The following is a 56526-nucleotide window of genomic DNA, read 5'->3' as shown; positions in this document are numbered from 1 at the left end:
CCGAGCCGACGATCAGCGCGACGCCGACGCCCGCCAGCGTCAGCCACGCGGTGGCGACCCCGTGGGAGACCTCGCCCTCGGGGACGAACACCTCGACGACGGCGATGTCCCCGGTGCCCAGCGCGGTCGGCTGGAGGAGCGCGAAGCCGCCGGCGACCTCGGTGATGGAGGCGCGCCCGGCCTTGCGCACGGTCGCCACGTCCTTGGGGGTGGCGCGCCGGGTGCCGATGTCCAGGGGCCCTCCCTCGGCGGGGACATGGACGGCGAGGTGTCCCCGGTCGCCCGGTTCGGTGGACAGGACGGCCCGGGTCAGCTCCTCGCGGTCGGTGGTGATGGAGAGCGTCGGGGCGATCATCGCGGCCTGGCGTTCGGCGTCGGAGAACGCCCGGTCGCTGGCCATCTCCCGGATGACGAGTCCGAGCGGCACGGCGAAGGCGATGACGACCATGGCGGTGACCGCGAGGCAGACCTTGACCAGGGCCCATCTCATGCGGGCGGCTCCGTGAACGGCGTGTCGACCGGAGTACCGGCCGGGGCTTCGGTCCTGGCATCGGCCGGTACTCCGGGCCTGGCATCGGCCGGGGCATCGGCCGGCGGCTGGAGCTTCACGCCGACGCCCCGCAGCGTGTGCAGATAGCGCGGCCGGGCGGCGGTCTCGCCGAGCTTGCGGCGCAGCCAGGACAGATGGACGTCGATGGTCTGGTCGTCGCCGTAGGACTGCTGCCAGACCTCGGCCAGCAGCTCCTTACGGGCGACGACCACACCGGGCCGCCCGGCCAGGAAGGTGAGCAGGTCGAACTCGCGTCGGGTCAGGTCGAGTTCGGCCCCGTCCAGCTCGGCGGTGCGGCGCAGCGGGTCGATGGAGAGCCCGCCGACGCGGATGACCCTGGGCGGCGGCGCCTCACCGCCGGCGGCGCGCGAGCGGCGCAGCACGGCGGCCATCCGGGCGGAGAGGTGCTCGACGGAGAACGGCTTCGTCAGGTAGTCGTCGGCGCCGTCGTTGAGCAGCCGGACGATCTCGCTCTCGTCGTCCCGGGCCGTGGCGATGATCACGGGCACATCGGTGATGGACCGCAGCATCTTCAGCGCCTCGGCGCCGTCCAGGTCGGGCAGCCCGAGGTCGAGGATGACCACGTCGAAGCGGAAGTGCGCGACCTCGCGCAGCGCTTCGAGCGCGGTGCCCACGCTCCGTACCGTGTGGGAGGCCTCACTGAGGTGCCGGATGAGGGCGGAACGTACGAACTGGTCGTCCTCGACCACGAGCACACTTGCCATGGGCGGCACCGTACGCCATGCCGACGGGCCCGGTCCCGGTCCCGCCGGAAACCTCCGTAAAGGCCGGAGAAGAGCGGTTGTTCACGACCTCCGGGGGCCGGCGGGGCGGGCCGCGTGGTGCAGGATGTGCCGATGCAACGAGGACTCGTACACGCGCTGGCGTGGACGCTCGCCACCGGCGCGGCGGTCACGCTCTCCTGGTGGGGCGTGCACACGGTCATGACCGGGACGGCCTACGACCCGCCCCGGGCCGTGCCGGTGTCCGTGGGTTCGGGGCCTCCTCAGCGCATCGGGCAGAGCACCGGGGAGCCGCTCGTCTCCTCGACGCACCGGACCTCCCCTTCCCCCTCCCCCTCTCCCTCCGCCTCCTCGCGCACCGGCGGGGCGAGCCCCTCGCCGTCGGCCCCGCGCCCCTCCCGTACGCCGTCGGCCACCCCGGCGAAGCCGCCCGCGCCCGCGAACTCGGGCGAGGTGAAGAGCTATCGCACCGACGGCGGCCGGGCAGTGTTCGAGCTCGGCAGGCGCTCGGCGAAGCTCGTCTCGGCGACGCCGGAGCCGGGCTGGTCGATGCAGGTGTGGACGAACGACGCGTGGATCCGGGTGGACTTCAGCGACGGGGGCGGGGAGAGCGGGACGACGTACTCGGTGTTCTGCACCTGGAACGGGACTCCGCCGACGGTGCAGGTCGTCGAACCGTGATCAGGGTCGCACCAGGGGCCGTCACGGGTTCTCGAAGACGGACGGCGGCGGCGCGGGCGACGGTTTGGCCGCCGCGTCGGTGACGACGGCCGCGCCGCCGGTGAAGTCGGTGAGCGCGCGGCCGTGTTCGACGCGGCCGGGGTGCGGGTCGCTCGCCACCCGGCGGGTGAACTCCGCGACCGGGAGCGCCACGGCCGAGGCGAGCAGGACCGCGTTGCCGAAACGGCGGCCCCGCCACACCACCGGGTCGGCGGCCAGCGCCAGTTCGGGGAAGACGGCGGCGGCGGTGGCGACCTGGCCGCGCAGATGGGCGAGCGGAGGGCCGTCGGCGAGGTTGGCGGCGTACCGCCCTTCGGGCTTCAGGACCCGGCGCACCTCCGTGAGGAATTCGACGGAGGTCAGGTGGGCGGGGGTACGGGCACCGCTGAACACGTCCGCGACGATCAGGTCGGCCCAGCCGTCCGGGAACCTGCCGAGCCCCTCGCGGGCGTCGGCGGCCCGGACCCGGACCCGGGCCTGGGGGTCCAGCGGGAGGCGGTCGCGGACGAGCTGGACGAGGGGCGCGTCGAGCTCGACGATCTGCTGGGTCGAGCGGGGGCGGGTCGCGGCGGCGTACCGGGCGAGGGTGAAGGCGCCGCCGCCCAGATGCAGGACGTGCAGCGGCTGGAGCGGGGGTGCGGCGAGGTCGATGACGTGGCCGAGGCGGCGCTGGTAGGCGAACGAGAGGTGCCCGGGGTCGTCGAGGTCCACGTGGGACTGCGGGGCGCCGTCGATCAGGAGCGTCCAGGCGCCCGGGCGTTCCCGGTCGGGTATGAGCTCGGCGAGTCCGCCGCCGACCTGCTGGGAGACCGGCTCCCGCTCGGCCCGGCCGGATCCCCGGCCGCTGCCCTGACGCCCCTTCGCGCCGTCGGCTCCGCCCTTGCCCGCGGCCTTGTTACGGCCGGCCGCCTTGCCCTTGCCCGCGGCCTTGTCCTTGCCGTGGGCCGGCGCTCCTCGACGTGCCACGTTCGCTGGTCCTTGCTGGTGGGGGCCCGGGTCGCCGGCCGCGCGGGGGTGTTCCGCCCGTCCGTCCATTATGGGCTCAGCAGCAGTTGTCGGCCGCCTCGATCAGCCGGGCGGCCTGGTCGAGGGCGGCGCGGAGCACGGCCGGATCGGTGACCGGGGCGTCCTCGGCGGGCGGGAGCAGCCAGCCGGAGCCGGGGCCGGGCGGCTCGGCGGGGATGCGCAGCCCACGGCCGTCGGTCCGCGTACAGGCGCTGCCCGGTACGTCCCAGGCGTCGGCGGTGCCCGGCGGAACGAGGAATCCGAGGGTGTCGCAGGCGCCGTCGTGCAGGACCGGGCCGACGGGCTCCTGGTCCCGTCCGCGGCGGAGGATGTCGACGGCCTCCAGCCCCTGCCGGGCGGGGACCGTGACGAGGTCCAAGGACTGGTCCCCCCGCGCCGGGGCCATCGGTTTCGTCGAGGTCGTCCGTGAGCCGGTCTCCCTGCCGAGATGCAACAAGGGAACCCCTCCTCTCATCGCCGAACGGAGCCACGCTCCGTCTCCACATGGACCAACGCCCCCGGTGCGTCAAGGGCTACGGCCCCACACCGCCGCAAAGGGTGGCAGTTCATGGCAGATCGTGGACGTTATGCGCCTTTCGTAACGAAATGCATCGTGTGCGCTCCGTCACAGCGGGTACGTTCTTGCTCCGCCGGGGCACTTGGATCCATGGGCCTCGGCCGCACCAGAGAGGGGCCGGCCATGGTGGCGACAGCGGCAGTTCCCAACCTCGCCTTCCGTCAGCTGCGCGGGCAGCGTTCCGCCGGGGAGTTCGCGGCGGCCGTCCGCAGAGCGGCGCGGGAGATCGGGGAACAGGTCGCGTGCGACGCCCGCTACATCGGGCGCGTGGAGTCCGGGGAGATCCGCTGCCCCAACTACGCCTACGAGCGCGTGTTCCTGCACATGTTCCCGGGGGCGTCCCTGGCCGACCTGGGGTTCTCGGACCGCGAGAGCGTACGGGGGCGGGGTGCCCGGGTCGTGTCCGAACCGCCGCCCGCGACGGAGGCGGCGACTTCGGGCTCTTCCTCTTCCTCTCTCCCTTCCGGCCCCGCCCGTCTCCACCGCGACACCGAAACCGACGACATCCCCGAGGAGAGCGACGTGCTGCGTCGCGTGTTCATGACGAGCGGCACCACCACGGTGGCGGCCGCTTCCCTGGGTCTCGGCGGGGCGCCCGCCTCCGCCGCCCGGGTCTCTCTGCCCGCGCAGCGCCGGGTCGGCGAGGCGGAGGTGAACGCCGTCGAGAAGGCCGTACGGCAGATCCGGCTGCTGGACGACCGGCACGGCGCGGACGGGCTCTACCGGCGGGCCGCCCAGCCGCTGCGCGCGGCGTACGAGCTGCTGGACGCCGGGACCACCGCACGGCGCGCCACCTCGGACCGGCTGCACGCGGGCGCGGGCGAGCTGGCCATCTCGGTGGGCTGGCTGGCCCACGACTCGGGCCGCTTCGACGACGCCCGCTCGCACTACGCGGAGGCGCTGGCCACGGCGCGGCTGGCCGGGGACGCGGGACTTGAGGCGCACGCGTTCTGCAACACGTCGTTCCTGGCCCGGGACGCGGGGCGGCCCCGGGAGGCGGTACGGGCGGCGGAGGCCGGCCAGCGGGCCGCGCGCACGCTGGGGTCGCCCCGGCTGCTGGCCCTGCTCGCGCTGCGGGAGGCGGGGGGCCGGGCGGGGCTCGGGGACCGGACGGGGTGCGACCGGGCGATCGGGCGGGCCCGGGCGGCGTTCGACCGGGGGCCGACGACGGGTGATCCGGAGTGGATGAGCTTCTTCCGGGAGGCGGAGCTGGAGCTGCTGGAGGCGCAGTGCTGGTCGGCGCTGGGCGACTGGTCCCGTGCCGCGCGGCACGGGCGGCGGGCGACGACGCTCCAGGACGCGCACTTCACCCGGAACCTGGCGCTGTACCGGGCCCAGCTCACGGGCGACCTGGCCCGGGCGGGGCGGGTGGACGAGGCGGCGGCGACGGGGCACCAGGTGCTGGACCTGCTGACCCGGGTCCAGTCCTCGCGGATCCGGGGGATGTTGGCGGGGGCGGCGCGGGTGCTGGAGCCGCGGGCCGGGGCGGGCCCGGTGGCCGCCTTCCTGACCCGCCACCAGGGGTCGCCCCCGGCCCCGCCCGGCGCGGGCGGCGGCCACCCAGGCCGGTAGCGACCCCTCGGCCTGTCTCGGTCCGGCCCGCCCCGCGGGCCCCTCTTGGCCTGTCCGCGGCCACCTCGGCACGTCCCGGGGTGCGAAACCCAGCCCGTCCGGCGCTTGAGGACGGAACGGGCGAGCACCTTCCGGGGTGCAAAACCCTCCCGGGACGCGCAACCCAGCCCGTCCGGCGCTTGAGGACGGAACCGGCAAGCACCTTCCGGGGTGCTGATCAGGGCCTCCCGCGCCACGGGACCGTGGAGATCCCGCCCACCGGACGAAGGCTTCCGTCCTCAATCGCCGGACGGGCTTGAGTGCGCCCGGGCCTCGGCCCCAAGCGCCGGGCGGGCTGGGGTGGGCACGGCTTCGGCCCCAAACGCCGGACGGGCTTGGGTGGGCTCGGATGGGCCCGGGTGGGCCCGGGTGGGGCGTCAGCGGTCCAGGTGGCCCGTGTCGTTCCAGCGTTCCACGGCCGGCAGGCCGTACGCCCAGCCCAGGACCGACAGCGACGTCGGGTCCAGGCGGATGCGGGCGCCGAAGGACAGGTCCTCGCCCAGCCATCGCGCGCCCAGCGCCCGCAGGATGTGGCCGTGGGCGAAGACCAGGACGTCCCGGTCCGCCGAGCGGGCCCAGGCGACGATCTCGTCCGCGCGGGCGGTGACGTCGGCGACGGACTCCCCGTCCGGGACCCCGTCGCGCCAGATCAGCCAGTCGGGCCGGTCCGCCTTGATCTGGGCCGGCGTCAGGCCCTCGTACGCCCCGTAGTCCCATTCCATCAGCGCGTCCCACGGCACGGCCCGCTCCCCGAACCCGGCGATTCGGCAGGTCTCGGCGGCCCGGACGAGCGGGCTGGTGCGGACCTCGACGCCGGGCAGCCCCGCCCAGGGCGCCCGGTGCAGCCGCTCGCCGAGGAGCTTCGCGCCCTCGCGCCCGTCGTCCAGGAGCGGGATGTCCGTCCTGCCGGTGTGGTTGCCCCGGACCGACCACTGGGTCTGGCCGTGCCGGGCGAGCAGGATGCGCGATGCCATGAAAGCTCTCCCTGGAACGTTGGTGCTGTCGGGCCCTTCCATCATCCCGTACCGCCCCGGCAGGCAACCTCCCGGGCCGTGCGGGCGTCCCATCCTGAGCAGCGCCCCGGCCGGGAGTTCGGACCAGGGCGGGACCGCTGCGTACGGGATGTCCGGCAGGGGGCCCCCGGGGGAGACGGCGGCACGGTGCCGCCGTACGGTTGAACGTTCGTCGTCGGCCGCATGAACATGGGGAGAGCTACCGGATGCCGCACGCCACCGCGCCGCCCGCGACCGGTCATCGGCCCCGCTGGTGGACGGAGCTGCCACTGATCGCGGTGGTGTACGCGCTGTATTCGGTGGGCCGGCTCCTGGTGCGCGGCGATGTGTCGACGGCGGTCGACCACGGCCTGGCGATCCTGCGGCTGGAACAGGCGCTGTACCTCAACGCCGAGCAACCGCTGAACCGTCTCTTCACCAGCACCCCGTCGCTCGGCATACCCGCCGACTTCGCCTATGCCTCCCTGCACTACCTGGTCACCCCGGCCGTCCTCATATGGATGTTCCGGCGCAGGTCGGCCGCGTACCGGGCGGCCCGGGTCTGGCTGATGAACTCCACGCTGCTGGGGCTGGTCGGCTTCACGCTGATGCCGACGTGCCCGCCCCGGCTGCTGGACGCGAGCCACGGCTTCGTCGACACGATGGCGCAGTACAGCGCGTACGGCTGGTGGGGCGAGGGGGCGAGCGCCCCGCGCGGGCTGAGCGGGATGACCAACCAGTACGCGGCGATGCCCAGCCTGCACGTCGGGTGGTCCCTCTGGTGCGGGATCCTGCTGTGGCGGCACGGTCGCCATCCCCTCGTACGGGCGGCGGGCATCGTCTATCCGCTGATCACCACGGTCATCGTGATGGGCACCGCCAACCACTACTTCCTGGACGCCGTCGCGGGCGCCGCGGTGATGGGCGTCGGAGCCCTGCTGGTCAGGTCCGTCGTACGGATCGCCGACCGGTTCAAGGCGTGGGGCGCGGCGCGGTTCACCGGGCCGGCCGCCGTCCTGTTCGCGGGCGGCGGCGGGGGCGGCCGGAGCACCGTCGCCGGCTCCGTATCCGCGGGCGTGCCCCCGAATGTCAGTACCGGATGCAAGACTTCCCCGGGTGAGCGAATCCCCGGCCAGCGGACCACCTCCGCAGATCCCCCCGGCACGGCAGTCAGCGGCACAACAGCCGGCGACGACGCCGACGCGGCCGCGAGCGACGACGCTCCGTCAGCGGCTCGCTGAGCTGCGCGGCCCGTCCGTCCAACCGCACCCGCTCGACGCGAGAGCCCTGGCCGCTCTCGCCGCCAACCCCGGCTGCAAGCGGCGGGCCCTGCTCGACGGCGCCGGGGTGGACAAGGGCGTGCTGGCCACCGCGCTCGGCTCTCCCGCCCCCTTCGGGCAGTCCCAGTTCGCCTTCATGCGGGGCAACGCGTTCGAGGCGAAGGTCAAGGCCGACGGCGGGGCGGAGCTGCTGCGCCTGCTGTACGAACGGCTCGGCGGCGGGGCCGAGGCCCCGGCCGGGGACGCCGCCACGCCGGATCTGAGCGCCGCCGGTCCCGAGGGCCGTGCCGCGCGCACCGCGCTCGCGCTGCGCGAGGCCACGGCGGCGGGCGGCTGGGCGCTGCTGGACCATCCGATGCTGGCCCTGGAGGTGGCGGGTTCCCCCGCCTATCTGGAGCCCGACGCGGTCGTGGTGCACCCCGACGGCCGGTGGACGGTGGTCGAGATCAAGTCGTTTCCCATGATCGACGCGTCGGCCGACCCGTCGAAGGTCGGCGCCGCCGCCCGGCAGGCCGCGGTGTACGTGCTGGCGCTGGAGCGGGTCGCGGCGGTCACCGAGGGTGCGGAGGTCGGGCACCGGGTGCTGCTGGTCTGCCCCAAGGACTTCTCGAACCTGCCGACCGCCTCCGTCGTGGACGTACGCAAGCAGCGCGCCGTGACCCGCCGGCAGCTGACCCGGCTGACGCGCGTCGAGGACATCGCGGCGGGGCTGCCGGAGGGGACGACGTTCGATCCGGCGTGCCCGCCCGAGGAGCTGGACGCCGCCGTGGCGGCGGTGCCCCCGGCCTACGCCCCGGAGTGCCTGGCCGCCTGCGAGCTGGCCTTCCACTGCCGGGCCGGGTCCCGGGCCGAGGGGGCCGTGGAGACACTGGGCCGCAGTGTGCGCGGTGAGCTGGGCGGGCTGACCACGGTGGCCGGGGTGCTGGCCGCCGCGGCGGGCAAGGAGGGCGATCCCGACGATCCGACGGTCGACGCGCTGCGCCGGGCCGCCGCCCTGCGCGCCGAGGCACTGGAGAGTGCGGAGGCTCTGCGCGCCGGGACACGGGGAAGCGCCTCCGTGCCGCGTGACGGGGCGCCGGAGGGTGCGGCCGCATGTCGCTGATCACCACCCTGGCCCGGCTGGAGGCCGTCGACACCGGCCGCGCCCAGCCGCTGGCGACCGTCCGGCACCGTCATCTCACCGACCGGCCCCTCGTGCTGGTGCCGCTGACCACCGCCGGTGAGGCCGGGGCCCCGCTCGGGGCGCTGGTCGGCACGGACCGGGAGGCGCCCCGGCTGCTGGCCGTCGCCCAGCCCCGCGACCGGGACCTGCGCTTCGCGTTCCTGGCCGAGCTGGCGGAGGCCGTCCTGCCGCACATCGAGGCGTACGCGGACGTCGTCGAGCCCGCCGAGCGCAATGAGACGGACCCGGCGACCGGCAAGAAGGCCAAGGTCGAGGTCGAGCTGTGCACCGACGCGGCGCAGCTGATCGTGCCGAGCCGGGCGGGCGTCGAGTTCGTCCGGCTGCTGGGCCGGTCCATGCGGTTCCGCCGTACCGCCGAGGACGATCCGGACACCCCGTATCCGGCCCCGGCGCGGGTTCCGCTCCTCGGCCGCTGGCTGACGCACTACGGGGAGCGGGCCCGGGTGCCCGGCTCCGCACTGCTGCCCGCCGTCACGGATCTGCTGAACCGGCACTGGGCGACCGGGCAGAGCAGCCTGGAGGACCAGCACCTGGGCGCGCTGCTGGCCTGGGTCGATCCGCCGGCCGGCTCCTCGGGGGCCGAGGCGGCGCTCCGGGCCGAGCTGGCCCGGGACGGGGAGGGCCAGTTGCTGTGCCCGCCGGCGGGTCCGGCCACCGACCCGGACTTCGACAACCGTCTCCTCGCCCCGGCGATCGAGCGGTACGACCGGGCGCGCACGGCGCTCGCGTCGGCCGAGGACGGGCTCGCCGCCGATGCCCGCCTGGGTGAGCTGAGCGCCGCCGAGCGGGAGATCCGCTCGCTGCTGGCGCGGGTCATGCTGCCGACCTGGGACGCGGTCTGGCGGGGTCTCGACCTGCTGCGGGAGCTGCCCGAGGGGTCCCGGGCCGAGGACCGCTGGACCCGGGACCGGTGGTCGTTCACCGCGCACCGGGACCGGGTGCGTTCGGGCGAGCCGCCGCAGCCGCGCCGTGACGACGCGGTGACGGCGGCCCAGAAGCTGGCCTCCCGGGAGACCGCCCAGGCCCAGCTGGAGGCGCAGGAGGCGCTGGACGATCCGCTGGTGCTGGCGGGACGGCGGCTGGCGGGCGAGGCGTTCCTCGCCACGGTGTCCGAGGTGGAGATGGCGTACACCGAGTCCAAGCGGCCCTCGCCGCGCCCGCTGGTCACGGTCCGCACGGACGAGCGTCCGCACCTGGCCGAGCGGACGAAGGTCTACCGCTCGCTGGAGCGCAAGCCGCAGACGGCGGAGTTCGTGCGGTACGCGGACGGGCCGCCGGCCGACGACGGGGAGGTTTTGTTGGTACTGCGGATCCTGGACCGGATGGGCCGGGGCAAGGAGCCCGCGCCCGGTTCGGTGCCGGAGCCGGGCGAGCGGATCGCCTGGACCCTGTTCGAGCACGACCAGCGCGGCGGCCCGAAGCTTCCGGACCCGGAGGAGACGCCGTGGACCCACGGCGGTCCGCCGGGCGCGGACGCCGCCGAGCGCGCGGAGCGACCCGACCCCGTGACCCCGGAGGACCTGCTGTGACGACCGCCGTCTGTGAGGGCCTGCTGTGATGACAACCGTCTTCGACCCGGGCGCGGAGGCGGCGCGCGCGACCGGCGCGATCCTCGACGACACCCTCCGCGGCAGTGCCCGGGGCATCGTCGTGGACTCGCCCCCCGGCGCGGGGAAGTCGACGCTGGTGGTCCGGGCGGCCCTGGAGCTGGCCGCCGCGGGGCATCCGCTGATGGTGATCGCGCAGACCAACGCCCAGGTCGACGACCTGGTGGTGCGGCTCGCGGAGAAGGACCCGGAGCTGCCGGTGGGCCGGCTCCACAGCAGCGACTCCGACCCGTACGACAAGGTCCTGGACGGGCTCGCCAACGTCACGAAGTCGGCAAAGGCGGCGGATCTGGCCGGGCTCGACGTGGTGATCTCGACGGCCGCCAAGTGGGCGCACGTGAAGAACGTGGAGCCGTGGGGGCACGCGATCGTCGACGAGGCGTACCAGATGCGTTCCGACGCGCTGCTGGCCGTGGCCGGGCTGTTCGAGCGGGCGCTGTTCGTCGGGGACCCGGGCCAGCTGGACCCGTTCTCGATCGTCGGCGCCGACCAGTGGGCGGGACTGAGCTACGACCCGTCCGCGAGCGCGGTGTCCACGCTGCTCGCGCACAATCCGGAGCTGCCGCAGCACCGGCTGCCGGTGTCGTGGCGGCTCCCGGCGTCGGCGGCCCCGCTGGTGTCGGACGCGTTCTACCCGTACACGCCGTTCCGCAGCGGTACGGACCACGGGGACCGGAAGCTCTCCTTCGGGGTGGCGTCGGACGGTTCGGGGCCCGACCGGGTGCTGGACGAGGCGGCGGAGTCCGGGTGGGGGCTGCTGGAGCTGCCCGCCCGGCACACCCCGCGCACCGATCCCGAGGCGGTACGGGCGGTGGCGCTGGTGGTCCGGCGGCTGCTGGACCGGGGCGGGGTCGCGACGAGCGAGCGGGCCGAGGGGCCGGTGCCGGTGACGGCGGACCGGGTGGCGGTCGGCACGGCCCACCGGGACCAGGCGGCGGCGGTGCGGGCGGCCCTCGCGGAGCTGGGCGTCACGGGGGTGGCGGTGGACACGGCCAACCGGCTCCAGGGCCGCGAGTTCGACGTCACGGTGGTGCTGCACCCGCTGTCGGGGCGTCCCGACGCGACCGCGTTCCACCTGGAGACGGGCCGCCTGTGCGTGCTGGCCTCGCGGCATCGGCACGCCTGCGTGGTGGTGTGCCGGGAGGGGGTGGCGGACCTGTTGGACGAGCACCCGTCCACGGAGCCGGTGCAGCTGGGCGTCACGGTGAAGTTCCCCGACGGCTGGGAGGCGAACCACGCGGTGCTGGCCCACCTCTCGGAACGCCGGGTCCGGTGGCGGCCCTGAGCCGGGGACGCGTGCCGGCCGCCCTGGGCCCGGTGCGCGTCCCGGCCCTGCCGCCCAGCGTGGGAGACGCTTCCCCGCGCCCCCGCCGTGCGCCCCGGCCCCCTTGCGCGGGGTTGGACAATGGAGGGTGGCCGTCCGGATCCTCCGGTCATCAGGTCGTCCGAGGGAGGAACACCACATGACACAGTCCGAGCGGAACGAACGGCAGCGGCTGCGCCCCGCGCCGCTGCTTTTCGAGCCGTCTCAGGCCACGGCGGATCCGGAGCACTTCTTCGACCTGGAGTCGGTGGAGGACCCCCGTGAGCTGCTGGCCCGTGCGACCGAGCTGACGCAGGCCTTCCGGGCGGCGACGGACCGGTCGGTGGAGTTCCAGGCCATGGCGGCGGCCCAGCTCGCCGACCCGCGCCGGTTCGACCGGCTGACCGCGGCGGACGTGGCGGAGCGTGCGGAGTGGACCGAGGACTACGCGAAGAAGATGATCGAGTTCGGCCGCTCCCTGCTGGACGCGCCCAGAGCCTGACCCGCGCGGCCGGCGGCCGGGTGGCCCGTGGGGCAGCTGGCCCGTGGGGCGGACAGGGCCAGGGGGACGGGTGGGGCCCGTGGGGTGGACAGCGCCGGTTGGGTGGCGGGGGCCCGTGGGGCAGGTGGGGCCCGTGGCACAGATGCCGGTACGCCAGGCCGGGGGTCAGGTCCCGTGGCATATTCCGGCGGGCAAGATACCCCTCCCCCTCCCGTCCTGTCCCGGTTTCCGGCAACTCTAGGAATCCCCTCCGTCACTCCCGGTAGACCTTGCTCCATGAGCGCATGGCCGAAAGACGAAACGACCCTGCAAGCCGGTGCCGCCCCGCGCCACGGCGTCGACATCTTCGCCCTGCTGCGGGACCAGTCCGGCCCCCAGGCCGCACAGGTCACGGCGGCCGGCGCCGCCTGGCTGGCGGGGGCCGCCCCCTATCCGCGCAGCACGCTCGCCCACTGGGAGGAGCGCCCCGAGGCCCCCGGCGTACTCCCCTGCGGTTCCGCTTTCGACGTCGTGAACGTGCCGGCGCTGTTCGGGCGGCGGATGCTGGAGCAGCTCTGGGCCGAGGGGCCCGGCTCCGGCCCGGTCGCCACGCACCGGGGCCGGATGCTCCTGTTCGCCGCCCCCGGAACGGCCCAGCGGCTGCCCTCGCTGCTCGCCTGGGAGGAGTGGGGAACCAGCGGTTCCGGGGGCGCCGGAGACTCCGGGAAGCAGCGCGGCACGGTGCCGCCCCTGCTCTGTCACGGCACCGGCGACGCCGTGACCGTACCCCCGCTGACCTGCGCGTCGTCCGAGGGCGGACCACGTTGGGTGGTCGCCCCCGACACCCGCAACCCATGGCTCCCGGGCCCCGATGTGCTGCTCTGGGCATGTGTGCGGGTGAGCCGGTCCGCGTCGTCCCCGAGTGCCGCGCATTCGATTTTTCCTCGGGCGGATCAGGGTGCTAATGTCTACGACGTCACCAGGCGCCGTTAGCTCAGTTGGTTAGAGCAGCTGACTCTTAATCAGCGGGTCCGGGGTTCGAGTCCCTGACGGCGCACAGACGGAAGAAGCCCCCCGCGGAAGCGGGGGGCTTCTTCGTTCACCCGTGTGCGGCGAGGTCCTCCCCGGAGCTCTCCGCAGGGCCGTTCCGGACGCCGGTGGTGATCCGGACGGTCCAGGAGCCGGACGGGGTGCGGTCCGCGACCTCGACGCGGGTGTCGTCACCCGGCACGGTGAAGGTCTCCCCGACGGCGAGCGGGGCGTCGGCCAGCGGCGGGTAGACCGAGCGGTCCCAGCAGGCCCCGGTGTCCGGGTGGGCGTCGATCACCTCGACGGGCCCGCCACCGGAGGCCGTCTCGCTGCGGACGCGGTAGATCAGGATGCCCTCGGCGCAGGTGTCCCGGTCGTTCCCGGTGGCGCTGCGGGCCTCGATGGCCAGGACACTGTCGGCACCGGTGCGGACGACGGCGAGCCGGGTCCCGATCGACCCGCCGGGGGCCGGGGCGGCGGCGACCGGTTCGAGGGTGAGGTCGGCCGAGCCCTGGACGCAGACGACCTGGCGCCCGCCGAGCCAGCCGAGCTTCCACTTGTGCCAGCCGAACAGGTCCGGGGCGAGGCCGAACTGGCTGCCCATGACGTCCCAGTCGCCGACGTGGGTGTCCCAGTCGCCCTTGCCGTCCGTGGGCCGGTGGTAGAGGTCGGCGAGGTCGAAGACGTGTCCGGTCTCGTGGGCGAGGACGTTGCGGTCGGGCGGGTGCTGTTCGAAGACGGTGACGACGCGCCGGATGTCGCTGCCGTCGGCGCGAAGCGGCCGGTCGAAATTGACGACCTTGGTGGCGTCGGAGTCGACGCCGGGGGCGTCCGGGTCGGCCACCAGGTAGACGACGTCGTACCGGGAGAAGTCCACGTCCGGGTCGGCCGCGTCGATGGCGTCGCGCAGGTAGGCGGTCCGCCGCTCGGCGTTCCAGTCACGCTCTATGCCGTACCAGGTGGAGTCGCGCGGCATCCGCGTCCAGGTCCGCTGCGGATGGGGGCGCAGGGTGAACCGGCCATAGCTGGCGCGCTCGAAGAAGCGGGTCGTGGCGGGGAAGTGGTCGGCGGTGAGCGCCTCGGGGGTGAGGGTGGGTTCGGAGTCCGGGAAGGACAGGAAGATCATGACCGCGTCGAGCCCCCGGTCGGGCCGCGGGTACGCCGCGTTCCAGGTGTCCAGGCCGAGCGAGTGGTGCGCCGCCGTCCGGGGCAGGGCGCAGGGGGTGGCGTCCTCCATGGCGGCCGCGGCGGGGCCCGCGACGAGGGACATGGCGGCGAGCGCCAGGAGGGAGGTGGCGGCGGCGGCCAGACTGCGCAGCGGCGGCCGTTCCGCTCCCCCGGGTCCGCGACGGCACGGCACATCGACCTCCGGGTGGGGAAACACGGTCCATCCCGTCCACCCTGTGCCGCTTCACCACGCCACGCCCTGTTGTGCTGCCCCACACGGGTTCAGCGGGACAGAGCGGAACAGAATCGCCACCCACACCTTCACGGAACGTCACCGCCGACCATTCGAGCCACCCGATGAAACAGATCCGCACAGAAATGATCAGGATCGGGCAAAGCGGAACGTCGGCTCCCGTTGCCTCGCGGACGCGTGCGATGGCGCGGACCGGATGGTGAGCTGGAAGGGCCGACGCGGCACCCTCTATGCTTCACCACGCTTTCCCGCGTGGAACGGGCCCGTTCACGGGACCGCCACTCGGTGGCCAGTCCGACCCCACCAGTTCACGACGACCTTCACAGCGGGAGCGAGCGGTGAGCGGAACCTCCGAAGGGCCGAGCGCCCCGGCAGGCACGGCCTCCGGCGTGCCCCCCGCGCCGGTCACGGAGCGTCATACGACGGCGATGGACCCAACGGTCATGGACCCACCGATCATGAAGCCAACGGTCACGGACCCAACGGTCTCGGACCCGCCGGTCGTGGACACACCGGTCACGGGCCCGGCGCCCTGGGATCCGGGCGCCGGGACCCCACCCCCCGCCGACGGCGGTCCCATCGCCTCCGAACTGCGCGACTACCGTGCCGCCTTCAACGCCGCCACGCTCCCCATGGGCGTCGTCGACGGCCGGGGCCACGTCGTACGGGCCAACGAGGCGCTCGGCGGGCTCCTGGGCACCGCGGCGGCGGTCCTCGCCGGGCGGCAGGCGAGCGAGCTGTTCGACCTCGCGTCCGACGACCGCACCTGGCACGCCTACCGCGAGGTCCTGCTGGGCCGCCGCTCCCGGTTCCGCTGCACCCGCCGCCTCAAGCACCCCGACGGGCGCTCCCTGTGGGCCGAGATCACCGTCGTACCGATGACCGGAGCGTCGGCGGCGGAGCCGGCCCGGGTCCTGCTGACGGTCGCGGACGTCAGCGACCGGCGGGAGCTCCAGGAGCGGCTGCGCCACCTCCAGATGCACGACCCGGTGACCCGGCTGCCCAACCGGACGCTGTTCTTCGAGCGCCTCGCCTCGGCGCTGGAGACCCCGCCGTACCAGGACGACTCCCTGCCGCCTCGGCAGCACGCCCGGATCGGGCTCTGCTACCTGGACCTGGACGGCTTCAAGGCGATCAACGACACCCTGGGGCACCGGACCGGGGACCGGCTGCTGGCCGCGGTCGCCGCGCGGCTCACCGACTGCGCCGAGAACGACGCCTCACGCAATCCCGGCGGCAGCCGGCTGGTGGCACGCCTGGGCGGTGACGAGTTCGCGATCCTGGTCGAGGACTCGGCGGGCACGGAGGAACTCGCCGAGCTGGCCCGTTCGGTCCTGGCGGCTCTCCAGCAGCCGTTCGACCTCGCCGGACAGCGACTTTCGGTCTCCGCGTCGATCGGAGTGGTCGAACGGACCGCGGCGGGCACCTCGCCCACCGGTCTGATGCAGGCCGCCGACACCACGCTGTACTGGGCGAAGGCGGACGGCAAGGCCCGCTGGACCCTGTTCGACCCCGAGCGCAACGCCCACCGCATGACCCGGCAGTCCCTCTCCTCCACGCTCCGGCCCGCCGTGGAGCGCGGCGAGTTCACGCTGGAGTACCAGCCGCTGGTCGGGATGGCGGACGGTGTGCTGCGCGGCGTCGAGGCGCTGGTGCGCTGGAACCATCCGCAGTTCGGCGTCCTGCCGCCGAATCGGTTCGTCCAGATCGCCGAGGAGGACGGATCGATCGTCCAGCTCGGCCGGTGGGTGCTGCGCACCGCGTGCCGGCAGGCGCGGCGCTGGCAGCTCGACCACCCGGACGAGCCGCCGCTGTTCATCAGCGTCAACGTCGCCGTACGGCAGGTCTGGGACTCCGACCTGGTCGCCGACGTGGACCGGATCCTGGCCGAGACCGGGCTGGCCCCGGGGCTGCTCCAGCTGGAGCTGACCGAATCGGCGGTGATGGGTTCGGGCGGCCGTCCGCTGCGGGCGCTCCAGGCGCTGAGCGACATGGGCGTACGGATCGCCATCGACGACTTCGGCACGGGCTATTCGAACCTCGCCTACCTCAGCCGGCTGCCCGTCTCCGTGCTGAAGCTGGACGGGGCGTTCGTGAAGGGCTTCCGGTACGAGGACGGTACGCATCCGAGCCCCGCCGACGAGACGATCGTGGAGGCCATGGTGCAGCTGGCGCACCGCCTGGGCCTGACCGTCACCGCGGAGTGCGTGGAGACGGCCGGGCAGGCGGAGCGGCTGCGGCGGATCGGCTGCGACACCGGGCAGGGGTGGCTGTACTCGCGGGCCGTGGCGCCGGAGCAGATCGCCGGGCTGATCGGGTCCCGGCCGCTGGAGGGCTGACGCCCCCCCGGCCGGGACCCCGCAGGGCCTACGGAGCGGTCGGCAGGCCGTACGCGTCCGCGATCAGGTCGTAGCTGCGCAGCCGGGCCTCGCCGCCGTGCGCGTGGGCGGTGATCATCAGTTCGTCGGCGCCGGTCCGCTCGGCCAGGTCGTCGAGGCCACCGCGGACCTCGTCGGCGGTCCCGTGGATCACGTTGGCGAGCCAGCCGTCGACGAACTCCCGCTCCATCGGGGAGAAGTCGTACGCCGCCGCCGCCTCGGGGCTGGGAATCAGCCCCGGCCGGCCGGTGCGCAGCTGGACCATGGACAGGGCGCCGGTCAGCACCTGGCGGCGGGCCTCGCGCTCGTCGTCGGCGGCCAGCGCCGAGACCCCGATCGCGGCGTACGGGGCGTCCAGCACGGCGGAGGGCCGGAAGGACGCGCGGTACAGGTCGAGCGCGGGAATGGTGTTCTGCGCCGAGAAGTGGTGCGCGAAGGAGAACGGCAGCCCCAGCGTGCCGGCCAGCCGAGCGCTGAAGCCGGAGGAGCCCAGCAGCCAGACCGGCGGCCGGTGGGCGGACTGCACCCCGTCGGGGGCGGTCGCCTGGACCGGGCCCGGCACGGCGTGGATCCGGGCGTAGGGGTGCCCGTCGGGGAAGTCGTCGTCCAGGAACCGGATCAGCTCCATGAGCTGCTGCGGAAAGTCATCGGCCCCCTCGTTGAGCCGGTCGCTGCGGCGCAGGGCCGCCGCCGTCGCACCATCCGTGCCCGGGGCCCGGCCGAGGCCCAGGTCGACCCGGCCCGGGGCCATCGCCTCCAGGGTGCCGAACTGCTCGGCGATCACCAGCGGCGCGTGGTTGGGCAGCATCACCCCGCCGGAGCCGAGCCGGATGCGCTCGGTGTGGGCGGCGATGTGCGCCAGGATCACGGCCGGGGAGGACGAGGCGACCCCGGGCTGGGAGTGGTGTTCGGCGACCCAGAAGCGGTGGAAGCCGCGGCTCTCGGTGAGCTTCGCGATGTCCACGCTGGTGCGCAGGGCCTGGGTCGCGCTGCGGCCCTGCCCGACGGTGACCAGATCGAGGACGGACAGGGGAACGGGGGCCGTTCCGGCTGCGGCGCCCCGGATCCCGTCGGCGGCTGCCGGGCCGCCGCTCGCGCCCCCGGCCGCGTCACCCTTCGTGTCGCTGCGGGTCTCGTCGCCTCGGATCTCGTCCACGTGTCGGCCTCCCGGTACTGCTGTCGTACGGCTGCGTATCGGAGGGGTGCAACAGGAGGATGGCTCCGCATATTCCCGCGCATCACCCGGGCGCCGCGTCCCGACTGCCGGACGACCGGACGCCGGGGCTGTTCCCGCACCTCGGAGTCCTGACGACCGGACGACCCGACGCCGGGGCTACTCCCGCACCTCGATGCCCTTCGGCTCCAGCGACCTCAGCACCGGCTCACGGGTGGCGAACAGGGTGCCGAGCAAGGGGGCCCACGTCCGGCGGTCGGTGAGGCGCAGCCCCTCCCACACCGTGACCTGGTTCGCCGTGAGTACGGGCTTGCCGAGCAGTTCCTCCAGCTCGGGGACGTACGCGGCGGTGTGCAGGGAGGTGTCCGGGATCAGCACCACCTCGGCGTCCGGGTGGTCGGCCTCCCGCGCCAGCCCCTTCACCCGCTCCGGGACCCAGGACCCGGCCTCGGCCGAGGACGCGGCACCGCCGGACGCCGCGGCCACCACCTCGACGCCCGCCGACGCCAGGAACTCCGCGAAGAGCCCGGTGACGTCCTCGGGGTAGGGGGCGGCGACGGCGACCCGGCCGGCGCCCAGCTCGCGCAGCGCGTGGACGAAGCCGATCGAGGTGCTGGAGGCGGGCAGGCCCGCGCTCCGGGCGAGGGTGGCGACCTGCTCGTGGGCGCCCTCCCAGCCCTGCCCGAAGCTGCCGGCACTGGAGGCCCACAGCAGCGCCTCGGCCCCGGCGAGACGCAGTTCCTCGACGCCCTCGGCGATCCGGGCGGGGGCGCCCTGCTCGCGCAGCGCGTCGGCACGGTAGGCGTCCTCCCCCGTCCCGGTCGAGAACAGGGGCAGCCGGATGTCGGTGTCGAGCAGGATCTCGGTCCGTGGGTAGTCGTCCTCGGCGGCGTGGCCCGGGTAGAGAAGTCCTACGGTCGTCATGTCCACCCTTCCCGTACGTCGACGGCTCGCCGCACTGTGCGGCGGCCCCGCCAGGGGGTCGCTGCGGGCCCTCCGGACGCTCCGGCGGCCGTGACCGCGCGACCGGTCACTCGTGCCCCGACGTGTTCCCAGTATTCCCCCGGGCAAGCACCGGGGCGCGCGGCCGGGCCTCGTTGACGGCGGGGGAGCCTGCTGCGAGCGTGGGCGGATCCCGTACGTCCGTTCCGTCACGGAGGGCCGACCAGCGATGCCGGATCCCGTCCTGCTCGTCCTCGACGCCCCGCCCTCCCCGCGGCTCGGCCGGCTGATCGGCCGGGTGGACGTGCGGCACGCGGACGCCTCCTCGCTCGCCGGACTGCTCCCGGCCGCCGATGTCCTGCTCGTGTGGGACCTCGCGTCCGACGCGGTACGGCGGGCCTGGCCCGGACCGGGGGCCCGGCCGCGCTGGGTGCACACGGCGAGCGCGGGCGTGGACCGGGTGCTCTGCCCGGAGCTGGTGGCGTCCGACACCGTCCTCACCAACGCGCGGGGCGTCTTCGAGCGGCCGGTCGCGGAGTGCGTGGCGGGTCTGGTGCTGGCCTTCGCCACGGATCTCCCCGGCGTCCTGGAGTGCCGGCGGCAGCGGCGCCCGCACGAGCGGGAGGGGGAGCGGGTCGCCGGTTCGCGGGCGCTGGTCGTGGGCGCGGGACCGATCGGCCGGGAGGTCACCCGGCTGCTGCACGGCCTGGGGCTCACGGTGGCGCTGGTGGGGCGGACGGCCCGGCGCACGATCCACGGGGTGGCGGACCTGGACCGGCTGGCCGCGCGGGCGGACTGGGTGGTCGCGGCGGTCCCGCTCACGGAGTCGACGCGCGGGATGTTCGACAGCCGGTTCTTCGGGCTGCTCCAGCCGTCGGCGCGGTTCATCGGCGCGGGGCGCGCGGCGACGGTGGTCGAGGCCGACCTGGTGGACGCGCTGAACCGCCGCTGGCTCGCGGGGGCGGCGCTCAGCACCTTTCAGGAGGAGACACGGGCCCCCGGGAGCCCGTCGTGGGACGCCTCGGGGCTCGTCCTGACACCGGCCCTGGGCGGGAACACCGCGGGTTGGCGGGACCGGCTGGGCGAACAGTTCGTGGCGATGTACGAGCGGTGGTCACGGGGCGAACCGTTGCCGAACACAGTCGACAAGGGACGCGGTTACGTCCTCTCCCCGGACCTGCCCGACGGCTCGGACCCGCCCGACGCGTCAGACCCGCACGACGCCTCGGACCTACCCGACGCCTCCGGCCCACGCGTCAACGGGTCAGGGGCGCGGCCCGGGTGACGAACTCCTCGATCGCCTGCCTCGCCCCGGCGTCCAACGCGTCGTGCTCGGCCTGGTCCTGAGCGGTCGACACGTCCCGTGCGCACTGGTAGGCCTGTTCGGCGGCGAGGACCACTTCTTGGTCGTCGGTGAGCAGTTTGACCCGATACAGAACCTGTCGGGTGGCCGTCCGCAGGCGATGGGCCTCGTCGCGAGCCTCGATGAAGGCCTCTGCCACATGGCTCTGCCGCATGCGGTACCAGCGGCCCGCCTGACCGTGGCGATAGTCCTCCACCGCCGCGGCGAACGAGCTGTAGGTGGCGGTGCGCTCCTGCCGGAGCGCCTCCGACCGCGCGAACTGCTCACTGCGCGTGGCCGCGAGGCGCTGGAAGAGATGCGTGATCACGGCGCCCATGAGCGTGCCCCCGACCGCTACGACGCTTGTCCATATGACAACCATGGCGACAGCTGATCACAGAAGTGGCTGATGCGGAGTCATGAGTCTCGCGTGACGGGGGAACACGCCCCGCACACTCACGGTCGCGCTCCGCCTCCTTCGGGCACGGGAAGGTCACCTTCCGGCCACTGTTGGGTTACATGCCTCCGGCTTCCTGCATAGACGTACGGGATCGGGCAGGGGGTCACTCTGTCCGGACTGTTCGACCTCCAGGAGATTGCGAACCATGGCTGAATTCCCGAACCTGTCCCGCCGGGGTTTCCTCAACGGATCGGCGGCCGTGGGCGGCCTCCTCGTCGTTCCCGGCCTCCTCACCGCGTGCAGCAAGACCGACTCCGGCTCCGCGACGGGCGAGGGCGCCCTGGACAAGCTCCGCAAGCAGGGCTTCGTACGCGTGGCCTACGCGAACGAGGCCCCGTACGGGTATCTGGAGGGCAAGGAGCTCAAGGGCGAGGCCCCGACGCTGCACCGGGAGATCTTCAAGGCGCTCGGGGTGGACGAGCTGAAGCCGACGCTCTCCGAGTGGGACGGGCTGATCCCCGGACTCCAGGCCGGGAAGTACGACGTGGTCAGCGCGGGCATGGCCATCACCCCGGAGCGCTGCGGCAACGCGATCTTCTCCGAGCCGGAGTTCATCTCGCCGACCGCCCTGATGGTGAAGAAGGGCAACCCGAAGAAGATCACCGATCTGGCCTCCGCGAAGGAGGCGGGGATCACCGTCGGCGTGATGTCGGGTGCGGTCGAGGGCAGTTACGCCAAGGGCGCCGGCATCGCCGAGGACAAGATCAAGACGTTGCAGAAGCCGCAGGACGGGGCCGACGCCGTCAAGGGCGGCCGGGTCGACGCCTTCCTGCTCACCGGGATCTCGCTCCGCTGGCTGGCGAAGACCAACCCGGACACCGAGGTCACCGAGGCGTTCGTGCCGCAGCTGGACGGCAAGGAGCAGTTCTCCCCCGGCGGCGCGGTGTTCCGCAAGGGCAACGAGGACCTGCGGGACTCCTTCAACCGCGAGCTGAAGAAGATCGTGTCGGACCGCTCCCGCTATGTGCAGCTGCTGGAGCCGTACGGGTTCGGGGAGACGGAGATCCCGCCCGCCGACCTGAAGACCGCGGATCTGTGCAAGGGCTGACGGGGCGGACGCGCACGCATGAGTGACTTCTTCTCCCTCCTCGTCGAGGAGTTCCCCCGGGTCCGCTCGGGCCTGTGGGTGACGCTCCAGGCCACGGTCCTGGGCGCGCTGCTGGCCGGGGTGCTGGCCTTCGCGCTCGGGCTGATGGCGGGCAGCCGGCTGCTGTTGGCCCGGGGGGTCTCCCGGGTGGTCGTGGAGTTCTTCCGCGGCACCTCGCTCTACATCCAGCTGTTCTGGCTCTACTACGCGATGCCGCTGCTGACCGGCTACGAACTGACGCCGGTCGTCTGCGGTGTGGTCGCGTTCGGCCTCAACTTCGGTGCCTACGGGGCCGAAGTGGTGCGAGGCGCCGTCAACTCCGTACCGCGCGGGCAGTACGAGGCGGCGATCGCGCTCAACCTGAGCCCGTCCAGGCGGCTGTGGAAGGTGATCCTGCCGCAGGCCTGGGTGCAGATGATCCCGAGCTTCACCAACCTGCTGATCCAGCTGCTGAAGGCGACCCCGCTGCTGTGGCTGATCTCCGCCGCCGATCTGATGACGGTGATCCAGCAGCTGCGCGACCGTACCGGTGAGACCCTCACCGCCTATCTGACCCTGCTGGCCGCCTACTTCGTCCTGGCGTACGCGCTGACAATGCTGATGAATCTGCTGGAGCGGAGCGCCAAGCGGCGGCTCGGCCTGGACACCGGCGCGAAGAGCCTGTTCAAGAGCCGCAGCGCGTCCACGACCGCCGTGGGAGGTACCCGGTGAACGGCTTCGACTGGAACGCCGTCGGGGAGTCCCTGCCCCTCCTCCTGGAGGGGTTCAAGGTCACGCTGCTCGCCACGGTGCTCGGCACCCTGGTGGCGGCCGTGCTGGGACTGGTCGTCGCGATGGCCGGGCGCGCGCCCAGCAAGTTCGTGACGGTCCCGGTGCGGCTCGTCACGGAGTTCGTCCGCTCCACCCCGCTGCTGGTCCAACTGGTGGGGGCGGCCGCCCTGTTCAACACCGTGGAGCCGCTGTACATCGGCATCACCGTGCTGGGCGTCCACTACGCCGCGTACACCTCCGAGGTCTACCGGGCCGGGATCGACGGGGTGCCGAAGGGCCAGTGGGAGGCGTGCCGCGCGCTGTCGCTGTCGCCCCGGCGCACCTGGCAGGCCGTGATCCTGCCGCAGGCGGTGCGCAACGTGCTGCCCGCGCTCGGGAACTACGCGATCTCGATGTTCAAGGAGACGCCGTTCCTCGCCGTGATCACGGTGCAGGAGATGGTCTTCGAGGCCCGGAAGTACGGGGCCGAACAGTTCGCGTACACCGAGGTGTTCACCCTCGCCGGCCTGATCTTCCTGGTCGCGAGCTACCCCACGTCGCTGTTGATGAGAAAGCTGGAGAAGCGCCTTGGCCACTGAACCCCTCCCCCTGAAGAAGCCGGAGTCGCCGGGGCCGGTCGTAGCTCCCGAGGACGCCGCCCCGGCCGCCGCGCGCACGGGTGAGCCGCTGGTGCGGTTCGACAAGGTGGTGAAGCGCTACGGCGACCATGTGGTCCTGGACGAACTGGACTTCACCGTGGACCGCGGTGAGCACGTCACCCTGATCGGGCCCAGCGGCTCGGGCAAGACCACGATCCTGCGGCTGCTGATGACGCTGGAGAAGGTCAGTGACGGGGTGATCTGGGTCAACGGCTCGCCGCTGACCCACGTACGGGCCCCGGACGGTTCGCTGAAGCCTGCGGGCGAGAAGCAGCTGCGCGAGTCCCGGAAGAAGATCGGGATGGTCTTCCAGCAGTTCAACCTCTTCCCGAACATGAAGGTGATCGAGAACATCACCGAGGCCCCGGTCAGCGTGCTCGGCAAGAGCCGCGAGGAGGCCGAGGCGCGGGCCCGGGAGCTGCTGGACCTGGTCGGCCTCTCCGCCAAGGTCGACGCCCACCCCTCGCAGCTCTCCGGCGGCCAGCAGCAGCGGGTCGCCATCGCCCGCGCCCTGGCCATGGAGCCGGAGATCCTGCTCCTGGACGAGGTGACGTCGGCGCTCGACCCGGAGCTGGTGGCGGGCGTGCTGGAGCTGCTGGGGGACATCGCCCGGAACACCGACATCACCATGCTCTGCGTGACCCACGAGATGAACTTCGCCCGGGACGTCTCGGAGAAGGTGCTGATGTTCGACGCGGGACGGGTCGTGGAGGCCGGGTCCCCGGAAAAAATCTTCTCCGATCCGTCACACGAACGTACGCGCGAGTTCCTCAACGCGGTGCTGTGACCTCGCGGTTGAGACTCCGCCCATGACGGTGGCATATGCCAGACGGGTGCGCCCCAGCTGACAGCTCCGGGGCGCGCCCACTGGCTCGTCAACTGGGGCCCCGTACGGGGGTTTCGGCGGCTATCGTGGGGCGAAAGCTTGCGGTCACAACCTGGTAGGGGGCACCGTGGCGTTGAAGCCCGAGCCGACCGCGCCGTTCCACTCGGTGCAGTACGCCTTGCGCGTGCTCGAAACGGTCTCCCAGCACGGCAACGGCGTGACCGATGCCCAGATCTCCCGCGAGACGGGGCTGCCTGTCGGCCACCTCGCCTCCCTGCTCCTCACCCTGCGCCGCGAGGGTTACGTGGAGCAGATCAGCGACGGGGCGTACGTCATCGGCGCCTCGCTGCTGCTGCTCGGCTCCGGGGCGGCCCGCCGCCAGGCCCTGGAGGACCGCCTCCAGCACGTCCTGACCGAGCTGCGCGACTCCATCGGCGCCGCGGTCTATCTCAGCCGGTATGTCGACGGCGAGGTCAGTGTGGAGCAGGTCGCGGACGGGCCGCTGACTCCGGCGGTCAACGAGTGGGTGGACTTCCGCTCCTCCGCGCACGCCAGCGCGGTCGGCAAGTGCCTGTTGTCCCAGCTCGACCACGACGGGCGGCGCGACCACCTCTCCCGCCACCGGACCGCCCGGCTCACCTCCCGGACGATCACCAACGAGAAGATCCTCTTCTCCCAGTTGGACGCCCAGTCCGCCACGGTCCCGGTGCTGGATCTCCAGGAGTACGCGGTGGGCACCGTCTGCGCGGCCGTGCCGCTGACGGCCGGCTCCGCCGCGGGCTGCCTCGCGCTGTCCCTGCCGATCGAGGACGCGCACCGGCTGCGGGAGGCGGCAGACATCCTCAGCCGCCGGGCGGCGCCGGTTCTGCTGTCGTTGGCGCTGTAGCGGCCGGACCGGTGCGCGCCTGGCGGCCGGGGGCCGGTGCGCGCCGTAGCGGCCGGGGGCCGGTGCTCACGGGCGGTAGCGTCACCGCCATGTACGCACCGATTCCCGCGCTGAACCTCCTCAAGGAGTTCGAGGAAGGCGTCGACGACTCCTTCGCGCCCGGCTTCGAGCTGATCGCCTTCGGCGAGGACGACGGTGGCTACCCGCGGCTCTCCGACCGGATCCGCCCCTTCGCCCAGGCCACCGGCTCCGGCTCGACGTACGCGATCTGGCTGCTGGACGACCGCGCCGACCTCGCCACGCTGCCCGTGCTCCTCCTGGGGGACGAGGGAGGCGTCCATGTCGTCGCGCGCGATCTGCCCGAGCTGCTGCGCGTCCTCGCCTCCGGCTGGTCCCCGATGTGCGGCTGGGACGACGTGGACTACTACGACGAACGCGAGGAGGAGGGCGGGGAGGGCGGATACGACCCCTGCCCCGGGAACCCCGCGTTCCGGGCCTGGCTGCGCGAGCACTTCGGCCTGGAGGCCGCCGAGGACCCGAACGCGGTCGTCCGTGCGGCCGGGGCCGAGCTGGGGGACGCCTTCGCCGCCTGGATCGGCCCGCTGGTCCCGGACGCGGTCGCCGCCCGGGGGACGGCGTAGGGGGGCGCGGGGCGGCGGCCTCTCCCGGGGCCTCGGAGGGCGGGGCCACGAGGGGTGTCATCAGCACTCATCCGGACCGGGTATTATTTTCGAGTCAGCAGGCGCCGTTAGCTCAGTTGGTTAGAGCAGCTGACTCTTAATCAGCGGGTCCGGGGTTCGAGTCCCTGACGGCGCACGACACCCAGTGGGCGGTCTCCTTCACGGAGACCGCCCACTGTGCTGTCTCCCTGCTGTCTCCATGCTTTCTCCCTGGTCAGAGTGGTCTGCGGTGCTCGGCGTAGCGGGCGAGCAGGGCCTCCAGGCCCTCCGCGCCGAGCGGGGCGTACGAGCCGTCGCCGGCCGGGTCCCACCAGACCGGGTCGGTGCAGCGGAAGCCCTCGCGGCGGAGCACCACCCGGTGGATCTTGTTCGTCGCGGTGACCGGCATCCGGTCGAGGATCCGGACGAACCGGGGAGCCATCTTCGTCCCCAGGTCCGGCTGGGCGCGCAGGAAGGCGGCGAAGCCCGCCGGGTCGAAGGACGCGCCCGCCCGGAGGGCCAGGGCGGCCATCACCTGGTCGCCGGTGACCGGGTCCGGGACCGCGTAGACGGCGGTGGCGGCCGCCTCCTCCCAGCGGGCCAGGATGTGCTCGATCATCGCGGCGGCCAGGTTCTCGCTGTCGACGCGGAGCCGGTCGTCGGTGCGTCCGGCGAAGTAGAGGAAGCCGTCGGCGTCCCGGTAGAAGAGGTCCCCGGTCCAGTACCAGCCGTGGCGGGCCCGTTCCGCGTCCGCCTCCGGGTTGCGCCAGTAGCCCTCGAAGGGCGTCGGGCCCCGGTTGACCAGCTCGCCGATGGCCTCGTCCCCGTTGAGCAGCCGCCCGCCCGGGCCGAAGCGGGCCGGGGCCCGCTCCTCACCGTTCTCCGGGTCGACGACGGCCAGGTCGTCCGCGGCGGCGGCCCGGCCGATCGCGCCCGGCGGGGTGCCGGGGGTGCGCTGGATGGCGGCGCCGCCCTCGGAGGAGCCGTATCCCTCGACGAGCCGCACCCCGAACCGTTCCCGGAACCGGGCCGCGTCCACCGCCCCCGCCTCGGTGCCGAAGCCCAGGCGCAGCGGGTGGTCCCGGTCGTCGGGGCGCTCGGGGGTGGCGAGCAGGTACTGCACGGCCCGCCCGACGTAGGTGAAGTACGTCGCTCCGTAGGCGCGTACGTCGTCGAGGAAGGCGGAGGCGGAGAAGCGGGGGCGCAGCGCTATCGCGGCTCCGGCGGCCAGGGCGGGGGCCCAGTCGGCGAGGACCGCGTTGCCGTGGAACATCGGCATGCAGATGTAGTGGACGTCGTCCGACCGTACCCCGAAGTGTCCGGCGAGGGACGCGCCGGCCCCCGCGAGCCGGCCCTGGGTGCAGATCGCGGCCTTGGGCGCGCCGGTGGAGCCGGAGGTGAAGTAGAGGAGCATGCGGCTGTCGGCGCCGACCGGGGCGACGACGGCGTCGCCGGGCCGGGCGCCCGCGTAGGGGGCGAGCAGGGCGGCGTACGCCTCGGTGTCGGTGATCAGGACCCGTACCCCCGGCAGCTCCAGGCCGTCGAGGAGCGGCAGGTGGGCGCGCTCGGTGATCAGGACCGGGGCTTCGGTGTGCAGGATGTCGCGGGCCGGCTCGGGGCCGCGCCGGGTCGGGTTGATCCCCGCGACGGCGGCCCCGGCCAGGGCCGCCGCGCTGAGCCACAGCGGGAACTCGGGGGTGTTGTCCAGCAGTAGGCCGAGGTGCGGCTCACCGCCTCGCGGAAGAAGGTCCGCGAGGAGCGCCGCCCGTGCGGCGGCGCCCTCGACCACCTGGTGATGACTGAGCACGGTGGGGCCGTGCTTCAGGGCGGGCCGGTGGTCACCCCATTGACGTCGTACGAGCTCCGCGACGGTGCCGGTACCTCTCATGGCGCCGCACGATAACTGAAGGAGCGTCAGAACTTAACGTCGGAGCAGGCGTAGAACGCGTTGGGGGTGTCCGCGACGTTCCAGACGGCGAGAATGATGTGCTTGCCGTTCTTCTGCGTGGGGATCGTGCCCTGGTGGGTCAGGGTGGACGGCGGCTGCTTGTTGCCGTACGGCACGGTCATGAAGGGCTGCGATTCGAGCGCGGCCCGGGTGAGCGGCTTGGTGGAGTCCCAGCCGTCCTTGGTGATGTAGTAGCGGAAGTCGCTGGTGGAGTGGCGGGCGGTGAACTGCCAGCGGAAGCTGTAGCCCTGTCCGCCGGTGACCTGGGTGGCGGGCCAGTTGCCGCCACGCGGGTCGTCGAGCTGGGCGAACTGCCCGTTGCCACCGGCGCAGATCTTGCCGTCCGCCGGTCCTGCCGCCGGGAAGCCCTTGAGCCCCTCGACGCTCTGCGGCTCCCACTGGATGTTGCCGCAGCCGGTCACCGTGCCGTTGGCACAGAGTTTCTGACGGCTGATCGGGGAGTCCGTGTAGCCGTGGCTGCTGGCGCTCGTGGTCGCGAGCACCGAGACGCCCGCTATCGCCAGACCGATCACGGCCGCGCTTGCCTTTTTCCGCATGGGCTGTCGCTCCTCTAGAACGTGGGGGAGGTTCCATGAGCATTGCTCGACTGCTGCGCGCTTGGTGCGTGTACGTGGTGCTGTGCATGCGAGGTACTGCGGTCTAGACCAAGTCTTAGATTATTGACGCGACGTGAACATGTCCAGACCAATGAGGGTCATATTCCAGCGGGTCGACGAACTGCCCCGGCCCGCCACCCGCCCCTCTCCGACCTCGCACGGCCCTCCCCCGCGCCCTCAGGCCCCGTCTCCGCCCCCGCTGCGACCGGTGTAGAAGGCGACGGTCAAGTCTTTGACAAGCGCCTTGCGTTCGTAGTCGTCGAGGTCGACGATGCCGCGCGTGGTGAGCCGGTTGACGGTGTCGTCGACCGCGTCCACCACGGAAGTGAGCACGCTGTCCCGGTGCTTCGAGTCGATCGCGGCGATCCGCCGCCGCTGCATCGCCGCCGCGACCTCGGGGGCGTACTCGATGCCGGTCGGCTGCGCCGAGTACACCTCGACGCCCACGGGTTCGCAGTCCGCCTTCAGCATCCGGGTCAGGGCGTCGCCGACCGCCTCCGCGTCACGCAGGCTCGGGGCGTCCTCGTGGAACGCGTCGGCGGGCAGCTGCGAGAGGACCCGGGCCATCGCGGCCTCGACCTGCGCGCTCAGGTACGCCTCGTGGTCCTCGATGCCGAGGACGGCCCGGACCGTGTCCTCGATCCGCCACACCACGAGGACGACCACGCGCAACGCGGTGCCGTTCGCGTCGACGGCGGGCAGCGGCTCGCTGCGCCAGTGCCGCAGCCGTACGTCGACGCGGCGGCGCAGCAGCAGCGGTGAGACCCAGACGAGGCCGGTGCGCCGGACGCTGCCCCGGTAGTCGCCGAAGAGCGTCAGCACCCACGCGTACCCGACCCGGCCCCGGCCGAGCCCGCCGAGTGCGAGGAGCACCACGGTGGCGAGGACGGCGAGCAGGACCCAGGCGCCGAAGCCGATGCCGAGGTCGGTCCGGGGGGCGAGACCGACGGCCGCCTGCCAGGCGGCGGGCAGCGCGCCGCGCCACCACAGGACGGCCAGTCCGCCGGCGATTCCGGCCGCGCCGACGAGGAGGGCGGCGGAGCCGGGCAGGGCGGGGCCGGGCCGTTCGGCGAGGCGGGGGTCGGCGACCGGGGCGGGCCGGGTCGACGGCTGGACCCGCGTCCGCGACGAACGCGGCACGGGGGGCCGCCGGGTGGCGGGCGAGCGGTCGCCGGTGGCGGGGCGGCGGACGACGGCCGCGGGCAGCGACGCCGCGGCGCCCGGCTCGGCCGGCTCCTGGTCGTCGCGGAAGAGGAGGTGTACGGGGATGGAGGCGGTGGTCTCGTTGGCGATGACGGAGTGGCGGCGGCCGGGGTACGAGGGCGTCGCCGCGGCGGGGACGGGTGTCGCGGCGGCGGTCGGGGGCACGGGCAGGGGCACGGGCAGGGATACGGGCACGGAGAACGTGGCGGAGGCGGCCCGGTCGCCGGAGGCCAGGTCCAGGACGAGGTCCAGCTCGGTGTCGGGCCCCGGGTCGTCCACGGGTCCCCCGGCGGGGGCGTCCTGGGTCCCCCGTCCGACCGGGCCCGTCCGGGTGGGCCTCTTTTCGCCCTCGGGCTCGGCCCCGTAGGAGGGGTGCGGGGTCCACTCCGCCGAGGGTTCCGTCCTCAAACGCCGGACGGGCTTGAGATAGAGGTTCCCGTCGAGCGGCACGGGGTGCGCGGGGGTCGGGCGGTCCGGGGTGGTGGCCGGGGTCGGACGGTCGGGGTGCCGGTCCGAAGCGGGACGGTCCGAAGCCGGGCTGGCCGAGGCAGGCCGGTCGGAAGCGGGCCGGTCCGAAGCCGGCCGGTCCCAGGCAGGCCGGTCGGAAGCGGGCCGGCCCGAAGCCGGGCTGGCCGAGGCAGGCCGGTCCCAGGCAGGCCGGTCGGAAGCCGGCCGGTCCGAAGCCAGCCGATCCCAGGCAGGCCGGTCCGAAGCCGGCCGGCCCGAAGCCGGCCGGTCCCAGGCAGGCCGGTCCGAAGCCGGCCGGCCCGAAGCGGGCCGGTCCGAAGCCGGGCTGGCCGAGGCAGGCCGGTCCGAAGCGGGCCGGTCGGAAGCAGGCGGGTCGGAAGCCGGGCGGTCGGAAGCCGGGCGTTCCCAGGCAGGCCGGCCCGAAGCGGGCCCGTCCGAAGCAACCTCACCCGGGTGCCCGTCCGGGGTCGGGCGGTCCGGGGTCGGGCCGTCCGGGGTCGGGCCGTCCGGGGTCGGGCCGAGGTGCAGGCTCACGTTCGGGGGTTCCGCGGCCGTCCGGGGCGGCGTGGGCGGGGTCTTGTCCGTTTCCGGCGGCGGGGACTTCTCCCCGATGGGGCGGAAGAGCGGCGGCGGAAGCCTGTCGCCCGACGGCAGAACACCGCCACCCCCCGACGGCGGCGGAAGCTCGCCGTCCGGCGGCAGGACGCTGCCGCCCTCCGACAGCGGGGCGCTGGCACCGGCCGACGGGGCGGCGTCCCCGCCCACCCGGCCGAACAGCGGAGACGGAAGCTCACCCGCCGGGGGCCGGGGGCCCCCACCCACGCGGTCGGACAGCGGAGGCGGCGGCCCGGCGTCCAGGGGCGGCGCAGGGTCGGCCTCCGGCGGAAGGGCCTGGTCGGCGGCCGGACCGAAGAGCGGGGGCGGGGAGCCCTCGCCCGGTGGGGCGAAGAGGGACGGCGGGAGTTGGTCGTCCAGGGGGTGGGGGGTGAGGCTGGTCCGGGGAGTCTGGTCGTCGTTGGGGGTCACCGGTTACCGCTTCCTTTCCGTCACGTCCGTCACGCGAAGAGCCGGCGCCAGGTCTCCGGCCCCGGATAGCCGTCGGCCGCCCCGCCACGCCAGCCCTGGGCCCGCTGGAACGCCTCGACGTTGCGGCGGTCGGCCTCGGTCCAGCGCGGGTCGGGGCCCGACACGTAGTGCTTGCCGTATCCCTTCTTCACCAACTGTTCGCCGAGCCGGTCGACATGGCTGTTGGACTGACCCGGCTTGAAATAGCCGCGCCCGGGGAACGCGACGGCGGTATTCGGGCTGCCGCCCGCGCCGGGGGCCGGAATGTCCCGTCCGCCGCCGGTGGCCAGCAGGCGCCAGGTGTGCGGGCCCGGGAGACCGTCCGCCTCCTCGCCCTGCCAGCCCTGCGCCCGCTGGAACGCCTGGGTCGCCCGCCGGTCGGCCGCGCTCCACACGGGCCCGGGTCCGACCGCGTAGAAACGCTTGCCGCCCCGCTCGACCAACATCCGCCCGAGCCGGGTCACGTACGCGTTGTCGACGCCGGGGCCGAACCGCTCGGCCCCGGGGAAGGCGGTGGACGATCCGGAGCCGGACGATCCACCCGCAACCCCCTTGTACCGGTACGCCACGTAACGGTCGGAGTTGTTCCAGTACGCCAGGGGCGTCGACTGTTTCCGCGTCCGCGGGCGCGCCTGCTCGTAGGCGACGTAGTGGGTGCGCGTGGCGTCGGTCCAGCCGCCGAAGATCGTGACGTGCGAGCCCTGGGAGGGGTCGGCCGGGTTGTGGAAGAGGAGGATGTCGCCGGGCTGGAGGTCGGCGCGGGCGATCCGGGTCCCGTAGGCGGCGAGGCTGCCGGTCCACTCGTTGCTGCCGAGGTTCCAGGCCATCGAGACATAGCCCGAACAGTCCTGGCGGTAGCCGTCCGACCAGTACTTCTCCATGCTGTACGGGACCTTCGCGCCCACCCACCGCTTGGCCCGGTCGATGATCTCGGCCCGGGTCGTCTTCGGTGCGGCCGATCCGGCGGACGGTGGGCCCGAGGCGCCGGTGCCCCGCAGCGGCCCCTGCTCACCCTGCGGGGTCGAGGGTTCGGGGTCGGCTCCCCCGTCGGCGCGCGGGGGCCCGGGGACCTGCCCGGCCGCGGCCGCACCCGCGGCTCCGCAGGAGAGCACCACCCCGGCGGCCGTGGCCAGCACCAGGGCGCGGCGCGCGCCGTGCGCGGCGGGGTGTCCGCCGCGCCGCACCGGCAGGGCCCTCGCGGCGGAGCGCCGTCGCACGGCGCACCCCGCGCATCCGCAGTCGGCAGCGGGTTCGTACTCCTCGAAGACCGGCACACTCATGCGATTCCCCTCCGCACTCGTCATTCGTCAAGATCTTTGGGCGCAGCCGCAACGGGCGTCAGTGTCTCAACTCTCCTGACATATCGCATTTTGACGGAACAAAGGAAAAAAACGACTATCTGACGGGGCGTGGCGGCCGATAAATGGTTCGGAGCACCCCTGGGAGTCGGGTAGAGTTCTCCAGGTCAGCAGGCGCCGTTAGCTCAGTTGGTTAGAGCAGCTGACTCTTAATCAGCGGGTCCGGGGTTCGAGTCCCTGACGGCGCACGCACAGTCAAAGCCCCCTCACGTTCAGTGAGGGGGCTTTGATCATTCCCCGTCCGGCATCCGGTGACACCCGACGCCCGCGCGCACACACAGCTACGCACCGAACTCCGGACCGTCGCGGAGCGGTGACAGAGCGGCGGCGGAGCGGCGGCGACGGAGGAGCGAGCGCCGGTCTCCACTTCGTCACACCCCCTCCACAAGGTGTGGTCAAATCGTGCGCATGGCCGACAAACAGCATGTTTCACGCTTGCGGTCCTGTTCGGTCTCGGACAATCTGTCTGAAGACCGTCAGGTCCAAAGCGGCTGCTGATCCGTACAGTTGGCGCAGCAGATTGTGACGTTCCGGTTGTCTGCGCCGCGGGGTGGGGTCCCACTCAAGGGCGGACGCCGAGGGGGCATCATGCAACCGGAAGGCTGCCGTTCCATGTCTGTGGTGACGGTGGTCTGCCACCGTGTGCGTGCCCGGTGAAGAGCGGGGCCCACCGCGCACGAAGAGAGAGACCGAACAGGCACGCATCAGCATGCGTGCGGGGGGATGTACCCATGACGTCGACGCCGCCAGGCGACCGGCAGGAGAACGACGCTTCCCGGACGACGCAGCTCCGGATACCCGCGGGGCTGCGGACCGGCGCGGCGCGGCGGCGTGCCAAGAAAGAGCTGCCGCGCTACGACTACGAGCACTACAGCCGGCTCGCCGGACCGCTGACGCAGCCCCCCGCGGGCAAGCCGTACAAGGTCCAGTACCGCTCGCTCATATCGCAGGAGCCGCACCGGGTGCGCGCGGCGCTCCTGCTCGGCGCGGCTCCCCTCGTCTCGCTCGGCCTCTTCGCCTGGCTGATGCAGCCCAGCCACTGGACGGACCGCGATCCGAACCTGGACAACGACCTCCTGCTGGTCCTCGACATCGTCATGCTGGTCTCGATCGGTCTGATCGAGCTGTTCCGCACGATGAACGTCCTGTCGAACGCGCACGCCACGCTCGTCGCCCGCGACCCGGTCCCGGTGATCCCGGAGTCCGGCACCAAGGTCGCCTTCCTCACCTCCTTCGTCCCCGGCAAGGAACCGCTGGCCATGGTGACGAAGACCCTGGAAGCGGCCGTGCGGATCCGCCATCGCGGTCTGATGCACGTGTGGCTGCTGGACGAGGGCGACGACCCGGCGGTCAAGGAGGTCTGCGCCCGGCTCGGCGTGCACCACTTCTCCCGCAAGGGCGTGGCGCACTGGAACCAGGCCAAGGGCCCGCACCGTGCCAAGACCAAGCACGGCAACTACAACGCCTGGCTGGACGCGCACGGCGGCGACTACGACTTCTTCGCCTCGGTCGACACCGACCACATCCCGATGGCGAACTACCTGGAGCGGATGCTCGGCTACTTCCGCGACCCGGACGTCGGCTTCGTCATCGGCCCGCAGGTCTACGGCAACTACGACACCTTCGTCACCAAGGCCGCCGAGTCGCAGCAGTTCCTCTTCCACGCCCTGATCCAGCGCGCGGGCAACCGCTACGGCTCGCCCATGTTCGTCGGCACCAGCAACGCGGTCCGCATCTCGGCGCTCAAGCAGATCGGCGGCCTGTACGACTCGATCACCGAGGACATGGCCACCGGCTTCGAGATCCACCGCCACCGCAACCCGGCCACGGGCAGGAAGTGGCGCTCGGTCTACACCCCGGATGTGCTGGCCGTCGGCGAGGGCCCGACCGCGTGGACGGACTTCTTCACCCAGCAGCTGCGCTGGTCCCGGGGCACCTACGAGACGATCATCGGGCAGTTCTGGAAGGGCTTCGGGACCATGCCGCCCGGCAAGCTCTTCAACTACACGATGATGATCATCTTCTATCCGATGTCGGCCATGAACTGGATCCTCGCGGCCCTCAGTTGCGCGCTGTTCCTCGGCATGGGCGCCTCGGGCGTCCAGATCGACCCGACGATCTGGATGATGCTGTACGGCAACGCGTCCGCGCTCCAGATCGGCCTGTACATCTGGAACCGCCGCCACAACGTCTCGCCGCACGAGCCCGAGGGCTCCGGCGGCCTGGCCGGCATGGCGATGTCCGCGCTCTCCGCGCCGATCTACGCCCGCTCGCTGATGGACGCGGTGCTGCGCCGCAAGAGCTCGTTCGTGGTGACCCCCAAGGGCGACTCGTCCAGCCCGGACACCCTGTTCGGCACCTTCCGCATCCACCTGTTCTTCATCGTCGTGTTCGCCGCGTCGATCATCTCCTCGTTCTTCCTGGGCCACAGCCACCCCGCGATGGTCACCTGGGCCACGCTGGCGCTGCTGATCACCGCGGCGCCGATCATCGGCTGGCGGCACACGATCCGCGCGGAGAAGAAGAAGCGCCGGGCGGGCGGATCCCACCGCAGCGGAGGGCCGGCCCCGGAGCCCCGCCCCGCACCCCTGCCCGAGGCGCCGGGCAACGACCAGACCATGCAGATCGCCCAGATCGCCCTTGGGGGACGTAAGAAATGAAGTACCGTCCGAGCCGCCGTACCCGCCGCCTGGCGATCAGTACGGCGGTGGTTCTCGCGCTCGCGGGGGCGAACGGGCCGTGGCTGTACCGCTTCAGCACCGAGCGCTACCACGAGTACAAGATCAACCAGCCGGAGTACAAGGCGGCCAACGGCCACTGGGACTTTTTGGACATCCCCTCCGAGCACCGGATCAACACGATCCACGCCGCGCTGCTGCACACCGGCAAGGTGCTGCTCGTCGCGGGCTCCGGGAACAACCAGAAGAACTTCGACGCGAAGAGCTTCCGCTCGGTGCTGTGGGACCCGAAGACGAACGTCTTCAAGGACATCCCCACGCCCGAGGACATGTTCTGCGCCGGGCACACCCAGCTGCCCGACGGCAAGCTCCTCATAGCCGGCGGCACCAAGCGCTACGAGAAGCTCCAGGGCGACGTCACCAAGGCCGGCGGCCTGATGATCGTCCACAACGAGAACCCGGACAAGCCGATCACCCTGCCCGCGGGCACCCGGTTCACCGGCAAGGAGAACGGCAAGACGTACGTCTCCAAGGACCCGGTACTGGTGGAGAAGGCGAAGAAGGTCTTCGACAAGCAGACCGGCGCGTTCCTGCGCAACGATCCCGGGCTCGGCCGGATCTACGTCGAGGCGCAGAAGACCGGCAAGCAGTACGAGACCGGCACCGAGGACAACTACCGGGTGGCGGGCCTGTCCGGCTCGGACACCCGCAACGTCTACGGCATCGCGCAGAAGCTGGCCCTGGACAAGAAGGACTTCCAGGGGATCAAGGACGCCTTCGAGTTCGATCCGGTCGCGGAGAAGTACATACCCGTCGACCCGATGAACGAGGCCCGCTGGTACCCGACACTGACGACGCTGGAGGACGGCAAGGTCCTCGCGCTGTCGGGTCTTGACGAGATCGGGCAGATCGTCCCCGGCAAGGACGAGATCTACGACCCGGAGACCAAGGAGTGGGAGTACACCGGCATCGTCCGGAAGTTCCCCACCTATCCGGCGATCTTCCTGCTGAACGACGGCAAGCTCTTCTACTCCGGCTCCAACGCCGGGTACGGTCCGGCGGACGTGGGCCGTGACCCGGGCGTCTGGGACCTGTCGACGAACAAGTTCAAGAAGATCCCCGGGTTGAGCGACCCGGACCAGATGGAGACCTCGGCGACCGTGCGGCTGCCCCCGGCCCAGGACGAGAAGTTCATGGTGATCGGCGGCGGCGGGGTCGGCGAGTCTGAGAAGTCCAGCGAGAAGTCCCGGCTGGTCGACCTCCAGAAGAAGAACCCGGAGTTCACCGACGGGGCGTCCCTCTCCGAGGGCACCCGCTATCCCAGCGCCTCACTGCTGCCCGACGACTCCCTGCTGGTCACCGGCGGCTCCAGCGACTACCGGGGGCGCGGCGGCTCGGACGTGCTCCAGGCCCGGCTCTACGACGCGAAGACCGACACGTACGTAAAGGTGGCGGACCCCGCGGTCGGCCGGAACTACCACTCGGGCTCCCTGCTGCTGCCGGACGGCCGGGTCATGATCTTCGGCTCCGACTCGCTCTACTCCGACAAGGCCAACACCCGGCCCGGCGTCTTCGAGCAGCGCATCGAGATCTACACCCCGCCCTACCTCTACCGGGACTCCAAGCCGGAGCTGACGGCCGGGCCCAAGAAGATCGAACGCGGCGGTACGGGCCTCTTCACCACCCAGCACGCCTCGAAGATCACCTCGGCGAAGCTGATGCGGCCCTCCGCGGTCACCCATGTCACCGACACCGACCAGCGCACCATCGCGCTGGAGATGGAGAAGTCGGAGGACGGGGTCACCGTCACCGTGCCGGAGAACCGGGCGCTGGTGCCGTCCGGTTGGTACATGCTGTTCGTCACCGACGACCAGGGCACTCCGTCGGAGGGCATGTGGGTGGAGGTGCCCGAGTAGGGGCGGCCGCGCACATGGCGGGGCCGTGTCCGGGAGGAGCTGTTCCTCTGTTCCTCCCGGACACGGCCTTCGTCGTGTCCCGGCTACTTCGTGGCGCCGGCCAGGCCCAGTGCGTACTCCGGCCACCAGGCGCCGGCCTTCGGGCCGCCCTTGCAGTCGCCGTCGGACTCGCCGGGTCGCTTGATCCACAGGTAGGCGTCGACCTGTTCGTCGCCGGTCCGTGTGGTCGGGGCCTCGCCCAGCGCGCGGCCCGGGGGGTTGCACCAGCTCTCGGCGGGGTCGCCGCCCGTGTAGGGGCCGTTGCCGTTGCGGCTGGTGTCGATGACGAAGGGCTTGTTGCCGATCTTCTCCGACAGCTTCTTGCCGAACTCCGTGGAGACGGCCGTCGTCTGGAAGTTGGAGACGTTCAGCGAGAAGCCGTCCGCCTCGGCGATCCCGGCCCGCTGGAGCGGCTGGTACAGGGCGTCCGGCGACTGCCAGCCCGCGTTGCCCGCGTCCAGGTAGACCTTGGTGGCGGGCTGCTGCTTCAGCCGCTGGATCGCGCCCTTGAGGAGGTCGTACCGCTCCTCGTGGAACTCCTGGGGGGTGCAGCCGTCGACCAGGTGGAGCAGGGCGTCCGGCTCCAGGATCACGGTGGCGCCGCGGTCCCCGATGCCCTTGGCGACGCCGTCCAGCCAGGCCCGGTAGGCGTTGCCGTCGGCGGCGCCGCCCTTGGAGAACTGGCCGCAGTCGCGGTGCGGGATGTTGTAGAGGACCAGCAGGGCGTCCCGGTCGACGGCGGCCGCCGCCTCGGTGACGCCCTTGACCTCGGCCTCGGGGTTGTCCGGGCCGATCCACTCGCCGACCGGCTGCCGCGCTATCTTCCGGATCAGCTCGGCGTTCTTCTCGTCGCCGTCCTCGCTGTACGCGGCGACCTGACGGGCCGCGTTGCCCTCGGGGTTGACCCAGTACGGATCCTTGTCCTTGGGCTGCTGCTCGACGGTCGGCGCACTCTTCTTCCCGTCGCCCTCCCCGTCACCGGAGCATCCCGCCAGCAGCAGGGCCGCTCCGAGCGCCGCCGCCGTACCGGTCGTCCGCAGGCCCGCCGCGCGCCCGCGCGTCCGGGACCGGCCGGTGTAACTGCCGTACATCCACTCCCCCTTGGGTGCACTGCCTGCACTGTCGCTCACTGGGGACCGTCCCCGCACGCGCGGGGACCCCTGCTCACTGGTTGCACCGATGTGTGCTGCCGGTCCGATCCATCCTGGCACAGCCGCCGGGCACCCACGCTCCCACCCGTACAACGGTCACACCGGGGCACTGGTTCCGGACATCCTGTTCCAAAGCCGGTCATCCGTGCGACGGTTCCCCCTACAGTGGCGGGCACCCGGGCCCGGCCCACCCCTCGCCGCACCGACCTCCCGTACCGCGCCGGGCGACTCCCGCGGCCGGGCGCACGCGGTCGAGGACCGGCCCGGCCCGCACGCCCCACGAGAGGCGGCCGGCCGGGCCGGGTTGACCGTGTGCCGCGCGACGTGTGGTGCGCGTGGTGCGTGTGGTGCGTCGGGTCAGCCGCGGCTTCCGTGGCCCACGGCCTGTACGCGCTCCCCGCCCTCCCCGGCCTCCTGCGCGTCCTGCGCGCCGGTGAGGTAGGCGGAGACGACCACGTTCGCCGTGTAGGAGCGGGTTTCGTGGTCGTACGTTCCGCCGCAGGTGATCAGCCGCAACTCGGCCCGGCCGTCCTCGCGGGGTCCGTACGCCTTCCGCGCGTCGAAGCGTTCGCGGGTGACGAGCTGGACGTCGTCCACGGTGAACTCCGCGACGCTGCCGTCGGTCCGGGCGACCTCGATCCGGGCCCCCGGCTTCACCGCGCTCAGCCCGTAGAAGACCGCGGGCTTGGTGTCGGTGTCGACGTGGCCGACGAACAGGGCCGCGCCCTTCGCGCCGGGCCGGGTGCCGTCGCCGTACCAGCCGGCGGTCTTCGGCATGCCGTACGGGGGCGGGTCGATGGCCCCGTCCCGGTCGAGGCCGCGGGTGATGACGGGGGCCGAGATCCCCACGGAGGGGACCTCGACGCGTTCGGGGGGCGCCCCGTCGAGCGGTTCGTGGGCCGGGGGCAGCTCCGCCCCGAGGGGGCGGCCGACCGCGGCCACATCGCCGGTGGTGGGCCCCGACAGGCCGCCGAGCCCGCCGCCGGCCTCCCGGCCCCAGATCCACAGGCCGAGCAGCAGCACGGCCCAGGTCACTCCGGTGAGCAGTCGCCCGTTGCCTGTCGGGCGGTCCGGGGCTCCCATGTCAGTTGCCGGCCGGGCCGCGGCGCCGGCGCGAGGTGCGCAGGGCGACGGCGACGGCCGCGACGGCGGCGAGCACCAGACCGATCACCGCGTGCCGGGTGCCGGGGCCCTCGGCCTCGGTGGACCGTTCGGCGAGGGTGGCGGCTCCTCCGCCGCCCGCCTTGACGGGTGCGGCGGGCGAGGGGCGGTGGTGGTGGACGACGGTGAGGGTGCCGGTCGCCTTCCCCCGGCCGTCCTTGCACGTCACCCAGACGTCGTAGGAGCGGGGTTCGGCGTCGTCCCGGATCCTGGCCTCGGCGAAGAGGCCCTGGTCGTCGGCGGGGCGGAAGCGGGCCTCCGCGGAGAAGGCGTCGGAGTTGCCGGTCGCCTCGCGGCCCTTGCCGCAGACATCGACCCACAGCTCCACCTTCCCGCCCGGGGCGATGGTGGACGGGGTGACCGAGACGGTGCCGGTGCGCCGGTCGTCGTCACCGGCCGGGGCGGCCGGGGATGCCAGAGCGGCGGGTACGGGCACGGCTATGAGCGCGGCCGCCGCTGCGGCACAGAACGTGAGGGGCATGGAACGCATCGTGAACCTCCTACGGGAAGGTTCACGCCTGCGGCGGCGGCCCGCATCCGCAGTCCTCCATTCGAGCGACGTCAGGGCGGCGGCTCCGAGGACGGTTCGGACGCCGGTTCCGACGCCGGTTCGGACGCCGGTTCGGACGCTTGCGGATGCGGTCCGCGCAGGTCAGCGGCTGTCCGGCTACGCGGCCCCGTCCGCCTTGGCCTTGCCTGCCTTGTCCGTCCTATCGGCCTCGCCCGCCTGCTTCCCCTGGTCCACCTGGTCCGGCAGGTCGATGAGGTCCACCAGGTCGGCGATGGACTCGACGACGTGCGAGGGGCCGTACGGGTAGCGGTCGATGTCGGCGACGGACGTCAGCCCGGTGAGGACCAGGAAGGTCTGCATGCCCGCCTCCAGGCCCGCGAGGACGTCGGTGTCCATCCGGTCGCCGATCATGGCGCTGGTCTCGGAGTGCGCGCCGATGGCGTTGAGACCGGTCCGCATCATCAGGGGGTTCGGCTTGCCCGCGAAGTACGGGTCCTTGCCGGTGGCCTTGGTGATGAGGGCGGCGACCGAACCGGTGGCGGGCAGCGGGCCCTCGGCGGACGGGCCGGTCTCGTCGGGGTTGGTGCAGATGAAGCGGGCGCCCGCGTTGATCAGCCGGATCGCCTTGGTGAGCGCCTCGAAGCTGTACGTCCGGGTCTCGCCGAGCACCACGTAATCCGGGTCGTGGTCGGTGAGGACGTACCCGATGTCGTGGAGGGCGGTGGTGAGACCGGCCTCGCCGATGACGTACGCCGTGCCGCCGGGGCGCTGGTCGTCGAGGAACTGGGCGGTGGCGAGCGCGGAGGTCCAGATGTTCTCCACGGGCACGTCCAGGCCCATGCGCTTCAGCCGGGCGTGCAGATCGCGCGCGGTGTAGATGGAGTTGTTGGTGAGGACGAGGAAGGGCAGCCCGGAATCCCGCAGCCGCTTGATGAAGGCATCGGCGCCGGGGATGGGGGTGCCCTCGTGGATGAGGACGCCGTCCATGTCGGTGAGCCAGGATGAGATGGGCTTGCGCTCTGCCATGTGTCGGGACTCCTGCCGTACGCACTGCGTGCTGGGGGTGCCCGGACCACGCCGTCCCGGCACCCCCAGCATAATTAGGCGGCGGTGACCTTGACCCCGTCGATCACCCAGTACCAGTTGTTGCTGCCGGTGTAGTGGAACCGGAAGCTCACGTTGGCGGCCCCGGACGGGACGTCCAGGGTGAGCGACTGGGGCTGGGAGATCACGTCGGACGTGTAGCGCTTCACCTCGACGGGCGTGCCGCCGTTCCAGGAGGCGAGGACGCGGGCGCTCTGGCTGCCCTCCTGCCGGTAGAGGGTGGTGAAGCCGAGCGTGACGGTGGACGTGCCGCCGACCGCGTACGCCGGGGTGACGAGCGTGGAGTCGTACGGGCCCGACGAGGCCTTGTCGGCCCACTCGTCGGAGTCGGCGACCGCGAAGATCCCGCGCGAGCGGACGTTCAGCTCACGGGACTGGTCGCGCTGGCCGCGGCTCCAGAACTCGTCGGTGGCGAAGGACCAGCCGCGCCACTCGGCCACTCCGCCGGTGCCCATCGCGGAGTTCACGACCGACCAGCCGCTGGGCGCGGTGTGGGTCCAGCCGAGGACGCCGGCCGGGATGCCGGTCTCGTCGGCGCGTGCGGCGAGGGAGGGGTACAGGTCCTCGAACGGGTCGGTGGAGCGCTGCTGGATCGGCTTGCCGTCCAGGCCCCACGCGGGGTCGGGTGTGATGCCGAGCTGCTTGAAGACGGTGGCGGCGACGTCCACGAGGCGGGTGTCGGCGGGGCGGGCGCCGGCCGCGATGCCGGGGCCCTGGGCGAGGACGAAGGTGCGCCGCTCCTCGATCGCGCTGCCGCCGTGGCCGCCGGCGTCGGTGTGGCCGTGGTCGGTGGTGACGATCACGGTCCAGCGTTCGGTGGCGTAGGAGGGACGGGACCTGATCGCGGCCAGGAGGCGGCCGAGGTAGCCGTCCTGGACGTCGATCGCCGCGCGGTACGCGGCGCCGGCCGCACCGGAGTTGTGGCCGGCGATGTCGGTCTGGCCGAAGTAGACGAAGAGGACGTCCGGGTTCTGGTTCCGGAGGATCGACTCGGTCCCGGCGGCGATGGTGGCGTCGTGGCCGGTGTAGCCGTCGGCGTCGCCGTCGAGGACGAGCTTGGCGTCGGCGCCCGGGGTGACCGTGCCCTGGGCGTCCAGGGGCTTCCAGTCGACGGCCGCGTAGGTGGAGAGCTGGGGGCGGACCTGGGCGAGGCGGGCGAGGAAGCCGGGGTACTTCCCGTAGTTCTTCCCGGCGAAGGAGTTGTCCTTGACGCCGTGCTTGTCGGGCCAGACGCCGGTGGAGATGGTCGACCAGCCGGGGCCGGAGGAGGTGGCGGCCATCGGATCGGCGTACAGCAGGGAGGTGCCGTACGTCCCGTTCGCCATCATCGACTTGAGGTGCGGGGCCTTGGCGGCGGCGATGACGTCGTGGCGCAGCCCGTCCATGCCGACGACGAGCACCTTGTCCTCGCTGGTGCCGTCGGGGAGGGTCGGCGCGGCGTGCGCGGGGGTGGCGGTGGCGAGGGAGCCGCCGACGGCGGCGGTCGTGGCCGCGGCGGCGGTGGTGGCGAGCACGGAGCGGCGGGACAGGGACCGGGACACGTGATCCTCCTGGGAGGGGGCGGGTCGGACGGGGCTGGGCGTGAACTGCCTACATGAACTGCCTACGCGAACTGCCTTATGAAGCTTCTGGACCTTCTGGCACCTCTGGACCAGACCCGTTACCTTCGCGAGACCAGGGGGCCGAGTCCAGACCTTCGCAGGAATCCGTGGCGGGGAGGTGGCCGGTCAGCTTCCGGTGGCCGACTTCCAGGCGTCGATGTACGTGTCCAGGTTGGCGCCGATGTCCGCCCAGTCGGGCTCGAAGATCTCCACGCCCTCCATCAGCCGGGCCAGTTCGACGGCGTTGGCGTCGGTGGCCTCGATGTCCTTGCGGGCGGCGAAGCCACCGCCGACCGCGCTGACGTCGCGCTGGGCCTGCTCGGAGAGCATGAAGTCGAGCAGCTTCTTGCCGTTCTCGCTGTGCGGGCCCTTCGCGACGAGGCCCGCCGCGTACGGCAGGGCGAAGCTGGTGGGCTTCCCGTCGCCCTTGGCGGGGAACCAGATGCCGAGGTTGGGCATGTCCTTGGACTGGGCGAAGTTCATCTGGACGTCCCCGTTGGCGGCGAGGAGTTCCCCCTTGTCGACCTTGGGGGCGAGCTTGCCGGTGGAGGCGGACGGGCCGACGTTGTTCGTCTGGAGCTTCTTCAGGTACGCCATGGCCGGCTCCTGCCCGCCGAAGTCGTGCATCGCCTTGATGAGGACGGCGGTGCCGTCGCCCGCGACGCCGGGGGTGGAGTACTGCACCTTCTCCTTGTACGACGGGTCGAGCAGGTCCTCCCAGGTCCTGGGCGGGCTCTTCAGCTCCTTCTTGTTGTGGATGAACCCGAAGTAGTTGTTGACGACGGACGTCCACTTCCCGTCGGCCGCCCGGTCGGCGCCGTCGACCTGGTCGGCGCCCTTCGGCTCGTAGGCCGTGAGGAGGCCCTTGGCGTCGGCCTGCTGGATGAAGGGCGGCAGGGTGACGAGCACGTCGGCCTGGGTGTTGGACTTCTCGCGGACGGCGCGCTGCACCATCTCGCCGGAGCCGCCCTCCACGTACTTCACCTCGATGCCGGTCTTCTTCTCGAAGTCCTTGAAGACCTTGTCGTACCAGCCGTCGCCGTTCTCGCCCTTGAGGCCGTCGGCGCTGTAGACGGTGACGGACTTCTCGTCGGACGCGGCGGAGGAGCCGCCGCAGGCGGTGAGGGTGACGGCGGCGAGGCCGGCCATGGGGAGGGCGAGAGCACGGGCACGGGCACGGTTGTGGTTGCGGTTGTGGTTGCGGTTGCGCATGGGGTTTCTCCAGGGGGAGTACGGGGTGGGGATCAGCGGTAGGAGGCGCGGGTCCGGATGCGGGAGACGGCGGCCAGGACGAGGAGCGTCGCCGTCATCAGGACAACGGCGAGGGCGGCGCCGGTGAAGAGCGAGCCCCGGTCGGTGGCGGCGAAGATCTGCACCGGCAGCGGGGTCCAGTCCGGCGGGTAGAGCATCATCGTGGCGCTCAACTCCCCCATGGACAGGGCGAAACAGAGCCCGGCGGCCGAGGTGAGCGAGGGCAGCAGGAGCGGCAGCCGGATCCGCCACAGGACCCGGGCGGGGCTTGCCCCGAGGCCGGCGGCGGCCTGTTCGTACATCGGGTCCAGACGGCGTACGGCGGCGGAGACCGACTGGTACGCGAACGCGGTGACGAGGACGGTGTGGGCGAGGATCACGATCCAGCGCGTCCCGTTGAGCAGCACGGGCGGCTGGCTGTAGGCCACCAGCACCGCGAGGCCGACGACCACCGAGGGGACGGCGACCGGCAGGATGAACAGGGCGTCCAGGAGCCGCTTTCCGCGCTTACGGAGAGAGGCGGCGGCGAGAGCGGCCCAGCCGCCGAGGGTGAGCGCCAGCACGCTCGCGGCCACGGCCGTGACCAGGCTGGTGGTCAGCGCCTGGAGGGAGTCGCCGCTCGTCGCGGCGGAGTAGCGCTCGACGGTGGGCCCGGAGGGGAAGGCGCCCGACCAGTTCGTGGCGAGGGACGCGGCGAGGATGACGAGCAGGGGCACCGCGAACAGCGGGACGAAGAGGAGGAGGAAGGCGGCCCAGGTGGCCCACTTCCCGGCCCGGCTATGCACCAGCACGACGGCTCACCACCCGGTAGAGGCTGTAGAGGCCCACGGAGATCGCGATGTTGACGACGGCGACGACGCAGGCGGCCGGGTAGTCCGACTCCAGGATCGCCTTGCTGTAGACGAGCATCGGCAGCGTCGTGACGTCCTTCGCCCCGGTGAACAGGACGATCCCGAACTCGTTGAGGCACATCACCAGGACGAGGCTGCCGCCCGCCGCGAGGGCCGGGAGCGCCTCGGGCAGGATGACCTGCCGGATGATCCGGACGGGCCCGGCGCCGAGCGAGGAGGCGACCTCCAGCTGTCCGGTGTCGAGCTGGGAGAACGCGGCGAGCAGCGGGCGCATCACGAACGGCGTGAAGTAGGTGATCTCGGCGAGCAGGACGCCCCAGGGGGTGGTCAGGAAGTGGAAGGGCCCCTCGGCCGCCCCGGTGACGTCGGTCCAGAGCCCGTTGGCCATCCCGACGGAGCCGTAGATGAACAGCAGGGCCAGGGTGATGAGGAAGGACGGGAAGGAGAGGAACACGTCGATGAACCGGGCGACCGCCTTCCCGCCGGGGAACGGGACGAACGCGATGATCAGCGCGAGGACGAACCCGAGGACGAGGCATCCCACGGTCGAGCCGACGGCGAGCCACACGGTGGTGGTGAGTGCGTCGCGGAAGACCTCGGAGGCGAAGACGTCGGCGTACGGGTCGAGCGAGACGCCGCCCTCGTCGGGGGTGACGGACTGCTGGACGACGAGGGCCAGCGGGTAGAGGAACGCGACCGCGAGGACGGCGACGGGCGGCAGTGCCCAGACCCAGGCGGGGACGGAGCGGGACCGCGCGGGGGCGGGGGCGGGGTCCGGTTGCCCGGGGCCCGTCGTCCGCTTCCGGTCGAGGACGGCACTAGCCACCGGGCACCACCCCCGCCTTCTCCCGCGCCGACGCGGGGCTCGTGTGGCGGGTCGCGCCGGCGGCTCCTGCCGCTGATCCTGCTGCTGCTCCTGCTGCTGCTCCTGCTGCTGCTCCTGCTGGTCCCGCCGCTCCTGCTTCTTCCGCTGTTCCCGCTGTTCCCGCTGCTCCCGCCGTTCCCGCCGGGAGCAGCACGGCGTCCTCGGCCGCGAAGTGCAGGGTGACCGGGTCGCCGATGGCCGGGGGATCGCGCAGTTCGCGGAGGTCGGCCATGAGGCGGTGGCCGTCGACGTCGGCGTGGACGCGGTGGGTGGAGCCGCGCCACTGGACCTCGGTCACGCTGCCGGTGAGCGCGTTGGGCCCGTCGCCGAGGCCGACCAGGTGCGGCCGGACGCAGAGGGTCGCGGTGGCTCCGGGGGCGGCGGTGTCGGTGGGGACGGCGAGCGCGTGGCCGCCGAACTCGACGGCTCCTTCACCGGTGACCGTGACCGGGAGGAGGTTGGCGTTGCCGACGAACGAGGCGGTGAACTCGGTGCGCGGGCGGCGGTAGAGCTCCTGGGGGGTTCCGCAGTCCTGGAGCCGGGCCCGGTCCATGACGGCGATCCGGTCGGCGAGGGTGAGGGCCTCGACCTGGTCGTGGGTGACGTACAGGATCGATACGTCCGGCAACTCCCGGTGCAGCCGGGCCAGTTCGGCGAGCATCCCGGAGCGGAGCCGGGCGTCGAGGGCGGAGAGCGGTTCGTCGAGGAGCAGGACGCCGGGGCGGATGGCGAGCGCCCGGGCGATGGCGACGCGCTGCTGCTGGCCGCCGGAGAGCTCGCGCGGGTGGCGCTCGGCGTACGCGGCCATGCCGACGAGTTCGAGGGCCTCGGTGACCCGGCCGGGGATCTCGGCCTTCGGGGTGCGGTGGGCCTTCAGCCCGAAGGCCACGTTGTCCTTGACCTTGAGGTGCGGGAAGAGGGCGTATTGCTGGACGACCATGCCGATACCGCGCCGGTGCGGGGGCAGGGCGGTGACGTCCCGGCCGCCGAGGAAGACCCGCCCCGAGGCCGGGCGGACGAACCCGGCGACGGCCCGCAGGGCGGTGGTCTTGCCCGAGCCGGACGGCCCGAGGAGAGCCATCACCTCGCCGGGTTCGACGGTGAGGTCGAGCCGGTCGAGGACGACGTTCCCGCCGTAGGCGACGGTGACGCCCTCGAAGCGGATGCCGCTGGGGGCGGCGGGGGCCGGGGCGCTCATGCCTCGGCCCGCGCGATGAGGTCGGGCAGCTCGGCGACGGACCCGAGCACGTGGGTCGCGCCGTGCCGGGTCAGCTGGTCCCGGTCGTGGGCGCCGGTGAGGACCCCGGCGACGATCCCGGCGCCGGAGCGTACGCCGCTGAGCATGTCGTACGAGGTGTCGCCGGCCACCACGGTCCGCCGGACGTCGTCCACGGCTCCGGTGCGCAGGAAGGAGGCCAGCACCATGTCCGGGAAGGGCCGGCCCCGGCCGCCCGCGTCGGCGGGGCAGAGGGTGAGCGGGACGAGGTCCTGCCAGCCGAGGGCGGCGAGGATGGCGTCCTGGGTGGTGCGGGCGAAGCCGGTGGTCAGGACGACGGTGCGGCCCTCGGACGCGAGCCGCTCGACGGCCTCGCGGGCGCCGGGGACCGGGGCGATACGGCCGCCGTCGACGAGTTCTCCGTACGCCTCCTCGAAGGCGATGTTGGCCTGCTGGGCCTTCCCCTCGCCGCCTTCGCCGCCTTCGCCCTCCTCGCCGTGCTCGCCGTGCTCGCCGGCGAAGAGGCGCCGGAAGACGGTGATCTTGGATTCGCCCATGGTGGCGCGCACGTAGGCGAGTTGGCGGGCGTGCTCATCGGATCCAGGGCGCACGCCGAGGCGTTGGGCGGCTGCGGAGAAGGCCTGCTCGACGAGTCCGCCGTCGGCGACGGTGGTGCCGGCCATGTCGAGGACGACGAGGCGGTAGGGGTCACGCGTGATGTCGGTCGGGGAAGTCATGTGGTTCACCAGCCCAGTTGGTCGGCGGTCGTTTCGGCGATGGCGGGCGAGCACGTCATGCCGCGCCCGCCGGGCCCGGTGACGAGCCAGACCCCGTCGGACACCTGCTGCCGGTGGACGACGCGTGAGGTGTCGGTGCACTGGGCGTAGACGCCCGCCCAGCGGTGGCGGACGCGCGGCAGAGGGCGGCCGAGGAAGGCCTCGACGACCCGGGTGAGGTGCTCGTAGGGCTCCTCGACGGTGTCGAAGGCGAAGGGGTGCTCGTACTCGTGGGTGTCGCCGATGGTCAGCCCGCCGTCGCGGCGCTGCACCATGAGGAGCTGCATGCGGTGCTCGGCGGCGATCGGGTCCTGGGCCTGTCCGGCGTTGAGGGCATCGAGCGCCTCGCCCCGGTAGGCGGGGTAGTAGCGGAAGCTGTCGGCGTCGGCGACGGAGGTGGTGAGCGGTTCGCCGAGCGGGTCGGTCTGCATCATCTGGAGGCGGACGCGGCGCACGGGCAGCTCGGGCCCGGCGAGCTCCCGGACCAGCCCGCCGAGCCAGGCACCGGTCGCGAGGATCACGGCGTCACCGGTGTGGACGTCGCCGTGGTCGTCGCGCACGGAGGCGGCCCCCACGACGTCACGCACCTCACGGCCGGCGAGGTAGGTGTACCGGTCGGAGGCCAGCAGGTGTTCCTTCAGGGCGAGTTGGGCGGTGCGGGGTTCGACCGCCGCGTCCCGCTCGCACCACAGGGCGGCGGTGAACGCTCCGCGCAGGGCCGGGTTGAGCGCCCGGGCCTCGTCGGCGGTGAGCAGCTTGTAGCCGCGCGCCGCCGCGTCGGGCCGGGCGACGGCCGCCTCGGCGACGGCGACCTCGCGTGCGGTGCGCAGCGGGGTGAGCGAACCGCAGGCCCGGAAGCCGAGTCCGGGCACCCGCTCCCCGAGGGCCTCCCACAGCTCGCGGGCGCGCAGGGCGGTCTCCAGCTCCTCGCCGCCGGCCCGGCCGCTGACCCATATCTGTCCGAAATTGCGGAGCGATGCCCCGCGCGCCTCGCTCTCGCGCTCGATCTGTACGACCTCGTGGCCGCGGCTGACTGCGTGCCAGGCGTGCATGGTTCCCACCACGCCGGCTCCTACGACGATGACTCTCACGACGGCCACGTTCCTCGGGACGGGTGTCCCGCACGCATCCGTTCACCGACGGGACGGTGAACGACCCCGCAAGTTTGGACCAGACCCGTTACCTTCTCGTGACCTGGAAGGGGATCGGGCCGCGTGGTGAAGCAGGCAACGGCCCCTCCTCTCAGCTCCGCTCCTCGCCTCGCAGACGGGCGGAGAAGGAGAAGCGGTCGCCCCGGAACAGGGTCCGCACGCGCTCCAGCGGCCGGCCGTCGGCGTCCCGGGAGAGCCGGTGGATCAGGAGCATCGGCAGGGCGGGCGGGGTCCCGATGAGCAGGGCCTCGCGGGGGGTCGCGAGCACGGTCTCGATCCGCTCGTCGGCGTCGCCGAAGGCGATCTGGAGGCGGTCGCGCAGGTAGGCGTAGAAGGAGGAGTCCGGGTCGAACTCCGTGTCCAGGTCCGGGACGCGGGCGACACCGACGTACGTGCTCTCCAGGCCGACGCGCTCGTCGTCGGCGAGCAGCACCCGCTCCAGGTGCCAGACCGGCGCGCCCCGCTCGACCGCGATCTCGACGGCGAGCGCCTCGGGGCAGGGGAAGCGGTCCAGGCCGATGAGGTGGCGGCCGGGCCGTCGGCCCTGGCGGCGGACGCCCTCGGTGTAACTGGCCAGCGAGAGCGGCTGCTCCAGCTTGGGTCCGGCGACGACCGTCCCGCGCCCCTGACGCCGCAGCCGCCCTTCCAGGAGGAGTTCGCGCAGGGCCTGGCGGACGGTCTCGCGCGCGACCTCGTGCCGCTGGGCGAGCTCCCGCTCGGTGGGCAGGAGCCCGCCTTCGCCCAACTCGTCCAGCAGCACCGCGATACGGGCCTTGACCGCGTAGTACTTCGGGATACGGCCGTGCTCGGGGATGCCGGAGCGGATCGGTGCGCCAGGTGCCTGGTCGTTCGGGTAGTCCACGGCCCGATGGTTGCAGACGCGGGTGAACGGGCGGCGTTACGGGCTCCGCCGCTGCCGGTCAGTCCGAGGCTCGGCGGAAGCGGCGGGCATGCCACACGAGGGCGGCCCCGCCGAGCAGCAGCGCCCCGGCGACGGCCCCGGTCCAGGCCAGTGACTCCGGGCCGGTGCGGGCGAGTTCGGGGAGCGGGCGGCCCGGGCCGTCGCGGGGCGGGCGTCCGGGGCCGTCCTCGTCGGCGCCCCTGCCCTCCTCCCCGGCTCCGGGGCGGGTCGGCGGCCGGGGGCCGGGGTCGCGGTCCGGGGACGGGTCCCGGCCGGCGCCGGGGTCCGTGCGGGTGCCGTCGCCCGGTTCGGCGCGTTCCGGGTCGGCGGGATCCGGGTCGGCGGGATCCGGGTCGGGGCGTTCCGACCGGGGGCTCTCCGGCTGGCGGCTCTCCGGCTGGCGGCTCTCCGGCTGGCGGCTCTCCGGCTGCGGGCGCTCGGACCGGGGCTGTTCCGGTTCGCGGATGCCGCCCGTGGCGCCGTCGACGATCACGAAGGGGTAGTCCTCCGACTCCCCCACCCATTCGCCGTCCTCGCGCCCGCCGCCCTTGGCCTTGTCCTGATGGCGGCGCTGGACGACGGCGGCGTGGGCGGTGACCGGGCCGGGGGCGGTGTCGGAGGTGAAGGCCATCCGGACGCGCACGGAGACGGTCGCGCCGGCGGGAACGGTGAACCCGAGGAACGCGTCACCGGAGGAGTCCGCGCCGGAGCCATCGGCATCGGCATCGACATCGACATCGACGTCGGGGCCTGCGCCTGCGCCTGCGCCTGCGTCCGTGCCCGTGCCCGCGTCCGTGCCCGTGTCACTCGATGTCCCCACCTCGCCTTCCTCCCCACCCTCCGCCTTCTCGCGCCGATCGTCCGGCTCGCCGCCGAAGACGCCGATCTGCTCGTCGCGGTCGGTGCGCTCCCAGGTGACCCGGTGCTCGATCCCGGGGCGGCCGGGCTCGGAGAACTCCAGCTGGATCTGGTCCGACGTCAGCCTGCGGTCGCGGTCGGCGAGGACGAGGACCGGGTGCAGGGCCCGACAGGACGTGTCGGTGGTGTTGGTGAGGTCGAGGAACCAGGTGCCGTAGCCGCCGCCGGAGGCGTATCTGTCCGGGGCGTCCTGGATCCGGGTCTCGATGGGGAAGTCCTTGGCCTCCCGGTCACCGCAGACAGGCTGCCGGTCGGCTGCCAAGGAGGCGGGCACGGACGCGGCCGGCAGGGCGGCGGCGGCCTGCGGACCGCCCAGGAGCGCGGCGGGCACGGTGATCCCGGCGGCCAGCCCGAGGGCGGCGAGCGCACGGGCGTCACGCAGCCGTGCGCCGGAGGTGGGGGGCATGGAGGTCACCCTTCACTGCTCGCGGACGACCGGGGCGGGGGCCTCGGTGGTGGCCTCCGACACCACCACGCGCGCGCGGACTCAGAGAGTCGACATGCCGACTTGATTCATAGGATCACCCGACTGCGCCTCCGCGTCGTTCCCTTCCTTGCTTCCCCGCCTCGTCCCCCCACCCGACTCCTCTGTCCGGCTCCCCCGACTCCCCTGTCCGGCTCCCCCGACCCCCTGCTCGCTTCCCGGCCCGCGGCCCGACTCCCCACCCGGCCCACGCCCGACCCGCCCGAACACCGGCGCGAGCACCAGTTGCGCAGCGCCCTCCGCGACCGGCCGGTCACCGCCCCGGGCGACCGTGACGGTCACCCCCGTGCCCGCCCCGCCCCGCGCCGCCCGCTCCTCGATCACGGCCCGGACGCCCCGTACGTACGCGTCCTCGTCGGCGGCCACCACCCTGCCGCCCAGGACCACCCGGTCGATGCCGAGCAGGCCGACCAGGTTCGCCGCGCCCGTGCCCAGGACCCGGGCGGCGTCCCCCCGGTCGCCGCGCGCCTCGGCGGCCAGGCACAGCGCCTCGATGCAGCCGCGTCCGCCGCAGCCGCAGAGCGGGCCGTCCAACTGGAGGGTCTGGTGACCGAATTCGCCCGCCCCCGTCCGCGCGCCCCGGTGCACCTCGCCGCCGAGGACCAGGCCCGCGCCGAGCCCCGTACCGAGGTGGAGGTAGGCGAAGTCGCCGCGCGGCTCGTCGAGGGAGAGGGCCAGGGCGAGGGCGGCGGCGTTGGTGTCCTTGTCCAGCACCACCGGCAGCCCGGTCCGTTCGGCCAGGGCGGTGCGCAGGGGGTACCCGTCCCACTGCGGGAACCCGGTGACCCGGCGCAGCACGCCGTCCCGGTGGTCCAGCGGGCCGGGCACGGCGACGCCGACGCCGAGCACCGGTTTGTGCGGTTCGGCCGCGCACAGGTCCCGTACCGCGTCCGCCGCGTCCGCGAGGACCCGGTCCGCCGGAGCGCCGAGGTCGAGCGGCGCACGGGTGACCGCGACCGGCCGGCCCGCGAGGTCGACCAGGACGGCGGTGAGCCCGTCGCGGTCCAGGTGCAGCCCGACGGCGAACTGCGCGTCGGGGACGAGCCGCAGCACGGTGCGCGGCTTGCCGCCGGTGGAGGGGCGCAGGCCCGCGCCGGCGGCGAGCCCGTCCTCCCGCAGCCGGGCGGTGATCTTGCTGACGGCCTGCGGGGTGAGGCCGGTGCCCTCGGCCAGCTCCAGCCTGCTGATGCCCTCCGCCCCGGCGGCCCGCAGCAGGTCCAGCACCAGCGCGGCGTTGTGGTGACGCAGGGCCGGCAGACCCACCCCGCCCTGGGCCTTCGTGCGGGTCCCGTTCACGGTTCGCTCCTCTTCACCGCCCCATTGTGCCGGTCGCTTGCACTTTGGCAACAGCGTTGCTTAAGTGGAATGCATGACCCCCAACGCCCCCAACGCCACCGACGCCACCGACGCCACCGGCACTCCCCTCCGCGTCGCCCTCGTCGGCTACGGCCTGGCCGGCTCCGTCTTCCACGCCCCGCTGGTCTCCGCGACCGACGGGCTGGTCCTCGACACGGTCGTCACGTCGAACGAGGAGCGCCGGGCCGAGGCCCTCGCCGCGTTTTCCGACGTCCGCCTCGCCGCCTCGCCGGACGAGCTGTGGGAGCGCGCCGACGAGCTGGATCTCGTCGTGATCGCCACGCCGAACCGGACGCACGTCCCGCTGGCGACGGCCGCGCTGAAGGCCGGGCTGCCGGTGGTCGTGGACAAGCCGGTCGCCGGGACGGCCGCCGAGGCGCGCGAGCTCGCGGCGCTCGGCGAGGAGCGCGGGCTGCTGCTCTCGGTCTTCCAGAACCGCCGCTGGGACAACGACTTCCGCACCCTCGCCGGGCTGATCGCCGAGGGCGAGCTGGGCGAGGTGCAGCGCTTCGAGTCCCGCTTCGAGCGCTGGCGGCCTCAGCCGAAGGGCGGCTGGCGCGAGTCGGGCAACCCGGAGGAGATCGGCGGTCTGCTGTACGACCTGGGCAGCCATGTCGTCGACCAGGCGCTGGTGCTGTTCGGCCCGGCGGTCCAGGTGTACGCCGAGTCCGACGTACGGCGTCCCGGCGCGGCGGCGGACGACGACACCTTCATCGCGATCACCCACGCGTGCGGGGTCCGCTCGCATCTGTACGTCAGCGCCACCACCGCCCAGCTCGGCCCGCGCTTCCGGGTGCTGGGGTCGAAGGCGGGCTATGTGAAGTACGGCCTGGACCCGCAGGAGGCGGCCCTGCGCGAGGGCCTGCGCCCGGTGGCCGGTGAGCCATGGGGCGAGGAGGATCGGGAACTGTGGGGCCGCCTCGGCTCCGGCGAGTCCCCGCTGACCGGCGGCGGCGCCCCGGTCCGCACGCTGCCCGGCGACTACCCCGCGTACTACGCGGCCGTCGCCGCCGCCGTACGCGGCGCCGGCCCGAACCCGGTCACCGCGTCGCAGGCGGCCGCCGCGCTGGACGTCCTGGAGGCCGCGCGCCGTTCGGCCCGCGAAGGCGTCTCCGTCACCCTCCTGCCCCACCACGACGAGGACCAGCGGGCGAAGGACCGGCAGGCGAAGGAGCTGCGCGCATGAGCACCGTCTCCCCCACCCTCTCCGAGCTGATCGCCCAGGAGCGCCGGCTCACCCTCCCGCACTTCTCCCACGACGACGCGTTCGCGCTCGGCAGCCTGCTGGTCTCGCTGGCCAGGGAGCGGCACGCACCGGTCGCGATCGACATCCGGCGCGGCGCGCAGCAGCTCTTCCACGCGGCGCTGCCGGGTTCGAGTGCGGACAACGACGCGTGGATCGACCGCAAGCGCAAGGTCGTCGAGCGGTACGGCGTGAGCTCGTATCTGGTGGGCACCCGGTTCCGGGCGAAGGGCACCACGTTCGAGGAGTCCTCGCGCCTGGACCCGGACACGTACGCGGCGCACGGCGGTTCGTTCCCGATCGCGGTGGAGGGCGCGGGCGTGATCGGCACGGTCACGGTGTCCGGGCTGCCGCAGGCCGAGGACCACGCGATGGTGGTCGAGGCGCTGGAGCGGTTCGCGGGGACAACGGGGACCTGAGGAGCGTAAATACGGGCCGGGGACCTGAGGAGCGTACGTACGGGGCCAGGGACCTGAGGGAGCGTACGTACGGGGCCCGGGGGGCCTGAGGAGCGTACGTACGGGGCCGGGGGCCCGGTCACAGCGCCCCCGGCCCGCTCCGGCCTACGCCCCCTTCAGCTCCTGCCGCTGCCGGCCGAGCCCCTCCACCTCCAGCTCCACCACGTCGCCCGCCCTCAGGTACGGCTTCGGTTCGGGCTGCCCCATCGCGACCCCGGCGGGCGTACCGGTGTTGATCACGTCGCCCGGGTAGAGCGTCATGAAGTGGCTGAGGTAGCGGACGACCTCGCCGACCGGGAAGATCTGCTCGGCCGTGGTGCCGTTCTGCTTCAGCTCGCCGTTGACCCAGAGCCGCAGCGGCAGGGCCTGCGGGTCGGGCACCTCGTCGGCGGTGACCAGCCAGGGCCCCAGCGGGTTGAACGTCTCGCAGTTCTTGCCCTTGTCCCAGGTGCCGCCGCGCTCGATCTGGAACTCGCGCTCCGAGACGTCGTGCGCCGTCGCGTACCCGGCGACGTGCGCGAGGCCCTGCTCGGCCGTCTCCAGGTAGCGGGCGGTGCGCCCGATGACGACGGCCAGCTCGACCTCCCAGTCGGTCTTGCGGCTGCCGCGCGGCACCAGGACCGTGTCGTCGGGCCCGACGACGGTGTCGGGGGCCTTGAAGAACAGGATGGGCTCCGCCGGGATCTCCGCACCCGTCTCGGCGGCGTGGTCGTGGTAGTTCAGCCCGATGCACACGATCTTGCCGATGCGCCCGAGCGGCGGGCCGATCCGCAGCCCCGTCGCGTCCAGGGCGGGCAGCACGCCGGGCGTCCCGGCGGCCGCCCGTACCCGGGCGAGCGCGGAGGCGTCGGCGAGCAGCTCGCCGTCGATGTCGGGGACGATCCCCGACAGATCACGCAGAGTCCCGTCGCGGTCGAGAAGTGCGGGGCGCTCGGCGCCCGCCGTACCGACTCGAAGCAGCTTCAACGGTCCAACTCCTCTTGGTCGAGGTGGTGGCCCTCCGGCGGGTTGCGGCCGACGGAGGACTTGGCCGATCGTCCAAGAGTTGCGATCACTCCGCAAGACCTCGTTCACACACTGGACCGGCGTGGTGGGTGGGCCGATTACGCCGCTGTGGCCATGGCACTGCCGGCGACCGGCATGTCGCGGTACAGCCAGGCCCGCTCGACGGCGGTCCAGGTGGTCGTGGTGACGACGTACAGGGCGGCGGCCAGCGGCACGACGGCCACGGTGATCAGCGTGAAGAACGACATCAGCGGCATCACCTTCGCCATGGCGCCCATGCCGGGCACAGCCTGTCCGTCCGGGCCCGCGGCGGGCGTCATCGGGTTGGCGGCCAGCTGCCGCTTGGTGCGTCCGTAGTTGAACGTGGCGACGGCGGTGACGATCGCGAAGAGCCCCAGGTAGACCCAGCCCTGGCCGCCGAACACGCCGCCGTGCGCGAGCGCGTCGTGCCAGCGCCCGCCGAGCGGTGCGCCGAGCAGGTCGTGGCTGAGCAGCGCGTTGGGCTCGCCGCCGATGGAGCTGCTGGAGAACAGGTGGTAGAGCAGGAAGAAAGCGGGCATCTGGAGCAGGCTCGGCAGACACCCGGAGAGCGGCGACACCTTCTCGGCGGCGTGCAGTTCCATGATCGCCTTCTGCATCCGCTCCGGGTTCTTCCCGTGCTTCTTTCGGAGTTCGGCGATCTGCGGCTGGAGCCGGCCGCGGGCCTTCTGCCCGCGTGCGGCGGCCCGCGACAGGGGGTGGACGGCCAGCCGGACGAGCGCGGTGAACAGGACGATCGCGGCGGCGGTGGACGCGGTCTGGAAGAACGGCTGGAGCAGGTCGGCGAGGGAGCCGACCAGGCTCGCGAAAGCGGACATGAAGGCGGACATGGGTGAGCCCTCCGGGGGTCTCGTCGTGCCGGGAGGTACCTGCGAGGAGGTACGGGGTGATCACTCGGCATGACGACCGGCGCGGGGGCACCGCACGCGGAAGAGGCGCGGGGTTCGCTACGCGGCGGCCGTCAGGAGGGCGTGCCCAGGTGCCCGGGGCCGCGTTCGGCCCCGGGCGTCGGGGTCGCGTTGCGGGAGGAACGCGGTGCGCTTCTCCCGGTCCCTGATGGCCGTACGGACCCGGGTGCGGGGCACCGGGGACGCGCAGCGGGCGCTGATGACGGAGCAGGCGAGGAGCGCGGATCCGGCGGCGGCGGTTGCGGCGAGCGCGACGGCCGCGGAGAGGCTGCCGCCCTCGGCGAGGAGGACCTCGGTGAGGAAGAGGACGAGGAGCCCGGCGGGCCGGAGCAGCCGGGCGAAGGCGCGGCGCAGGGCGTTGGCATCCCGCACGGTGTGCACCTCCCGCCCCTTCGTCAGCGCCTCTCCGTGAGGCTCATTGCTGCCGTACGAGGGTGCGTACGGCACTCCATTCGTTATACACGATGATCGGATGCACTATCAGGTGGGCCATCGGATGCGCCATCGGATGCGCTTCGGGCGGCCCGGGCGGCGGCGAGGGGCTCGTCGTCCTCCTCCACCGGGTCATGGGCCAGCACCTCGGCGTCGGGCCGCGGATCCGCGTCGCGGGGCCCGGCGAA

The 56526-nt window shown here is 73.0% G+C and carries 51 protein-coding genes and 3 tRNA genes (2 of these 54 only partly in view); 23 read left to right on the top strand and 31 right to left on the bottom strand.

Translation table 11 applies throughout. The annotated features are described in order from the left end of the window. Both AB0F29_RS25400 and AB0F29_RS25395 read right to left on the bottom strand, forming a co-directional pair. Positions 1 to 490 carry the beginning of a HAMP domain-containing sensor histidine kinase gene (locus AB0F29_RS25400; RefSeq protein WP_361876050.1) on the bottom strand. It extends 944 nt beyond the left edge of the window, so the window shows 490 of its 1434 coding nt (coding positions 1-490); it begins with the start codon at positions 488 to 490; its stop codon lies beyond the left edge, outside the window. After that, entirely contained in the window at positions 487 to 1275 is a 789-nt protein-coding gene (locus AB0F29_RS25395) for a response regulator transcription factor (protein WP_361876047.1), read from the bottom strand. Before AB0F29_RS25395 ends, AB0F29_RS25400 begins: the two co-directional genes overlap by 4 nt. A 132-nt stretch (positions 1276 to 1407) precedes the next feature. On the opposite strand from AB0F29_RS25395, the gene AB0F29_RS25390 reads away from it, so the two are divergent. After that, positions 1408 to 1974, top strand: a complete 567-nt coding sequence (locus AB0F29_RS25390; protein ID WP_361876044.1) for a hypothetical protein — start codon at positions 1408 to 1410, stop codon at positions 1972 to 1974. A gap of 21 nt (positions 1975 to 1995) precedes the next feature. Here AB0F29_RS25390 and AB0F29_RS25385 read toward each other — a convergent pair whose 3' ends face one another. Together AB0F29_RS25385 and AB0F29_RS25380 are read right to left on the bottom strand one after the other, a co-directional pair. Then, a complete protein-coding gene (locus AB0F29_RS25385) occupies positions 1996 to 2979 on the bottom strand; it encodes a fused MFS/spermidine synthase (protein ID WP_361876042.1) in 984 nt (327 codons plus the stop codon). 76 nt (positions 2980 to 3055) lie between these two features. Then, positions 3056 to 3424, bottom strand: coding sequence for a hypothetical protein (locus tag AB0F29_RS25380; RefSeq protein WP_361876384.1), 369 nt, complete (start codon positions 3422 to 3424; stop codon positions 3056 to 3058). 294 nt (positions 3425 to 3718) lie between these two features. On the opposite strand from AB0F29_RS25380, the gene AB0F29_RS25375 reads away from it, so the two are divergent. Beyond that, complete coding sequence (locus tag AB0F29_RS25375; RefSeq protein WP_361876040.1) at positions 3719 to 5167, top strand: tetratricopeptide repeat protein; 1449 nt, start codon at positions 3719 to 3721, stop codon at positions 5165 to 5167. Positions 5168 to 5583: 416 nt separating this feature from the next. Here AB0F29_RS25375 and AB0F29_RS25370 read toward each other — a convergent pair whose 3' ends face one another. Further along, entirely contained in the window at positions 5584 to 6180 is a 597-nt protein-coding gene (locus tag AB0F29_RS25370) for a histidine phosphatase family protein (protein WP_361876037.1), read from the bottom strand. A 245-nt stretch (positions 6181 to 6425) separates the two neighbouring features. Between AB0F29_RS25370 and AB0F29_RS25365 the strand changes: the two genes are divergently transcribed. The 7 genes from AB0F29_RS25365 (at position 6426) to AB0F29_RS25335 (ending at position 13109) form a co-directional block, all read left to right on the top strand. Next, positions 6426 to 7439 (top strand): phosphatase PAP2 family protein, encoded by a 1014-nt coding sequence (locus tag AB0F29_RS25365; RefSeq protein WP_361876034.1) that lies wholly within the window; start codon positions 6426 to 6428, stop codon positions 7437 to 7439. Between the two features lie 106 nt (positions 7440 to 7545). Next, positions 7546 to 8580, top strand: a complete 1035-nt coding sequence (locus tag AB0F29_RS25360; protein ID WP_361876381.1) for a hypothetical protein — start codon at positions 7546 to 7548, stop codon at positions 8578 to 8580. Beyond that, positions 8571 to 10190: a hypothetical protein gene (locus tag AB0F29_RS25355; RefSeq protein ID WP_361876031.1), complete on the top strand. Its 1620-nt coding sequence runs from the start codon at positions 8571 to 8573 to the stop codon at positions 10188 to 10190. The genes AB0F29_RS25360 and AB0F29_RS25355 overlap by 10 nt, the downstream gene beginning before the upstream one ends. Before the next feature lie 28 nt (positions 10191 to 10218). Beyond that, positions 10219 to 11553 (top strand): AAA domain-containing protein, encoded by a 1335-nt coding sequence (locus tag AB0F29_RS25350; RefSeq protein WP_361876028.1) that lies wholly within the window; start codon positions 10219 to 10221, stop codon positions 11551 to 11553. 178 nt (positions 11554 to 11731) lie between these two features. Further along, on the top strand, positions 11732 to 12073 hold the full coding sequence (locus AB0F29_RS25345; RefSeq protein ID WP_097867676.1) for a hypothetical protein: 342 nt from the start codon (positions 11732 to 11734) through the stop codon (positions 12071 to 12073). A 276-nt stretch (positions 12074 to 12349) separates the two neighbouring features. Continuing rightward, positions 12350 to 13045, top strand: coding sequence for a bifunctional DNA primase/polymerase (locus tag AB0F29_RS25340; RefSeq protein WP_361876026.1), 696 nt, complete (start codon positions 12350 to 12352; stop codon positions 13043 to 13045). Next, positions 13036 to 13109, top strand: a tRNA-Lys gene (locus tag AB0F29_RS25335). The genes AB0F29_RS25340 and AB0F29_RS25335 overlap by 10 nt, the downstream gene beginning before the upstream one ends. 42 nt (positions 13110 to 13151) lie before the next feature. Here AB0F29_RS25335 and AB0F29_RS25330 read toward each other — a convergent pair. Beyond that, positions 13152 to 14441, bottom strand: a complete 1290-nt coding sequence (locus AB0F29_RS25330; RefSeq protein WP_361876378.1) for a M6 family metalloprotease domain-containing protein — start codon at positions 14439 to 14441, stop codon at positions 13152 to 13154. 398 nt (positions 14442 to 14839) lie between these two features. Between AB0F29_RS25330 and AB0F29_RS25325 the strand changes: the two genes are divergently transcribed. Beyond that, positions 14840 to 16840: an EAL domain-containing protein gene (locus tag AB0F29_RS25325; RefSeq protein ID WP_361876023.1), complete on the top strand. Its 2001-nt coding sequence runs from the start codon at positions 14840 to 14842 to the stop codon at positions 16838 to 16840. 28 nt (positions 16841 to 16868) lie between these two features. Here the strand turns inward: AB0F29_RS25325 and AB0F29_RS25320 are convergent, their stop codons facing one another. After that, a complete protein-coding gene (locus tag AB0F29_RS25320; protein ID WP_361876020.1) occupies positions 16869 to 18035 on the bottom strand; it encodes an LLM class flavin-dependent oxidoreductase in 1167 nt (388 codons plus the stop codon). 177 nt (positions 18036 to 18212) lie between these two features. Further along, positions 18213 to 18977 (bottom strand): decarboxylase, encoded by a 765-nt coding sequence (locus tag AB0F29_RS25315; protein ID WP_361876018.1) that lies wholly within the window; start codon positions 18975 to 18977, stop codon positions 18213 to 18215. 247 nt (positions 18978 to 19224) lie between these two features. On the opposite strand from AB0F29_RS25315, the gene AB0F29_RS25310 reads away from it, so the two are divergent. Next, positions 19225 to 20280: a D-2-hydroxyacid dehydrogenase gene (locus AB0F29_RS25310; RefSeq protein WP_361876016.1), complete on the top strand. Its 1056-nt coding sequence runs from the start codon at positions 19225 to 19227 to the stop codon at positions 20278 to 20280. Here AB0F29_RS25310 and AB0F29_RS25305 read toward each other — a convergent pair. After that, a complete protein-coding gene (locus AB0F29_RS25305; RefSeq protein WP_361876013.1) occupies positions 20252 to 20719 on the bottom strand; it encodes a hypothetical protein in 468 nt (155 codons plus the stop codon). The genes AB0F29_RS25310 and AB0F29_RS25305 overlap by 29 nt on opposite strands. Before the next feature lie 223 nt (positions 20720 to 20942). On the opposite strand from AB0F29_RS25305, the gene ehuB reads away from it, so the two are divergent. From ehuB to AB0F29_RS25270, 7 genes are all read left to right on the top strand, one after another. Then, positions 20943 to 21845: an ectoine/hydroxyectoine ABC transporter substrate-binding protein EhuB gene (gene ehuB / locus AB0F29_RS25300; RefSeq protein WP_361876010.1), complete on the top strand. Its 903-nt coding sequence runs from the start codon at positions 20943 to 20945 to the stop codon at positions 21843 to 21845. A gap of 18 nt (positions 21846 to 21863) precedes the next feature. Then, positions 21864 to 22595: an ectoine/hydroxyectoine ABC transporter permease subunit EhuC gene (gene ehuC, locus AB0F29_RS25295; RefSeq protein WP_361876007.1), complete on the top strand. Its 732-nt coding sequence runs from the start codon at positions 21864 to 21866 to the stop codon at positions 22593 to 22595. Next, complete coding sequence (gene ehuD, locus AB0F29_RS25290) at positions 22592 to 23233, top strand: ectoine/hydroxyectoine ABC transporter permease subunit EhuD (protein ID WP_018958571.1); 642 nt, start codon at positions 22592 to 22594, stop codon at positions 23231 to 23233. Before ehuC ends, ehuD begins: the two co-directional genes overlap by 4 nt. Continuing rightward, positions 23223 to 24080: an ectoine/hydroxyectoine ABC transporter ATP-binding protein EhuA gene (ehuA, locus tag AB0F29_RS25285; protein ID WP_361876003.1), complete on the top strand. Its 858-nt coding sequence runs from the start codon at positions 23223 to 23225 to the stop codon at positions 24078 to 24080. Before ehuD ends, ehuA begins: the two co-directional genes overlap by 11 nt. Before the next feature lie 166 nt (positions 24081 to 24246). Next, a complete protein-coding gene (locus AB0F29_RS25280) occupies positions 24247 to 25005 on the top strand; it encodes an IclR family transcriptional regulator C-terminal domain-containing protein (RefSeq protein ID WP_361876000.1) in 759 nt (252 codons plus the stop codon). 89 nt (positions 25006 to 25094) lie between these two features. Next, positions 25095 to 25646, top strand: coding sequence for a hypothetical protein (locus AB0F29_RS25275; RefSeq protein WP_361875997.1), 552 nt, complete (start codon positions 25095 to 25097; stop codon positions 25644 to 25646). 101 nt (positions 25647 to 25747) lie between these two features. Continuing rightward, positions 25748 to 25821 (top strand) — tRNA-Lys (locus tag AB0F29_RS25270). Between the two features lie 78 nt (positions 25822 to 25899). Here AB0F29_RS25270 and AB0F29_RS25265 read toward each other — a convergent pair. The 4 genes from AB0F29_RS25265 to AB0F29_RS25250 form a co-directional block, all read right to left on the bottom strand. Beyond that, positions 25900 to 27552, bottom strand: a complete 1653-nt coding sequence (locus AB0F29_RS25265) for an AMP-binding protein (protein WP_361875994.1) — start codon at positions 27550 to 27552, stop codon at positions 25900 to 25902. A 26-nt stretch (positions 27553 to 27578) separates the two neighbouring features. Further along, on the bottom strand, positions 27579 to 28169 hold the full coding sequence (locus tag AB0F29_RS25260; protein WP_026290621.1) for a lytic polysaccharide monooxygenase: 591 nt from the start codon (positions 28167 to 28169) through the stop codon (positions 27579 to 27581). A 237-nt stretch (positions 28170 to 28406) separates the two neighbouring features. Continuing rightward, positions 28407 to 30554: an SPFH domain-containing protein gene (locus tag AB0F29_RS25255; protein WP_361876375.1), complete on the bottom strand. Its 2148-nt coding sequence runs from the start codon at positions 30552 to 30554 to the stop codon at positions 28407 to 28409. A 401-nt stretch (positions 30555 to 30955) separates the two neighbouring features. Continuing rightward, on the bottom strand, positions 30956 to 32245 hold the full coding sequence (locus AB0F29_RS25250; RefSeq protein WP_361875990.1) for a peptidoglycan-binding protein: 1290 nt from the start codon (positions 32243 to 32245) through the stop codon (positions 30956 to 30958). A gap of 192 nt (positions 32246 to 32437) precedes the next feature. Between AB0F29_RS25250 and AB0F29_RS25245 the strand changes: the two genes are divergently transcribed. The 3 genes from AB0F29_RS25245 to AB0F29_RS25235 all read left to right on the top strand — a co-directional run bounded on the left by AB0F29_RS25245 (position 32438) and on the right by AB0F29_RS25235 (position 36917). Next, positions 32438 to 32511, top strand: a tRNA-Lys gene (locus AB0F29_RS25245). Positions 32512 to 33054: 543 nt separating this feature from the next. Beyond that, positions 33055 to 34983 (top strand): glycosyltransferase family 2 protein, encoded by a 1929-nt coding sequence (locus AB0F29_RS25240; RefSeq protein ID WP_361875987.1) that lies wholly within the window; start codon positions 33055 to 33057, stop codon positions 34981 to 34983. After that, positions 34980 to 36917 (top strand): kelch motif-containing protein, encoded by a 1938-nt coding sequence (locus AB0F29_RS25235; RefSeq protein WP_361875984.1) that lies wholly within the window; start codon positions 34980 to 34982, stop codon positions 36915 to 36917. Before AB0F29_RS25240 ends, AB0F29_RS25235 begins: the two co-directional genes overlap by 4 nt. A gap of 83 nt (positions 36918 to 37000) precedes the next feature. On the opposite strand, the gene AB0F29_RS25230 is transcribed toward AB0F29_RS25235, so the two are convergent. The 14 genes from AB0F29_RS25230 to AB0F29_RS25165 form a co-directional block, all read right to left on the bottom strand. Further along, the gene (locus tag AB0F29_RS25230) at positions 37001 to 38047 is read right to left on the bottom strand and encodes a glycoside hydrolase family 6 protein (protein WP_361876372.1); all 1047 of its coding nucleotides are present in this window, start codon (positions 38045 to 38047) and stop codon (positions 37001 to 37003) included. Positions 38048 to 38464: 417 nt separating this feature from the next. Further along, the gene (locus tag AB0F29_RS25225; RefSeq protein ID WP_361875981.1) at positions 38465 to 39190 is read right to left on the bottom strand and encodes a class F sortase; all 726 of its coding nucleotides are present in this window, start codon (positions 39188 to 39190) and stop codon (positions 38465 to 38467) included. A 1-nt stretch (position 39191) separates the two neighbouring features. Beyond that, a complete protein-coding gene (locus AB0F29_RS25220) occupies positions 39192 to 39758 on the bottom strand; it encodes a hypothetical protein (protein WP_361875978.1) in 567 nt (188 codons plus the stop codon). A 177-nt stretch (positions 39759 to 39935) separates the two neighbouring features. After that, a complete protein-coding gene (locus AB0F29_RS25215) occupies positions 39936 to 40805 on the bottom strand; it encodes an HAD-IIA family hydrolase (RefSeq protein ID WP_018958558.1) in 870 nt (289 codons plus the stop codon). Between the two features lie 74 nt (positions 40806 to 40879). Further along, complete coding sequence (locus AB0F29_RS25210) at positions 40880 to 42424, bottom strand: alkaline phosphatase family protein (protein WP_361875975.1); 1545 nt, start codon at positions 42422 to 42424, stop codon at positions 40880 to 40882. 186 nt (positions 42425 to 42610) lie between these two features. Continuing rightward, the gene (locus AB0F29_RS25205; RefSeq protein ID WP_361876369.1) at positions 42611 to 43633 is read right to left on the bottom strand and encodes a 2-aminoethylphosphonate ABC transporter substrate-binding protein; all 1023 of its coding nucleotides are present in this window, start codon (positions 43631 to 43633) and stop codon (positions 42611 to 42613) included. Positions 43634 to 43728: 95 nt separating this feature from the next. Further along, positions 43729 to 44526, bottom strand: a complete 798-nt coding sequence (locus AB0F29_RS25200) for an ABC transporter permease subunit (RefSeq protein WP_361875972.1) — start codon at positions 44524 to 44526, stop codon at positions 43729 to 43731. After that, entirely contained in the window at positions 44513 to 45307 is a 795-nt protein-coding gene (locus AB0F29_RS25195) for a 2-aminoethylphosphonate ABC transporter permease subunit (protein WP_361876367.1), read from the bottom strand. Before AB0F29_RS25195 ends, AB0F29_RS25200 begins: the two co-directional genes overlap by 14 nt. A gap of 97 nt (positions 45308 to 45404) precedes the next feature. After that, positions 45405 to 46649 carry an ABC transporter ATP-binding protein gene (locus tag AB0F29_RS25190; protein ID WP_361875969.1) on the bottom strand — a complete coding sequence of 415 codons (1245 nt, stop codon included), beginning with the start codon at positions 46647 to 46649 and terminating at the stop codon, positions 45405 to 45407. After that, complete coding sequence (locus tag AB0F29_RS25185; RefSeq protein WP_361875966.1) at positions 46646 to 47404, bottom strand: HAD family hydrolase; 759 nt, start codon at positions 47402 to 47404, stop codon at positions 46646 to 46648. The genes AB0F29_RS25190 and AB0F29_RS25185 overlap by 4 nt, the downstream gene beginning before the upstream one ends. A 5-nt stretch (positions 47405 to 47409) precedes the next feature. Continuing rightward, entirely contained in the window at positions 47410 to 48534 is a 1125-nt protein-coding gene (locus tag AB0F29_RS25180; RefSeq protein WP_361875963.1) for a TIGR03364 family FAD-dependent oxidoreductase, read from the bottom strand. A gap of 151 nt (positions 48535 to 48685) precedes the next feature. After that, a complete protein-coding gene (locus AB0F29_RS25175) occupies positions 48686 to 49456 on the bottom strand; it encodes a GntR family transcriptional regulator (RefSeq protein ID WP_361875960.1) in 771 nt (256 codons plus the stop codon). A gap of 58 nt (positions 49457 to 49514) precedes the next feature. Further along, positions 49515 to 50819, bottom strand: coding sequence for a peptidase (locus AB0F29_RS25170; RefSeq protein WP_361875957.1), 1305 nt, complete (start codon positions 50817 to 50819; stop codon positions 49515 to 49517). A gap of 81 nt (positions 50820 to 50900) precedes the next feature. Continuing rightward, positions 50901 to 52193 carry an ROK family transcriptional regulator gene (locus AB0F29_RS25165; protein ID WP_361875954.1) on the bottom strand — a complete coding sequence of 431 codons (1293 nt, stop codon included), beginning with the start codon at positions 52191 to 52193 and terminating at the stop codon, positions 50901 to 50903. Positions 52194 to 52266: 73 nt separating this feature from the next. On the opposite strand from AB0F29_RS25165, the gene AB0F29_RS25160 reads away from it, so the two are divergent. Together AB0F29_RS25160 and AB0F29_RS25155 are read left to right on the top strand one after the other, a co-directional pair. Beyond that, complete coding sequence (locus tag AB0F29_RS25160) at positions 52267 to 53439, top strand: Gfo/Idh/MocA family oxidoreductase (RefSeq protein WP_361875951.1); 1173 nt, start codon at positions 52267 to 52269, stop codon at positions 53437 to 53439. Further along, positions 53436 to 53915: a heme-degrading domain-containing protein gene (locus tag AB0F29_RS25155; protein WP_361875948.1), complete on the top strand. Its 480-nt coding sequence runs from the start codon at positions 53436 to 53438 to the stop codon at positions 53913 to 53915. The genes AB0F29_RS25160 and AB0F29_RS25155 overlap by 4 nt, the downstream gene beginning before the upstream one ends. A gap of 144 nt (positions 53916 to 54059) precedes the next feature. On the opposite strand, the gene AB0F29_RS25150 is transcribed toward AB0F29_RS25155, so the two are convergent. The 4 genes from AB0F29_RS25150 to AB0F29_RS25135 form a co-directional block, all read right to left on the bottom strand. Beyond that, positions 54060 to 54920, bottom strand: coding sequence for a fumarylacetoacetate hydrolase family protein (locus tag AB0F29_RS25150; RefSeq protein WP_361875945.1), 861 nt, complete (start codon positions 54918 to 54920; stop codon positions 54060 to 54062). 137 nt (positions 54921 to 55057) lie between these two features. Next, entirely contained in the window at positions 55058 to 55828 is a 771-nt protein-coding gene (locus tag AB0F29_RS25145; protein ID WP_361875942.1) for a YidC/Oxa1 family membrane protein insertase, read from the bottom strand. Positions 55829 to 55945: 117 nt separating this feature from the next. Then, a complete protein-coding gene (locus tag AB0F29_RS25140) occupies positions 55946 to 56278 on the bottom strand; it encodes a DUF6412 domain-containing protein (protein WP_003968911.1) in 333 nt (110 codons plus the stop codon). Positions 56279 to 56361: 83 nt separating this feature from the next. Next, positions 56362 to 56526: the 3' portion of a sodium:solute symporter family protein gene (locus AB0F29_RS25135; RefSeq protein ID WP_361876364.1), read on the bottom strand. It continues 1428 nt past the right edge of the window; 165 of the gene's 1593 nt are visible here — the last part of the coding sequence; its start codon lies beyond the right edge, outside the window; the stop codon is at positions 56362 to 56364.

This window comes from Streptomyces sp. NPDC026589, assembly GCF_040638385.1.
Lineage (GTDB): Bacteria > Actinomycetota > Actinomycetes > Streptomycetales > Streptomycetaceae > Streptomyces.
This window is presented reverse-complemented; position numbering and strand designations above follow the sequence as displayed.

What these genes read in the sequence shown, in the direction of transcription:
- AB0F29_RS25395 (WP_361876047.1), bottom strand. Translation starts at nt 1,275, where the DNA reads ATGGCAAGTGTGCTCGTGGTCGAGGACGACCAGTTCGTACGTTCCGCC.
- AB0F29_RS25390 (WP_361876044.1), top strand. Translation starts at nt 1,408, where the DNA reads ATGCAACGAGGACTCGTACACGCGCTGGCGTGGACGCTCGCCACCGGC.
- AB0F29_RS25380 (WP_361876384.1), bottom strand. Translation starts at nt 3,424, where the DNA reads ATGGCCCCGGCGCGGGGGGACCAGTCCTTGGACCTCGTCACGGTCCCC.
- AB0F29_RS25375 (WP_361876040.1), top strand. Translation starts at nt 3,719, where the DNA reads ATGGTGGCGACAGCGGCAGTTCCCAACCTCGCCTTCCGTCAGCTGCGC.
- AB0F29_RS25370 (WP_361876037.1), bottom strand. Translation starts at nt 6,180, where the DNA reads ATGGCATCGCGCATCCTGCTCGCCCGGCACGGCCAGACCCAGTGGTCG.
- AB0F29_RS25365 (WP_361876034.1), top strand. Translation starts at nt 6,426, where the DNA reads ATGCCGCACGCCACCGCGCCGCCCGCGACCGGTCATCGGCCCCGCTGG.
- AB0F29_RS25355 (WP_361876031.1), top strand. Translation starts at nt 8,571, where the DNA reads ATGTCGCTGATCACCACCCTGGCCCGGCTGGAGGCCGTCGACACCGGC.
- AB0F29_RS25350 (WP_361876028.1), top strand. Translation starts at nt 10,219, where the DNA reads ATGACAACCGTCTTCGACCCGGGCGCGGAGGCGGCGCGCGCGACCGGC.
- AB0F29_RS25345 (WP_097867676.1), top strand. Translation starts at nt 11,732, where the DNA reads ATGACACAGTCCGAGCGGAACGAACGGCAGCGGCTGCGCCCCGCGCCG.
- AB0F29_RS25340 (WP_361876026.1), top strand. Translation starts at nt 12,350, where the DNA reads ATGAGCGCATGGCCGAAAGACGAAACGACCCTGCAAGCCGGTGCCGCC.
- AB0F29_RS25315 (WP_361876018.1), bottom strand. Translation starts at nt 18,977, where the DNA reads ATGACGACCGTAGGACTTCTCTACCCGGGCCACGCCGCCGAGGACGAC.
- AB0F29_RS25310 (WP_361876016.1), top strand. Translation starts at nt 19,225, where the DNA reads ATGCCGGATCCCGTCCTGCTCGTCCTCGACGCCCCGCCCTCCCCGCGG.
- AB0F29_RS25305 (WP_361876013.1), bottom strand. Translation starts at nt 20,719, where the DNA reads ATGGTTGTCATATGGACAAGCGTCGTAGCGGTCGGGGGCACGCTCATG.
- ehuB (WP_361876010.1), top strand. Translation starts at nt 20,943, where the DNA reads ATGGCTGAATTCCCGAACCTGTCCCGCCGGGGTTTCCTCAACGGATCG.
- ehuC (WP_361876007.1), top strand. Translation starts at nt 21,864, where the DNA reads ATGAGTGACTTCTTCTCCCTCCTCGTCGAGGAGTTCCCCCGGGTCCGC.
- AB0F29_RS25275 (WP_361875997.1), top strand. Translation starts at nt 25,095, where the DNA reads ATGTACGCACCGATTCCCGCGCTGAACCTCCTCAAGGAGTTCGAGGAA.
- AB0F29_RS25265 (WP_361875994.1), bottom strand. Translation starts at nt 27,552, where the DNA reads ATGAGAGGTACCGGCACCGTCGCGGAGCTCGTACGACGTCAATGGGGT.
- AB0F29_RS25260 (WP_026290621.1), bottom strand. Translation starts at nt 28,169, where the DNA reads ATGCGGAAAAAGGCAAGCGCGGCCGTGATCGGTCTGGCGATAGCGGGC.
- AB0F29_RS25250 (WP_361875990.1), bottom strand. Translation starts at nt 32,245, where the DNA reads ATGAGTGTGCCGGTCTTCGAGGAGTACGAACCCGCTGCCGACTGCGGA.
- AB0F29_RS25240 (WP_361875987.1), top strand. Translation starts at nt 33,055, where the DNA reads ATGACGTCGACGCCGCCAGGCGACCGGCAGGAGAACGACGCTTCCCGG.
- AB0F29_RS25235 (WP_361875984.1), top strand. Translation starts at nt 34,980, where the DNA reads ATGAAGTACCGTCCGAGCCGCCGTACCCGCCGCCTGGCGATCAGTACG.
- AB0F29_RS25230 (WP_361876372.1), bottom strand. Translation starts at nt 38,047, where the DNA reads ATGTACGGCAGTTACACCGGCCGGTCCCGGACGCGCGGGCGCGCGGCG.
- AB0F29_RS25225 (WP_361875981.1), bottom strand. Translation starts at nt 39,190, where the DNA reads ATGGGAGCCCCGGACCGCCCGACAGGCAACGGGCGACTGCTCACCGGA.
- AB0F29_RS25220 (WP_361875978.1), bottom strand. Translation starts at nt 39,758, where the DNA reads ATGCGTTCCATGCCCCTCACGTTCTGTGCCGCAGCGGCGGCCGCGCTC.
- AB0F29_RS25215 (WP_018958558.1), bottom strand. Translation starts at nt 40,805, where the DNA reads ATGGCAGAGCGCAAGCCCATCTCATCCTGGCTCACCGACATGGACGGC.
- AB0F29_RS25205 (WP_361876369.1), bottom strand. Translation starts at nt 43,633, where the DNA reads ATGGCCGGCCTCGCCGCCGTCACCCTCACCGCCTGCGGCGGCTCCTCC.
- AB0F29_RS25190 (WP_361875969.1), bottom strand. Translation starts at nt 46,649, where the DNA reads ATGAGCGCCCCGGCCCCCGCCGCCCCCAGCGGCATCCGCTTCGAGGGC.
- AB0F29_RS25185 (WP_361875966.1), bottom strand. Translation starts at nt 47,404, where the DNA reads ATGACTTCCCCGACCGACATCACGCGTGACCCCTACCGCCTCGTCGTC.
- AB0F29_RS25170 (WP_361875957.1), bottom strand. Translation starts at nt 50,819, where the DNA reads ATGCCCCCCACCTCCGGCGCACGGCTGCGTGACGCCCGTGCGCTCGCC.
- AB0F29_RS25160 (WP_361875951.1), top strand. Translation starts at nt 52,267, where the DNA reads ATGACCCCCAACGCCCCCAACGCCACCGACGCCACCGACGCCACCGGC.
- AB0F29_RS25155 (WP_361875948.1), top strand. Translation starts at nt 53,436, where the DNA reads ATGAGCACCGTCTCCCCCACCCTCTCCGAGCTGATCGCCCAGGAGCGC.
- AB0F29_RS25145 (WP_361875942.1), bottom strand. Translation starts at nt 55,828, where the DNA reads ATGTCCGCCTTCATGTCCGCTTTCGCGAGCCTGGTCGGCTCCCTCGCC.